The 57,059-nt window shown below is 72.9% G+C and carries 53 protein-coding genes (2 of these 53 only partly in view); 24 read left to right on the top strand and 29 right to left on the bottom strand.

The window, feature by feature from the left end; translation table 11 throughout:
• Together FB454_RS15545 and FB454_RS15540 are read left to right on the top strand one after the other, a co-directional pair.
• Nucleotides 1-965, top strand: the 3' portion of a protein-coding gene (locus tag FB454_RS15545; protein ID WP_145754171.1) for a transglycosylase domain-containing protein. Its footprint begins 1,861 nt before the window's first position; 965 of the gene's 2,826 nt are visible here — the last part of the coding sequence; its start codon lies beyond the left edge, outside the window; its stop codon occupies nt 963-965.
• A 122-nt stretch (nt 966-1,087) separates the two neighbouring features.
• Nucleotides 1,088-2,644, top strand: coding sequence for a glycosyltransferase 87 family protein (locus tag FB454_RS15540; protein ID WP_145754175.1), 1,557 nt, complete (start codon nt 1,088-1,090; stop codon nt 2,642-2,644).
• Between the two features lie 21 nt (nt 2,645-2,665).
• On the opposite strand, the gene FB454_RS15535 is transcribed toward FB454_RS15540, so the two are convergent.
• Together FB454_RS15535 and FB454_RS15530 are read right to left on the bottom strand one after the other, a co-directional pair.
• A complete protein-coding gene (locus FB454_RS15535; RefSeq protein WP_145754191.1) occupies nt 2,666-4,738 on the bottom strand; it encodes a hypothetical protein in 2,073 nt (690 codons plus the stop codon).
• Complete coding sequence (locus FB454_RS15530) at nt 4,735-5,517, bottom strand: deoxyribonuclease IV (protein ID WP_145754194.1); 783 nt, start codon at nt 5,515-5,517, stop codon at nt 4,735-4,737. The genes FB454_RS15535 and FB454_RS15530 overlap by 4 nt, the downstream gene beginning before the upstream one ends.
• A gap of 634 nt (nt 5,518-6,151) precedes the next feature.
• Here FB454_RS15530 and rpsF point away from each other — a divergent pair.
• From rpsF to rplI, 4 genes are all read left to right on the top strand, one after another.
• Nucleotides 6,152-6,442: a 30S ribosomal protein S6 gene (gene rpsF / locus FB454_RS15525; RefSeq protein ID WP_013289357.1), complete on the top strand. Its 291-nt coding sequence runs from the start codon at nt 6,152-6,154 to the stop codon at nt 6,440-6,442.
• 81 nt (nt 6,443-6,523) lie between these two features.
• Nucleotides 6,524-7,051, top strand: coding sequence for a single-stranded DNA-binding protein (locus FB454_RS15520; RefSeq protein WP_018788497.1), 528 nt, complete (start codon nt 6,524-6,526; stop codon nt 7,049-7,051).
• 41 nt (nt 7,052-7,092) lie between these two features.
• On the top strand, nt 7,093-7,332 hold the full coding sequence (rpsR, locus tag FB454_RS15515) for a 30S ribosomal protein S18 (RefSeq protein ID WP_013289355.1): 240 nt from the start codon (nt 7,093-7,095) through the stop codon (nt 7,330-7,332).
• 14 nt (nt 7,333-7,346) lie between these two features.
• Complete coding sequence (rplI, locus tag FB454_RS15510) at nt 7,347-7,793, top strand: 50S ribosomal protein L9 (protein WP_013289354.1); 447 nt, start codon at nt 7,347-7,349, stop codon at nt 7,791-7,793.
• 66 nt (nt 7,794-7,859) lie between these two features.
• Here the strand turns inward: rplI and FB454_RS15505 are convergent, their stop codons facing one another.
• A complete protein-coding gene (locus FB454_RS15505; protein ID WP_145754198.1) occupies nt 7,860-9,530 on the bottom strand; it encodes a hypothetical protein in 1,671 nt (556 codons plus the stop codon).
• A 308-nt stretch (nt 9,531-9,838) separates the two neighbouring features.
• Here FB454_RS15505 and FB454_RS15500 point away from each other — a divergent pair, with 308 nt between their 5' ends.
• The gene (locus FB454_RS15500) at nt 9,839-14,026 is read left to right on the top strand and encodes a replicative DNA helicase (RefSeq protein WP_486481544.1); all 4,188 of its coding nucleotides are present in this window, start codon (nt 9,839-9,841) and stop codon (nt 14,024-14,026) included.
• Between the two features lie 6 nt (nt 14,027-14,032).
• Here FB454_RS15500 and FB454_RS15495 read toward each other — a convergent pair whose 3' ends face one another.
• The 5 genes from FB454_RS15495 to FB454_RS15475 form a co-directional block, all read right to left on the bottom strand.
• Nucleotides 14,033-14,713: a maleylpyruvate isomerase N-terminal domain-containing protein gene (locus FB454_RS15495; protein ID WP_145754203.1), complete on the bottom strand. Its 681-nt coding sequence runs from the start codon at nt 14,711-14,713 to the stop codon at nt 14,033-14,035.
• Nucleotides 14,714-14,807: 94 nt separating this feature from the next.
• A complete protein-coding gene (locus FB454_RS15490; protein ID WP_013289350.1) occupies nt 14,808-15,200 on the bottom strand; it encodes a TFIIB-type zinc ribbon-containing protein in 393 nt (130 codons plus the stop codon).
• A gap of 23 nt (nt 15,201-15,223) precedes the next feature.
• On the bottom strand, nt 15,224-15,856 hold the full coding sequence (locus FB454_RS15485) for a phosphoribosyltransferase (RefSeq protein WP_145754206.1): 633 nt from the start codon (nt 15,854-15,856) through the stop codon (nt 15,224-15,226).
• A complete protein-coding gene (locus tag FB454_RS15480; RefSeq protein ID WP_145754208.1) occupies nt 15,853-17,196 on the bottom strand; it encodes a glycosyltransferase 87 family protein in 1,344 nt (447 codons plus the stop codon). Before FB454_RS15480 ends, FB454_RS15485 begins: the two co-directional genes overlap by 4 nt.
• A 40-nt stretch (nt 17,197-17,236) precedes the next feature.
• Nucleotides 17,237-19,765, bottom strand: a complete 2,529-nt coding sequence (locus FB454_RS15475) for a putative bifunctional diguanylate cyclase/phosphodiesterase (RefSeq protein WP_486481545.1) — start codon at nt 19,763-19,765, stop codon at nt 17,237-17,239.
• 628 nt (nt 19,766-20,393) lie between these two features.
• Here FB454_RS15475 and FB454_RS15470 point away from each other — a divergent pair.
• The 5 genes from FB454_RS15470 to FB454_RS15450 all read left to right on the top strand — a co-directional run bounded on the left by FB454_RS15470 (nt 20,394) and on the right by FB454_RS15450 (nt 26,324).
• Nucleotides 20,394-23,354 carry an AfsR/SARP family transcriptional regulator gene (locus tag FB454_RS15470; protein WP_486485424.1) on the top strand — a complete coding sequence of 987 codons (2,961 nt, stop codon included), beginning with the start codon at nt 20,394-20,396 and terminating at the stop codon, nt 23,352-23,354.
• A 253-nt stretch (nt 23,355-23,607) separates the two neighbouring features.
• Nucleotides 23,608-24,099 carry a cyclic pyranopterin monophosphate synthase MoaC gene (gene moaC, locus FB454_RS15465; protein WP_013289345.1) on the top strand — a complete coding sequence of 164 codons (492 nt, stop codon included), beginning with the start codon at nt 23,608-23,610 and terminating at the stop codon, nt 24,097-24,099.
• A complete protein-coding gene (locus FB454_RS15460) occupies nt 24,096-24,566 on the top strand; it encodes a MogA/MoaB family molybdenum cofactor biosynthesis protein (protein ID WP_013289344.1) in 471 nt (156 codons plus the stop codon). Before moaC ends, FB454_RS15460 begins: the two co-directional genes overlap by 4 nt.
• A gap of 37 nt (nt 24,567-24,603) precedes the next feature.
• Nucleotides 24,604-25,863, top strand: a complete 1,260-nt coding sequence (locus FB454_RS15455) for a molybdopterin molybdotransferase MoeA (protein ID WP_013289343.1) — start codon at nt 24,604-24,606, stop codon at nt 25,861-25,863.
• A gap of 35 nt (nt 25,864-25,898) precedes the next feature.
• Nucleotides 25,899-26,324 carry a molybdenum cofactor biosynthesis protein MoaE gene (locus FB454_RS15450; protein ID WP_174361832.1) on the top strand — a complete coding sequence of 142 codons (426 nt, stop codon included), beginning with the start codon at nt 25,899-25,901 and terminating at the stop codon, nt 26,322-26,324.
• 4 nt (nt 26,325-26,328) lie between these two features.
• On the opposite strand, the gene FB454_RS15445 is transcribed toward FB454_RS15450, so the two are convergent.
• Complete coding sequence (locus tag FB454_RS15445; protein WP_013289341.1) at nt 26,329-27,753, bottom strand: glycosyltransferase 87 family protein; 1,425 nt, start codon at nt 27,751-27,753, stop codon at nt 26,329-26,331.
• 207 nt (nt 27,754-27,960) lie between these two features.
• Nucleotides 27,961-28,506 carry a DoxX family protein gene (locus FB454_RS15440; RefSeq protein WP_013289340.1) on the bottom strand — a complete coding sequence of 182 codons (546 nt, stop codon included), beginning with the start codon at nt 28,504-28,506 and terminating at the stop codon, nt 27,961-27,963.
• Between the two features lie 135 nt (nt 28,507-28,641).
• Here FB454_RS15440 and FB454_RS15435 point away from each other — a divergent pair, with 135 nt between their 5' ends.
• Entirely contained in the window at nt 28,642-29,187 is a 546-nt protein-coding gene (locus FB454_RS15435) for a GNAT family N-acetyltransferase (RefSeq protein WP_013289339.1), read from the top strand.
• Nucleotides 29,188-29,244: 57 nt separating this feature from the next.
• Here the strand turns inward: FB454_RS15435 and FB454_RS15430 are convergent, their stop codons facing one another.
• Together FB454_RS15430 and FB454_RS15425 are read right to left on the bottom strand one after the other, a co-directional pair.
• Entirely contained in the window at nt 29,245-30,480 is a 1,236-nt protein-coding gene (locus FB454_RS15430; RefSeq protein ID WP_041784376.1) for an ATP-binding protein, read from the bottom strand.
• A gap of 143 nt (nt 30,481-30,623) precedes the next feature.
• Nucleotides 30,624-31,457, bottom strand: a complete 834-nt coding sequence (locus tag FB454_RS15425) for an LppU/SCO3897 family protein (RefSeq protein WP_030269511.1) — start codon at nt 31,455-31,457, stop codon at nt 30,624-30,626.
• An 85-nt stretch (nt 31,458-31,542) separates the two neighbouring features.
• Between FB454_RS15425 and FB454_RS15420 the strand changes: the two genes are divergently transcribed.
• Nucleotides 31,543-32,550: an EamA family transporter gene (locus FB454_RS15420; protein ID WP_327652539.1), complete on the top strand. Its 1,008-nt coding sequence runs from the start codon at nt 31,543-31,545 to the stop codon at nt 32,548-32,550.
• Nucleotides 32,551-32,561: 11 nt separating this feature from the next.
• Entirely contained in the window at nt 32,562-33,197 is a 636-nt protein-coding gene (locus tag FB454_RS15415; protein ID WP_145823122.1) for a prepilin peptidase, read from the top strand.
• Between the two features lie 31 nt (nt 33,198-33,228).
• On the opposite strand, the gene FB454_RS15410 is transcribed toward FB454_RS15415, so the two are convergent.
• From FB454_RS15410 to FB454_RS15390, 5 genes are all read right to left on the bottom strand, one after another.
• A complete protein-coding gene (locus FB454_RS15410) occupies nt 33,229-36,414 on the bottom strand; it encodes a UvrD-helicase domain-containing protein (RefSeq protein WP_145823121.1) in 3,186 nt (1,061 codons plus the stop codon).
• Nucleotides 36,415-36,508: 94 nt separating this feature from the next.
• Complete coding sequence (locus FB454_RS15405) at nt 36,509-37,771, bottom strand: metallophosphoesterase (protein WP_435820486.1); 1,263 nt, start codon at nt 37,769-37,771, stop codon at nt 36,509-36,511.
• Between the two features lie 20 nt (nt 37,772-37,791).
• Nucleotides 37,792-38,037, bottom strand: coding sequence for a MoaD/ThiS family protein (locus FB454_RS15400; protein WP_013289332.1), 246 nt, complete (start codon nt 38,035-38,037; stop codon nt 37,792-37,794).
• 2 nt (nt 38,038-38,039) lie between these two features.
• Nucleotides 38,040-39,053, bottom strand: a complete 1,014-nt coding sequence (moaA, locus tag FB454_RS15395; RefSeq protein ID WP_145823119.1) for a GTP 3',8-cyclase MoaA — start codon at nt 39,051-39,053, stop codon at nt 38,040-38,042.
• On the bottom strand, nt 39,050-39,964 hold the full coding sequence (locus tag FB454_RS15390; RefSeq protein ID WP_145823118.1) for a fructosamine kinase family protein: 915 nt from the start codon (nt 39,962-39,964) through the stop codon (nt 39,050-39,052). Before FB454_RS15390 ends, moaA begins: the two co-directional genes overlap by 4 nt.
• A gap of 152 nt (nt 39,965-40,116) precedes the next feature.
• Here FB454_RS15390 and FB454_RS15385 point away from each other — a divergent pair, with 152 nt between their 5' ends.
• Nucleotides 40,117-41,319, top strand: coding sequence for a DUF4192 domain-containing protein (locus FB454_RS15385; RefSeq protein ID WP_145823117.1), 1,203 nt, complete (start codon nt 40,117-40,119; stop codon nt 41,317-41,319).
• Nucleotides 41,320-41,384: 65 nt separating this feature from the next.
• Here FB454_RS15385 and fdhD read toward each other — a convergent pair whose 3' ends face one another.
• Entirely contained in the window at nt 41,385-42,239 is an 855-nt protein-coding gene (gene fdhD / locus FB454_RS15380; RefSeq protein ID WP_145823116.1) for a formate dehydrogenase accessory sulfurtransferase FdhD, read from the bottom strand.
• Nucleotides 42,240-42,521: 282 nt separating this feature from the next.
• On the opposite strand from fdhD, the gene mobA reads away from it, so the two are divergent.
• The 3 genes from mobA (at nt 42,522) to FB454_RS15365 (ending at nt 44,769) form a co-directional block, all read left to right on the top strand.
• A complete protein-coding gene (gene mobA / locus FB454_RS15375) occupies nt 42,522-43,295 on the top strand; it encodes an NTP transferase domain-containing protein (RefSeq protein WP_145823115.1) in 774 nt (257 codons plus the stop codon).
• Nucleotides 43,292-43,549 (top strand): DUF6457 domain-containing protein, encoded by a 258-nt coding sequence (locus tag FB454_RS15370; RefSeq protein ID WP_013289326.1) that lies wholly within the window; start codon nt 43,292-43,294, stop codon nt 43,547-43,549. The genes mobA and FB454_RS15370 overlap by 4 nt, the downstream gene beginning before the upstream one ends.
• Nucleotides 43,550-43,614: 65 nt before the next feature.
• Entirely contained in the window at nt 43,615-44,769 is a 1,155-nt protein-coding gene (locus FB454_RS15365) for a T3SS (YopN, CesT) and YbjN peptide-binding chaperone 1 (protein ID WP_145823114.1), read from the top strand.
• A 7-nt stretch (nt 44,770-44,776) separates the two neighbouring features.
• Here FB454_RS15365 and FB454_RS15360 read toward each other — a convergent pair whose 3' ends face one another.
• Together FB454_RS15360 and FB454_RS15355 are read right to left on the bottom strand one after the other, a co-directional pair.
• Nucleotides 44,777-45,733 carry a zinc-binding dehydrogenase gene (locus FB454_RS15360; protein WP_145823113.1) on the bottom strand — a complete coding sequence of 319 codons (957 nt, stop codon included), beginning with the start codon at nt 45,731-45,733 and terminating at the stop codon, nt 44,777-44,779.
• A 55-nt stretch (nt 45,734-45,788) separates the two neighbouring features.
• Nucleotides 45,789-46,247, bottom strand: coding sequence for an Lrp/AsnC family transcriptional regulator (locus tag FB454_RS15355; RefSeq protein WP_013289323.1), 459 nt, complete (start codon nt 46,245-46,247; stop codon nt 45,789-45,791).
• Between the two features lie 59 nt (nt 46,248-46,306).
• Here FB454_RS15355 and ddaH point away from each other — a divergent pair, with 59 nt between their 5' ends.
• The gene (gene ddaH / locus FB454_RS15350) at nt 46,307-47,140 is read left to right on the top strand and encodes a dimethylargininase (RefSeq protein ID WP_013289322.1); all 834 of its coding nucleotides are present in this window, start codon (nt 46,307-46,309) and stop codon (nt 47,138-47,140) included.
• Between the two features lie 87 nt (nt 47,141-47,227).
• On the opposite strand, the gene FB454_RS15345 is transcribed toward ddaH, so the two are convergent.
• Nucleotides 47,228-48,448, bottom strand: coding sequence for an ABC transporter substrate-binding protein (locus tag FB454_RS15345; protein WP_145823112.1), 1,221 nt, complete (start codon nt 48,446-48,448; stop codon nt 47,228-47,230).
• Between the two features lie 49 nt (nt 48,449-48,497).
• Nucleotides 48,498-49,325, bottom strand: a complete 828-nt coding sequence (locus FB454_RS15340; RefSeq protein WP_145823111.1) for an alpha/beta hydrolase — start codon at nt 49,323-49,325, stop codon at nt 48,498-48,500.
• Between the two features lie 57 nt (nt 49,326-49,382).
• Here FB454_RS15340 and FB454_RS15335 point away from each other — a divergent pair, with 57 nt between their 5' ends.
• Nucleotides 49,383-49,973, top strand: a complete 591-nt coding sequence (locus FB454_RS15335) for a bacterial proteasome activator family protein (RefSeq protein ID WP_013289319.1) — start codon at nt 49,383-49,385, stop codon at nt 49,971-49,973.
• Between the two features lie 35 nt (nt 49,974-50,008).
• Here the strand turns inward: FB454_RS15335 and FB454_RS15330 are convergent, their stop codons facing one another.
• From FB454_RS15330 to FB454_RS15320, 3 genes are all read right to left on the bottom strand, one after another.
• Nucleotides 50,009-50,821: an HAD family hydrolase gene (locus FB454_RS15330; protein ID WP_030272685.1), complete on the bottom strand. Its 813-nt coding sequence runs from the start codon at nt 50,819-50,821 to the stop codon at nt 50,009-50,011.
• Complete coding sequence (locus tag FB454_RS15325; protein ID WP_071097387.1) at nt 50,821-51,642, bottom strand: HAD family hydrolase; 822 nt, start codon at nt 51,640-51,642, stop codon at nt 50,821-50,823. The genes FB454_RS15330 and FB454_RS15325 overlap by 1 nt, the downstream gene beginning before the upstream one ends.
• A 167-nt stretch (nt 51,643-51,809) precedes the next feature.
• Nucleotides 51,810-52,544, bottom strand: a complete 735-nt coding sequence (locus FB454_RS15320; protein WP_013289316.1) for a hypothetical protein — start codon at nt 52,542-52,544, stop codon at nt 51,810-51,812.
• A gap of 118 nt (nt 52,545-52,662) precedes the next feature.
• On the opposite strand from FB454_RS15320, the gene FB454_RS15315 reads away from it, so the two are divergent.
• The 3 genes from FB454_RS15315 (at nt 52,663) to FB454_RS15305 (ending at nt 54,340) form a co-directional block, all read left to right on the top strand.
• Nucleotides 52,663-53,091 (top strand): OsmC family protein, encoded by a 429-nt coding sequence (locus FB454_RS15315; protein ID WP_013289315.1) that lies wholly within the window; start codon nt 52,663-52,665, stop codon nt 53,089-53,091.
• Nucleotides 53,092-53,180: 89 nt separating this feature from the next.
• Complete coding sequence (locus tag FB454_RS15310) at nt 53,181-53,525, top strand: metallopeptidase family protein (RefSeq protein ID WP_026268384.1); 345 nt, start codon at nt 53,181-53,183, stop codon at nt 53,523-53,525.
• A 95-nt stretch (nt 53,526-53,620) separates the two neighbouring features.
• Nucleotides 53,621-54,340 carry an AIM24 family protein gene (locus FB454_RS15305; protein ID WP_013289313.1) on the top strand — a complete coding sequence of 240 codons (720 nt, stop codon included), beginning with the start codon at nt 53,621-53,623 and terminating at the stop codon, nt 54,338-54,340.
• A 42-nt stretch (nt 54,341-54,382) separates the two neighbouring features.
• On the opposite strand, the gene pheA is transcribed toward FB454_RS15305, so the two are convergent.
• From pheA to FB454_RS15285, 4 genes are all read right to left on the bottom strand, one after another.
• Complete coding sequence (pheA, locus tag FB454_RS15300; RefSeq protein WP_013289312.1) at nt 54,383-55,339, bottom strand: prephenate dehydratase; 957 nt, start codon at nt 55,337-55,339, stop codon at nt 54,383-54,385.
• Between the two features lie 10 nt (nt 55,340-55,349).
• Nucleotides 55,350-55,889 (bottom strand): hypothetical protein, encoded by a 540-nt coding sequence (locus FB454_RS15295; RefSeq protein WP_036311149.1) that lies wholly within the window; start codon nt 55,887-55,889, stop codon nt 55,350-55,352.
• A gap of 85 nt (nt 55,890-55,974) precedes the next feature.
• Nucleotides 55,975-56,424 carry a hypothetical protein gene (locus tag FB454_RS15290; protein ID WP_013289310.1) on the bottom strand — a complete coding sequence of 150 codons (450 nt, stop codon included), beginning with the start codon at nt 56,422-56,424 and terminating at the stop codon, nt 55,975-55,977.
• Nucleotides 56,425-56,567: 143 nt separating this feature from the next.
• Nucleotides 56,568-57,059, bottom strand: the 3' portion of a protein-coding gene (locus FB454_RS15285; RefSeq protein ID WP_013289309.1) for a hypothetical protein. 246 nt of this gene lie beyond the right edge of the window; the window shows 492 of its 738 coding nt (coding positions 247-738); the start codon falls outside the window, past its right edge — the gene reads right to left on this strand; it ends in the stop codon at nt 56,568-56,570.

Raw genomic sequence — 57,059 nt, 5'->3', positions numbered from 1 at the left:
CGCTCGAGCAGTCGACGCTGAAGTCGCTGAACGTGCCGTTCTACTACATCACCGAGCAGATCGGCCCGGACAAGGTGCTCGACATGGCCAAGCAGGCCGGCGTCACCACCATGTGGCAGACCGACACCAACCCGGCCAAGGCGCACGACCTGACCAAGGCCGACCCGAAGGACCTGGCGCCGTCGCCGTTCTTCCACGTCGTCGGCTACGGCCAGTACCCGATCACGGTGCTCGACCACGCCAACGGCGTCGCCACGTTCGCCAACCAGGGCGTCTACCACAAGGCGCACTTCGTGAAGCTGGTGCAGAAGCAGAACCCGGACACCGGCAAGTGGGACACGGTCGGCGGGGAGAAGCTCAAGGGGCAGCAGCGGATCGACAAGGACATCGTCGCCGACGTGACGTCCGTGCTGAAGCAGTACCCGGGCCAGATCAACAAGCGCCTCGAGGAGGGCCGGCAGGTCGCCGAGAAGACCGGCACCTGGGAACTCGGTGACAAGACCACCCGCAACGGCGATGCCTGGATGATCGGCTACACGCCGCAGCTCGCCACAGCCGTCTGGGTCGGAAACGTCAAGGACCGCAAGGCGATCAAGTACAAGGACGGCCGGGACATCAGCGGCGCCCGGATGCCGGGTGACATCTTCCAGCGCTTCATGAACGACGCGCTCAAGGGCAAGGACAAGGAAGAGTTCCCGCCCGCCGCGAACGTCGGCGACGACGAGGCCGGCAACGGCGAGGCGCCGCCGCCGACGAACGAGCCCGGCCAGCCGGGCGGCCCGAACTGCGACCCGCTGGGTCTGTTCTGCCCCGGCGGCACGCCCGGTGGCGGCAACCCCGGCGGCGGCGACCAGGGTGGCAACAACCCCGGCGGGGGTGGGCTCCCCGGAGGCGGCGGACGCCCCGGTGGTGGCGGTGGCGGCGGTGGGCTGCTGCCGAGCACACCACCGACACGGCAGAACTGACGCGTACCACCTGACGGCGGCGGCCGGACCCGAGCGGTCCGGCCGCCGCCGCGTTTCGCGTACCGGAATTTCTCCGCGCGCGACGGGACGGCGACCCCCGGTGTACGGCAGGATGCCTCTCCATGAGCACCCAGTCGCCCGCAGGCATCGATGAGCCCGGCGCGTCCGAGGCGGCGCCACGATCCGCAGAGACGGTGGACCACCCGTCCCGCTCGGACTGGTTCGTCCGGGGCGCCTCCGGTCTGATCGGCGGGCCGCTCGGCGACCACGCCGCCACCCTGGACCGGCCCGCCGGCCGGGAGAGCCGGTTCTGGACCGCCGGCCGGATCGTGCTGGCGCTGGTGTGCCTGACGCTGGCCCTGCACTGGGTGCAGAAGTCGCCCTGCCAGGACGGCGCCTGGCAGAACAACGTCCAGTACACCCGGATGTGCTACACCGACGTGCTGGCGCTCTACTACGCCGAAGGGCTCAACGAGGGCAAGGTGCCCTACGCCGACCACCCGGTGGAGTACCCGGTGCTGACCGGGTACTTCATGGGCGCGCTCGGCCTGCCGGTGCACGCCCTCGGCGCCGACAACCCCGCCATCAACCAGGGTCAGTGGTTCTACAACCTGAACGCGCTGGTGCTCGGCGCGCTCGCGGTCGCCACCGTCGCCGTGATCCTCAGCCTGCGCCGACGACGACCCTGGGACGCCGCGTTGTTCGCGCTCTCCCCGGCGCTGGTGCTCACCGCCACCGTCAACTGGGATCTGCTCGCCATCGGCCTGGCCGCGTTCGGCCTGCTGGCCTGGGCGCGCGCCCGGCCCGACCGGTACGCGCTGCTGCTGCCCGGACTGGCCGGCGTCCTCATCGGACTGGGCGGCGCGGCCAAGATGTGGCCGCTGTTCATCCTCGGCCCGATCCTGGTCCTCGCGTTGCGCGCCGGGAAACTGCTGGCCGGGCTCGTCGCCACGGCGACCGCGCTGGTGACGCTCGTGGCCGTGAACCTGCCGGTGGCGATCCCGTACCGGGAGAACTGGGAACGCTTCTTCGACCTGAACACCACGCGCCCCATCGACTGGGGCACGCTCTGGTACATCGGCCGCTACCTGGACGGCCGGATCAGCCCGTCCTCACCCGGCCAGCTCGGGCCCTTCGAGTGGCTCAACGCGAACATCCCCACCCTCAACTGGCTGTCGTACCTGCTCTTCGGCCTGGCCTGCCTCGGCGTGGCCGGGCTGGCGCTGCTGGCGCCGCGCCGCCCCCGGCTGGCCCAGCTCGCCTTCCTGGTGGTCGCCGCGTTCCTCATCTTCAGCAAGGTGTGGTCCCAGCAGTTCGTGCTCTGGCTGCTGCCGCTCGCGGTGCTCGCCCGGCCGCGCTGGGGCGCGTTCCTGGCCTGGCAGGTCGCCGAGGTCGGCTACTTCGCCGCGTTCTACGGCGAACTGCTCGGCACGGCCATGTCCCGGCCGGTCTTCCCCGAGGGCGTCTTCGTGCTGGCGTCGAGCCTGCGCCTGATCACCGTGGCGGTGCTCTGCGGATTCGTCATCCGGGACATCATGCGGCCCGAACTGGACGTCGTCCGGCACACCTACGCCGACGACCCGGACGGCGGGGTGCTCGACGGCGCGCCCGACGCGCCCTGGCATCAGCGCTGGCGGGCGCGCGCCGCCGAACGGCCCGCCGAACCCGTTCCGGTGTGACCGAGACGGTCGTGTTCCGGTCTACAGCCGGAACACGACCGCCTCGCCGACCTGCTCCCGCGTCACGCCCAGCGCGTCGACCGGCCGGTCGAGCATCCCCTCCCACGGGGTGCCCTCCAGCTCGTCGCGCAACACGACCACGTTCTTCACGCCGATCTGCCGCAGGTAGTCGACGCTCGCGTAGTCCGGGAAGCTGACTGTCGCCTCGCGGATCTGGGCCTGCGAACGCGGCGTGAAACCGCTGCCGCCGTTGACCATCGGCTGGAACCGGTCGGTGGACCACAGCATCACCGGCTGATCGAGGTTCTGGCTGCTCGGCAGCACCAGCATCGGGCCGTCCACAGTTCGCATCGCCGCCGGCTGCCGCGGCACCACCGGCTGCGGCGTGGCGTTCAGCCCTTCCACGAGCACCAGCGCCAGCGGCAGCAGCGTGGCCAGGCGCAGCCACGGGCCCGGCCACGGCGGCACCCGCTCGGCGGCCAGCTCGCGTACCCGCATGCAGAACGCGGTGACCGCGCCGGCCGCGAGCAGACCCAGCAGCAGCGTGGCCCAGAGCATCATCCGGCCCGGCGTGCGCAGCCCGCTCCAGCCCGGCACGTAGTCGAACAACGGCACGTAGGTGAACCGGCCGCCGAAGAACCGGGTGCCCATCGCCAGCGCCATCGTCACCAGCACGCCGGCGAGCAGAAAGATCCGGTGCCGGACCCGCCAGACCGAGAAGAACAGACCACCGGCGGCGAGCGCGTAGAGCACGAAGCCCGGCAGCAGCGTCATCTCCGGATGCCAGGGCAGCACGGCACGGGCACCCTCGTGCAGCCCGCCCCAGACCCGGGACTCGGCCGGCGCGGTGAAGAACCCGCTCGCCGGCGGCGAGTAGAGCCCGATGTCGCCGAGCGTCCGTTCCGCGTTCGGGTGCAGCTCGGCCACCTTGAAGTACGGCACCGCCAGCGCCGCGCCCACCGCGGCGAAGGCGAGCCCGCCGAACACGTCGGCCAGGAACAGCCGCCGCCCGAACGGACGCTTCACCCGGCGCCGTCGCACGAACCACAGCACCACCGCGACCAGAACGGTCCCGGCCAGCATGTACGCGAACGGCAGCCCGATACCGAACCCCAGGCTGAGCTGCCACGCGGCCACCAGCCACCCGGCGAACGCCCAGCCCGCGTGCCGGCGGCGCGGCCGGTAGCCGTACCGCAGCGACCAGCCGTGACCCCGCGCCAGCATGGCCAGCGCCAGCGGGATGCCGCCGTTGGAGAGGATGTGCAGGTGCCCCGCCTGGGCCAGCAGCCACGGCGCGTAGGCGAAGCTCGCCCCGGCCACCGCGCCGCCGATGCGGCCCGCGCCGAGCTGCCGGGCCAGCACGTACGCGCCGAACGCGGCGAGCGCGTGCGCCAGCACGAACATGATGTTGTAGCGCAGCACGGCGTGCTCCGGGCCGACCCCGATCAGGCCGGCCGGGGCGTACCCGAGGAGCGTGTCGGAGAACGCGAAGCTCCAGTTCTCCGGATAGAACGTGTTCGCGTGCCACAGCATCGCCGGGTCGGTCCGCAGGATGTGGCCGGACCACGCCATCTGCCACGCCTGCAGGCTCGGATCCCAGTAGTCCTGCGGCAGCGTGTGCCGCGGATAGCGCAACGTGGGCCAGGTCATCGCCGCGGCCAGCGCCAGTGCGGCGACGGCGGCGAGCGTCCACTCGTGCACCAGGAACCGGCCGACCGCGCGGACGGCCCGGCGGGCCCGGCCGAGCACCGGCTCCGGCGCGGGCCCGAACGCGGACCAGGGATCGGCGGCCTCGCCGTCGGCCGTACCCGTTGTGTTCTCGTCTCCGGCGTCGGCCTTGTCGGCGGCGGTTCCGCCGTCGCCGCCGTTCGTCCGGGCGTCGTGGGCGTCGCCCTCGGCGGCGGCCTCGTCCCGGGCCTCGGCCTTCTTTCCGGCGGTGTCGTCCGTGCCGGATCCGCCCCCGGCGGTCCCACCCTCGCCGGGCGGGGCCGTCCCGGTCGCGTCGTCCGGCCGGTCCGGTGCGGTCGCGTCGCCGTCCGGACGGGGCTCGGCGCCGGACCGGCGGCCGGTCGTGCCGGACTGCTCGGTCGTCACGCCGCCGCGCCCAACTGCCCGCGCAGGAACGCGATGTCGGCGGTCTGGCCCTCGATGCCGCCGGGGGTCTCCACGATCACCGGTGCGCCGGCCGCGCGGATCACCGCCACCAGCAGCTCCGGATCGATGGTGCCGCCGGTCAGGTTGTCGTGCCGGTCCTGGCCGGAGTTGAACGCGCCCTTGGAGTTGTTCGCGTGGATCAGGTCGATCCGGCCGGTGATCGCCTTCACCCGGTCGACCAGGCCCAGCAGTTCCTCGCCGCCCGCGTACGCGTGGCAGGTGTCCAGGCAGAAGCCGACCTCGTGGTCGCCGAGCGCGTCCCAGAGCCGGGCCAGCGAGTCGAGGTGCCGGGCGCAGGCGTTGTCACCGCCGGCGGTGTTCTCGATCAGCACCGGCAGCGGGAAGCCGCCCGAGTCCGCCGCGTACGCGAAGGTCTTGCGCCAGTTGTCGAAGCCGACCGCGACGTCGTGGCCGGCGTTGACGTGGCCGCCGTGCACGATCAGCCCTCTGGCCCCGACGTCCGCCGCGGCGGACGCGTGGGCGAGCAGCAGCTTGCGGCTGGGAATGCGGATCCGGTTGTTGAGCGTGGCCACGTTGATCACGTACGGCGCGTGCACGTAGAGGTCGACGTCGGCGGAACGCAGGCGCTCGGCGTCCTCGCGCGGCTTCGGGGCCTTCCAGCCCTGCGGGTCGGCCAGGAAGAACTGGACCGCCTCGGCCTGCCGGGCGGCCGCCTCGGCCAGCGGGTCGGTCGGGTCGACGTGGGCTCCGATTCGCATGCAGGGCAGCCTACGTCGCGCCTGCGACGGTCGGCGCGCTCGCGGGAGGCGCCCGGCGGGTCGGCCGCGTCACCACCCGGCCCGGCGGTCGTTGTCCGAGGTGGGATCGATGGTCGACGCTCCGCCCGCACGTGGTCCACAGCACGGACGGGCGAGGGTGGACCCCCGGAAACGGGACGCCCCGCCGTGCGGCCCGGCACTGCGGGGCGGGATCCGCTCGTCATCCCGGTACGGGAGGCCAGCAGTAGGACCAATTCCTCCATTTACCCCAAGTGGTGACGAGAGCCATTGTATGGTCAGACCAGGTGACAACACGATAAAGCTCCGCGGGGCGTCTTCGATCCAACCTCATCGGTGTGGTCGTTCCTCCCCAGGTCCCACCCAAGGAATGCGGACGGGACGCCCCGCGGTCCCGTGGACAGGGGTCCACCTGCCGGCTCGCCGGAGGTGGGCCCCTGTCGCCGCACCCGGCACACCGGGACCACCGGCCCGGCCATGATCGTCCGGACCGGCTATCCTGGTCCGGTTGTCCGTGTGTCCGGCCGGGTTCCCCCGGCACCGGCGCGGGCAACGACGCACGACCTCCTGCCACGGAAGGACCGTGGCCGCTTAGCCCACAGGAGGTGAGCACGTCTTGCGTCATTACGAAGTCATGGTGATCCTCGACCCCAGCCTCGAGGAGCGCACCGTCGCCCCGTCGCTCGACACGTACCTGAACGTGATCCGGACCGCGGGTGGCTCGGTGGAGAAGACCGACGTGTGGGGCCGCCGGCGCCTCGCGTACGAGATCAACAAGAAGGCCGAGGGCATCTACGCCGTCATCGACCTCCAGGCGACGCCGGAGGCCGTTGGCGAGCTGGACCGTCAGCTCCGACTCAACGAGTCGGTGCTGCGCACCAAGGTCATCCGCCCGGAGATGCGCTGAGCATCTAGACCCGGCACGTCCGGATCACAAGCCTCATCCACGCTGTCGTACGGCTCTGAGAGCCTGACGGCACAAAGATGAGTGCGCGAGGAGATGGTCATGGCAGGAGACACCACCATCACGGTCATCGGCAACCTGACCGATGACCCCGAGTTGCGATTCACCCCCTCCGGTGCGGCGGTCGCCAAGTTCCGGGTCGCTTCGACGCCCCGCTTCATGGACAAGGCCTCCGGCGAGTGGAAGGACGGCGAGCCGCTGTTCCTCTCGTGCACGGTCTGGCGCCAGGCCGCCGAGAACGTCGCCGAGTCGCTGCAGCGCGGCGCTCGCGTGATCGTGTCCGGCCGACTGCGCCAGCGGTCGTACGAGACCCGCGAGGGTGAGAAGCGCACCGTCATCGAGCTGGAGGTCGACGAGATCGGCCCGTCGCTGCGCTACGCCACGGCGAAGGTGCAGAAGATGTCCCGCTCCGGTGGCGGTGGCGGCGGCTTCGGTGGTGGTGGCGGCCAGGGCGGCGGCGGAGGCAACTTCGACGACCCCTGGGCCTCTGCTGCCCCCGCCCCCTCCCGCGGTGGTTCGGGCGGCAACTTCGACGAGGAGCCTCCGTTCTGATGGCGCCGAGCGCCCGCGATCGCAAACCAGGAGCACGAGCAATGGCTAAGGCTGCGGCCCTTCGCAAGCCGAAGAAGAAGGTGAACCCGCTCGACAAGGACGGGATCACCTACATCGATTACAAGGACACCGCGCTGCTGCGCAAGTTCATCTCCGACCGCGGCAAGATCCGCGCTCGACGGGTGACCGGCGTGACCTCGCAGCAGCAGCGGCAGATCGCCCGTGCGGTCAAGAACGCCCGCGAGATGGCGCTCCTGCCGTACACGGCCACGACCCGCTGAGAGGAGGCACGGACATGAAGATCATCCTCACTCAGGAGGTGTCCGGCCTCGGCTCTCCGGGCGACATCGTCGAGGTCAAGGACGGCTTCGGCCGTAACTACCTGCTGCCGCAGGGCTTCGCGATCGCCTGGACCAAGGGCGCGGAGAAGCAGGTCACGGTCATCAAGCGGGCCCGCTCGGCCCGCGAGATCCGCGACCTGGGCCACGCCACCGAGGTCAAGACCCAGATCGAGGGTCTGAAGGTCAACCTGAAGGCCCGCGCCGGCGACGGCGGGCGGCTCTTCGGCTCGGTCACCCCGGCCGAGATCGTCGACGCCGTCAAGGCCGCCGGCGGCCCGACCCTGGACCGCCGCCGGCTGGAGCTGCCCGGCCACATCAAGGCGCTCGGCTCCTACCCGGTCAGCATCCGGCTGCACCCCGAGGTGACCGCCAAGTTCGACCTGAACGTGGTCAAGGGCTGACACCCGAAGCACGACGCGAAAGGCCCGCACCGGTCGCCGGTGCGGGCCTTTCCGCATCCCCGCCGCTCAGCCGAGCGGATTGCCGGTCACCGCGCTGATCACCACGGTGGACAGCCCACCACCCACCACCGCGGCCGCCAGCGCCACTGTCGCCGACCGCCACGTCGTCCCGACCTGCCGCAGCAGCACCGCCACCACCAGACTGCTCACCATCGCCAGCCCGAACCGCGGCGCCGCCGACACCAACGACTCCAGCGCGTGCGCACGCGGCGAGTCACAACCACCGCCGGTGATGTCCGTGACGCACCCCGCCGGAGGCTGCCCGCTCAGGAACAGCAGGCCGACCACGAGCAGCACCGCCGGAACCAGATAGCAGGCCGCCGTGTAGACCAGCGGTCGCAACGGACCACCCGGATCCGGGTCCAGCAGGTCGTCCTCCAGCCGGCGACCCCACGAACCGCCGCCGATCGTCTCCACCCGCCGCCGCAACGTCGACGCCGCCGGCTCCACCGGGCGACGACGAGGCGCGGTACGCGGCCGCGGCGCCGAGTACGCCACCGCGGGCGAACGCGGAGCCGTCGACGGTGTCTCCATCCACCGGGGGTCGTCACCGGAGAGCCGGGTGCCCGACCAGAACGCCTCGGCTCGCGCCGGCGACGCCCAGCCCTCCCGCACCGGCGGCGCCGAACGGTCCCACGGATCGGCCTCCGCGTACCGGTCGTCGGTGTCCCGCACCGGCTCCAGGAAACCGGTGTCGGTGAACCGGTCCCACTCACCCGTGTGCTCCGTACGATCCCACCGGCTCTCCGCCCGCTCCCAGCGGCTCGCGGGCACCGGCCGGTCCCAGGCGTGCACGCCCGACGCGTCCCACGGATCGACGGCGGGCGGCTCCACCGGCTCACGCTCGACGCTCCGGCGGCGCTGCCACGGATCCGCCGCCGGCCGCGACCGCGCCGACTCCGATGGCGTCGCCCGCGACCAGGCCGGCTCCGACTCGGACGCCGTCGCCCGTCCCCAGGCCGGCTCCGACTCCGCTGCCGTCGACGTCGGCCGGCCCGCGTCCGACGCCGCCGCCGGCCACTCGGCATCCGTCCCCGAGCGGGACCACGCGCCGTCCGAGGCCGCCGGCCGCGACCATGCGGAGTCCGACCCCGCCGGCGGCGGCCAGGAGGAACCCGACGCCGACCGGCGACGCCGACCCGCCGGCCGTTCACCGTCCGATCCGGCCGGCCCCTCGCTCGTACCCGCCGACTCCGGCAGCCCGGACCAGGTCACCTGCGGCCGGCGCGTCGCCGCCCGGCGCGGGCGACTCCGGGGTGCCGCCCCCGACACCGGCTCGTCGTCCTCGTCCGCCCGCCGGTTGCCCACGTACCCCCGCTCCTGCGGGGCGTCCATCGTCCACTCGGCGGTGTGGTCCGACAACGGACCCGCACCGATCGCGCGCAGATCCCGCCGACCGGCACCTGAGGCCGGCGCCTCCACCTCGTCGTCGTCGGGTGCGGCATGCCGCCCGCCGCCGTCCGCGCGACTCACCCCGGACTCCAGCGCCCAACGGGGAAGGTACGTCTCCACCGGCTCGTCCTGGCCGCGCTCGATCGCCCGCCGCCGGCTCGCCGTGCGGTAGCCCTCCGGCGCGTACGAGTCGACCCGGCGCGGCCCGGCGGGCTCGTCCCAGGAACCGCTCGGCCGTCGCTCGCGCGGGCTGTCCTCCCCGCTTCCCCAGTCCCGGTGTCTCACGGCCGGAGCGTGACCTCTCTCAACCCGAAAGTAAACCCGCTGTCCCAGGTGTCGCCGTTTCGCAGCGATAGTACGGGACGAACGACGACAAAGCTCGGCCGGAAATCTTCCGTCCACAGGGTGGGGATAGAAAAAGCCCAGGTCAGAGGCGATAAGCCCGGAATTCCCCATCACTTTTCCACACCCCTGTGCACACCCTGCGCACATGCCTGTCCCCAGGCGTCCACAGGTTGTCCCGAGGCTCATCCACCGGCCTTGTTGAGCGGTTGACCTCGGGTTCCGTATCGTGGTCCACCGACCGCCGGGCGATGACCCCCGATCGACCGGAGGGTCGGCGGAGAGTTGTCATACCCCGGCGATACAGCTGGACTCGATCCGACGCAGCGAGGGGGGAACCCGTGTCGGTCACCGACGAGACGCGTGCGGAACGGACCGGGGGATCATCGCCCGAGCCGCCGCCGCGCGAATCTGCGTTCGAGAAGACACCACCCCAGGACGTCGCCGCCGAGCAGTGCGTACTCGGCGGCATGCTGCTGTCCAAGGACGCCATCGCGGACGTCGTGGAGATCCTGAAGACAAACGACTTCTACCGCCCGGTCCACGCCACCATCTTCGACGCGATCCTGGACATCTACGGTCGCGGCGAACCCGCCGACCCGATCACCGTGGCGGCCGCGCTCGCCGACTCCGGTGACCTCGCCCGGATCGGCGGCGCCCCCTACCTGCACACGCTGATCGCCAGCGTGCCCACCGCCGCGAACGCCGCGTACTACGCCCGGATCGTCGGCGAACGAGCGGTGCTCCGCCGGCTGGTCGAGGCCGGCACCCGGATCGTGCAGCTCGGCTACGGCACCGGCCCGAGCGGCAGCCGCGACGTCGACGACATCGTCGACCTCGCCCAGCAGGCCGTGTACGAGATCACCGAGAAGCGCGTCAGCGAGGACTTCGCCGTCCTGGCCGACATGCTCCAGCCGACGCTGGACGAGATCGAGGCGGTCGGCGCCCAGGGCGGGGTGATGACCGGTGTGCCGACCGGGTTCACCGACCTCGACCGCCTGCTGAACGGCCTGCACGCCGGCCAGCTCATCATCGTGGCCGGCCGGCCTGGTCTCGGTAAGGCGCTCGCACTCGACACCCCGCTGCCCACCCCACAGGGCTGGACCACCATGGGTGAGGTGCGCGTCGGCGAGCAGCTCCTCGCCGCGGACGGCATCCCGACGACGATCACCAACGTCTTCGACGTGATGTACGACCGCCCCTGCTACGAGGTCGAGTTCTCCGACGGAAGCGTCATCGTGGCGGACGCCGAGCACCTGTGGAAGACCACCACCCGGGCCAGCCGACGCCAGCCGGAGGCACGTCGGCGGCACCACTGGGCCGAGCCGGCGTTGGCGAAGGTACGGGCGGCCGAGGTGGCTGCATCCGCCGAACCGCACCGCCTGGTCACTCTCGCCGAAACCCTGGAACAGGTCGGTCCGGAATTCCGCAACGTGCTTCACACGGTGGCGCAGACAGTGGGTTCCAACGGCCGGGTCGCCCGCCCGGTGACCTGGGCCGGCAAGACACGCAACTGGACGGCTCCGGGCTACCCGGTGGGCGCGTTGATCTCCGGCCTCCGTGCACGCGCGGAACGACCGGTGAACGCCGGCAGCCGCGCCGAGCATGACGGGATCGTCACGACGGCGCAGATCGCGGCCACGCTACGTACCGAGACGGCCGACCGCCGTCTCAACCACGCCGTGCGGAACTGCGCGCCGCTCCGACTTCCAGAACGCGACCTGACCGTCCCGCCGTACACCCTCGGGGTGTGGCTCGGCGACGGGCACACCGGGGCCAGCCGCTTCACCACCGCGGACGCGGAGATGCTCGACCTCGTGGCCCAGGACGGCTTCCTGGTGCGCCCGAGTGGGCCCATGGTCTACAGCGTGCATCTGCCCACGCCGGGCAGGACGGCGGACCGCACCTGCGTCGACTGCGGCGGCTCCACCCGTGCCCTGCGGGAGAACCCCGCAACCCGCCGCTGCGCCGAGTGCCACGAGCGGAACGGCTCCTTCCTGGCCCTGCTCCGCCGGGTCGGTGTGGCCTACGACAAGCACATTCCGGACGACTATCTACGCGCCTCCGAAACCCAGCGCCGGGCGTTGCTCGCCGGTCTCATGGACACCGACGGCACGGTGGCGCCGACCGGGAACCTGCAGTACACGTCCACCTCGCGGCGCTTGATCGACGGCGTACGGGAACTCGTCGTCAGCCTGGGCTATCGGTGCACCATGACCGAGCGCAAGGTGCGCGGCCGTACCGAGGAATCGTCGATCGAGTACACGCTGAACTTCTCCACCCCGGACACGGTCTTCCGGCTGGACCGGAAGCGGACCGCCCATGCGGCCCGGCGCCGGACGTCCTCGGACGTCCGCTCCCACTCGCGGTTCATCGTGGACGTCCGTCCGGTGCCGAGCGTTCCGGTGCGCTGTGTGACCGTCGACAATCCCGACCATCTGTATCTGGCGGGCCGCTCGATGATCCCGACGCACAACAGCACGGCAAGTATGGACTTCGCCCGAAATGCAGCTATCCGCGCCAACCAGGCGTCGGCGATCTTCTCGCTGGAAATGAGCAAGGTCGAGATCGTCATGCGACTCCTCTCGGCCGAGGCGCGCGTGCCCCTGCACGTCCTGCGCAGTGGCCAGCTCTCCGACGACGACTGGACCAAGCTGGCCCGCTGCATGGGTGAGATCAGCGAGGCGCCGCTCTTCGTCGACGACACGCCGAGCATGAACCTCATGGAGATCCGGGCGAAGGCGCGACGGCTCAAGCAGAAGCACGACCTGAAGCTGATCGTCGTCGACTATCTCCAGCTGATGACCTCGCCGAAGCGCACCGAGAGCCGGCAGCAGGAGGTCGCGGACCTGTCCCGTGGCCTGAAGCTGCTGGCCAAGGAGGTCGAATGCCCGGTGATCGCGGTGAGTCAGCTGAACCGTGGCCCCGAGCAGCGCACCGACAAGCGACCCCAGCTTTCCGACCTGCGTGAATCGGGCTGCCTGACCGCGGATACGAGACTTATCAGGGCCGACGACAACTCGGAGATCACCCTCGGGGCGCTTCTTGCTGGGAACGTCAGGGACATTCCGGTCTGGGCCCTCGATGAAGGTCTCCGCTACACCCCCCGGACGCTCACGCACGCATTCCCCAGTGGGACGCGGGAGGTGTTCCGGATGACCCTCGCCTCCGGGAAACAGGTGGAGGCGACTGCCAACCATCCTTTCCTCACGTTCGGCGGGTGGGTGCCACTGGAGGAACTCACGGTTGGAACGCGGCTCGCCGCGCCTCGGCACATTCCGCCGCCGCTGAACATCCAGCCGTGGGCCGAGTCGGCGGTGGTCATGCTGGCACACCTCCTCGGGGACGGCTCGTTCGTCCGCCGGCAGCCGATCCGCTACGCCAGTTGTGACGAGGCCAACCTGGCGGCCGTGACTGAGGCCGCGACGCACTTCGGGATCACGGCTGTGCGAGACGACTACCCGGCTGCCCGAGTGACCACGCTCCGGCTACCGGCACCATTCCGGCTCGCTCGCGGGCGGCGGAATCCGATCGCCGAGTGGCTGGACGGGTTGGGGCTGTTCGGGCTGCGGTCCCACGAGAAGTTCGTACCTCAAGCGGTGTTCGGTCTGCCCAAGGAGCAGATCACCCTCTTCCTTCGGCACCTCTGGGCCACCGACGGGTCCGTGACCGTCAACAAGTCCGGCCGAGGCGGACGGGTCTACTTCTCCTCCACGTCGCGGCGCATGCTGGAGGACATCTCACGCCTGCTGCTTCGCTACGGAATCTCGGCTCGACTGCGGCAGGTACCGGTCGCCCGACACCGGCCGCAGTACACCCTGGACATCTCCGGCCGAGACGACCAGCTCCGCTTCCTTCGGGAAATCGGTGTGCACGGTGAGCGCGCCAACAGCTGCGCGGCGCTGCTGGTGATTCTCGAATCCGTCATCAGTAACCCGAACGTGGACACCGTTCCCAGGGAGGTGTGGTCACGGGTTCGGGAGGTCCTGGCGGAGCGCAAAATGAGCCACCGGGAGTTCGCGGCGGCGGTCGGAACCCAGTTCTCCGGCAGCGCGATGTGGAAGCGTGCACCCAGCCGGTGCCGTCTCGCCAAGGTGGCCGCGGTGCTGGACTCTGCGGATCTCGACCTGCACGCCACGAACGACATCTTCTGGGACGAGATCGTCTCGATCGAGTCAGTCGGCGAGAAGGACGTTTACGACGCCACGGTGCTCGGCACGCACAACTTCATCGCCAACGGGATCGCCGCGCACAACTCGATCGAGCAGGATGCGGACGTTGTCATTCTTCTGCACCGCGACGACTACTACGACAAGGAGTCGCCGCGAGCGGGCGAAGCGGACTTTATTGTTGCAAAGCACAGAAATGGTCCTACCGACACGGTCACTGTAGCGGCCCAGCTGCACCTGTCGCGCTTCGTCGACATGGCCATCGTCTGAGCGACGTCAGCCGAGCAGCGGGAACCAGCCGGCGGCCTCGCCCAGTTCCAGCCGGTCCCGGTCGGTGAGCGGCACCCGCCCGGCGGCCTTCAGCAGGTAGTCGTGGTCGTCCCAGCCGGCCGGCCGGACCGCGTCGTCGCTGAGCAGGCCGTCCATCGTGGTCACCGCTACCCGCGTCGGGTCCGCCGCCGGCCGCGGCGCGTCCGGCAGGTCCACCACCAGGTCCAGGTGATGGATGACCGCCTCGGTGGTCAGGGTGGCGAGCAGATGGGGTACGCGCAGCACGTGCCCCTGTGTCGTCACGTACCCGTCGGGGTCGGCCGCGGTGGCCGCGCGGACGGCGGCGGGCGCGGTGTCGGCCCAGAGGCGGACCACGCCTGTGGGCCTGTCGAAGGCGGCGGCGGAGCGGCGTGCCCACCAGGCGTGCCCGGCGCTCACGTCGTCGTCGCCGGGGGTGAACGCGCGCCAGTAGCTGACGTCGTCCACGTCGGCCGGTCCGGGTGCGGGGCTGGCCAGGGCGACGAGTGCGCGCTGGGCGTCGCAGAGCACGTGGAAGAGCAGGTCGGCGACGACCCAGCCGCGGCACCGGGTGGGCCGTTGCAGGCCGGCGTCGTCGAGCGGGGTGACGACGGCGGTGATGCCGTCGTACGCCTGGGCCAGCGCCTCGTGCTGCCGGATCGGGCTCATGCCGAGCAGCCTGCCACGGTGCGGTAGGCGCGGCACGCCGACGAGCGCGCCGGGTCGATGCGGTGCATCGGCCCGGCGTGCGCGTTGCCGGCGGTCAGTCGAACAGTTCGCCGAGGAAGCCGTGCTTCTTCTTGCGCCGGTAGTGGCCGTGGTAGCCGTGGTGCTGCTGACCGTGGCCGTACGCGGGCTGCGCGTAGCCGTGGCCGGGCGGCGGCGGAGGGGGCGGGGGGACGGCGCCGTAGCCGGGCTGGTGCGGCGCGGCGGCGGGCGGGGGCGGCGGAGGTGGCGGGTAGCCGGCACCGGACGGCGCGGGCTGCTGCGGGGCGCCGCCGTGCTGCCGGTTCCAGTTGGCCTCGGCATCGAACAGCTTTTCCAGCTCGCCGCGGTCGAGGAAGATGCCCCGGCATTCGCCGCACTGGTCGATGACTACTCCGCTGCGCTCGTACTGGCGCATTTCTCCGCGGCACTTGGGACAGGTCATCTGCATGACAACGACGGTACCGGGTGTTTTCACGCAGTGGCGGTCAGCGCCTGCGTGACCTCGTCGTCGGAGACCTCGTGGAAGTCCTCGTAGTACGCCCCGACGGCGGCGAAGTCGGGCGGGAGTTGGCAGCTCACGACCGTGTCGGCGTCGGCGGCGAGCATGTCGTACGCCTGCTCGGATCCGACCGGGACGGCGACCAGGACGCGGACGGCGCCGAGGTGGCGGGCGACCTGGACGGCGGCGCGGGCGGTGGCGCCGGTGGCGAGGCCGTCGTCCACGATGACGGCGGTGCGCCCGGTGAGGTCGAGCGGTGGGCGGCCGCCGCGGTAGCGCTGTTCGCGGCGTTCCAGTTCGGCCTGTTCGCGGCGGCGGACCTGGGCCCTGTCGTTCTCGCTGATCCGGCCGGCGACCATCTCGTTGAGGACCTGCACGCCGCCGGGGCCGAGCGCGCCGTACGCGACCTCGGGTGCCCAGGGCACGCCGAGCTTGCGGACGACGAGGACGTCCAGTGGTGCGCCGAGCCGGTCGGCGACCACCCGGGCGACGGGTACACCGCCGCGTACCAGGCCGAGCACGATGACGCCGGGCCGGCCGGCGAGGTCGGTGAGTCGTTCGGCGAGTTCGCGTCCCGCCTCGGCCCGGTCGCGGTAGGTGGTCATCCCTCAGGTGTACGCCTTCCGGCCGGATGGCGCGGGGCGGTTGCCGGGAATGCCGCCCTGTCGTCCGGTCGGGTGAGCGCCAGCGCGGGGGCGAGGACGAGCAGGGCTGCCGGGTAGAGCAGGTACCCGAAGCGGGTGGAGGGCATCAGCAGGATCGCGGCGAGCAGTCCGTACCCGCAGATGATGGCCGTGGCGGCGGCGGTGCGGGGCGGACGGCGCAGCAGCCGGACGGCGATGGCTCCTCCGGCGGCGACGAGCAGCGCGGCGGCGACGGCGCGGCCGGCCGGGAGTGTCTCGGCGATGAGGTGCCCGGGGAACGGCGACTGGGCGGGGCTGGTGACGAGGCCGTGGCCGAGCGGGAAGCGCAGCACGTTCTCGACGAGGGCGTCGCGGTCGACGAGGAGTACCGGGATCAGGGCGAGGACGGGTAGGCCGATGGCGCCGAGGGCGGTGCGGGTCGCGGACCGGCGGGTGGCGGCCCAGCAGATCAGCACGACGGCGACCGGCCAGGCGAAGAGCTTCAGGGCACCGGCGGCGCCGACCGCGAGGCCGGCCCGGCCGGGTCGGCCGGCGGCGGCGAGCGCGAGGGCGAGCAGGCAGAGCGCGAGTACGGGGAGGTCGTCGCCGCCGGTGGCGAGGGTGAGCGCGCAGACGGGCAGGACTGTGGCGGCCTGGACGGCGCGCAGGACGGCGGCGTCGCGGCGGGGTGCGCCCGGGCCGCCACTTGCGCGCAGCGTGGCGACGAGGGCGACGAGGGTGAGCGCGGTGACCACGGCGAACCAGACGCGGGAGTCGGTCCACCAGGCGTCGACGGCGGCACGGGGCAGCCCGAACAGCGCCATACCGGGCTGGTAGGGGGTGTAGCCGAGGAGTTGCTCGCCGGGGGGCAGGGCGGCGATGGCGTCGGGTCCGAGGTAGGGGGTGCCGTGCTCGGCGAGGCGGGCTCCGGCGTGTTCGACGACGATCACCTCCTCCTGGGCCCGGTCGGTGCGTCCGCCGGCGCGTTCGACGCTCTGCGTGACGATCGGCAGCAGCGCGGTGGCGGCCCAGGTGAGACCGGCGACGGTCCAGCGTGCGGGCAGGCCGGCCAGGGGGGTGCCGGGGTCGCGGCGGCGGGCGAGCAGCTGGGTGGTCGCGGCGAGCGTGGCGAGCGCGTACCCGATGGTGGCGACGGCGCCCCAGGCGCGGTGCGGCGGGAGGGTGGAGGTGGCGGCGGTGATCGCGGCGAAGACGGTGGCGGCGGCGTAGAGGCCCAGGTCGAGGGCGAGGCCGCCGGCGGCGGTGTCGAGTGCCGACCAGCGGCGGGAGACGGGGGTTGCCGGGTCGGCTTGGGCGGTCACGCGGGCCAGTGTGGCAGACCGGCGGGGTGGCCCGGCCGGGTCAGGGTTGCCGGGCGTCGGTGGCGGCGGGGGATGACGGGCGGGTGCGGCCGGTGCGGCGGCCGGGGAGGCGGATGACGGCGCCGGCGTCGTGCAGCGCGGGTGCGAGCGCGCCGGTCCGGCCGCCGTGGCCGCGCTGGAGGGCGGCGAGGAGCGCGGCTGCGGGCAGTGGCCGGGCGAACAGGTGGCCCTGCCCGGCGGCGCAGCCGAGTTCCCAGAGCGCGCGGCGTTGCGGTTCGCTCTCCACGCCCTCGGCGACCACGGTGAGGTCGAGGCTGCGGCCGAGGTCGAGGGTGGAGCGGATCACGGCGGCGGCTTCGGGCGCGGTCTCCATGGCGCCGACGAAACTGCGGTCGATCTTCAATTCGTGTACGGGGATGCGGGAGAGCAGGGAGAGCGACGAGTATCCGGTGCCGAAGTCGTCGAGCGCGAGCCGGACGCCGGAGTCACGCAGCCGGCTGAGGACGCGGTCGACGACGTCGAGCTGGCTGAGCGTGAGCGTCTCGGTCAGTTCCAGCACGAGCCGGTCCGGCGGGAGGTCGTGGGCGCGTAGCCGGGCCAGCACGGCGCCGGGGAAGCGGGCGTCGAGCAGGCTGCGCGGGGACACGTTCACCGAGACGGGCAGGTCGAAGCCGGCGTCGCGCCAGGAGCCGGCGGCGATGAGGGCCTGGTCGAGGATCGCCTCGGCGAACGCGGGGAGCAGCCCGGAGCGTTCCACCGCTTCGAGGAAGCGCAGCGGGTCGATGAGCCCGTGGGTGGGGTGGTGCCAGCGGGCGAGTGCCTCCGCGCCGATCACCTCGCCGCTGCCCAGGTCGACGATGGGCTGGAAGTTGACGGTGAACTCGTGGTCGGCGACGGCGCGGGGCAGTTCGCCGCCGAGGGTGAGCCGGCTCAGGTCGGCGGTGTCGCGGGCCGGTGCGTAGGTGGCGACCCGTTGGCCGGCGCGTTTGGCCTGGTACATGGCCACGTCGGCGCGGCGCAGCAGTTCGGCCATGCCGCCGGTGGCGGGGGCGACGGCGATGCCGCCGCTGGCCTCCACGCTGATCCGCATGCCGTCGAGGTCGAGCGGGTCGTGCAGCGCCGCGAGCAGGGCCTCGGCGCGGTGGGCGGCGACGGCCGGCGCGGGCAGGCCGCGCAGGAGTACGGCGAACTCGTCGCCGCCGAGCCGGGCGACCAGGTCGTCGGGGCGGGCCGCGCCGCGGAGGCGTTCGGCGACCTGGATCAGCACCTGGTCGCCGGCGCCGTGCCCGAGGGTGTCGTTGACTTCCTTGAAGTGGTTGAGGTCGATCAGCACCAGGGCGGTGACGCCGTCGGCGTGCCGGCTGGTGAGCTGGGCGCTGCCCTCGTCGAGCAGGTGCCGCCGGTTGGACAGGCTGGTGAGGGCGTCGTGGGTGGCGGCGTAGGCGTGGTCCTCGGCGATGCGGGCGAGTTCGGCGTACGCCTGGGCGTTGCGGACCGCGGTGCAGAGGGCGGAGGCGAAGGTACGCAGGGTGTACTGCTCGCGTTCGGAGAGTTCGACCGGGCCGGCGAACCGCAGCCGCAGCACGCCTACGTCGTCGGTGCGGTCGTGGCCCTCCAGCGGGACCGGCATGACCTGACCGTCGACGGCGCTGGGCCGGGGGGCTGTTCCGTCGTACGCGATGTCCGTGCCGTTGCCCCGGACGGTGCGTTCGCCGTCGCGTAGCTCGATCTCGACCTCGTCGGCGGAGAAGAGTTCGCTGGCCTCGGTGACCGCTGTGGTGAGCACCTGGTCGAGGTCGACCACGTTGAGGGCGTCGGTGGCGCGGGCCAGGCGCTGCCATGCCTGCTGCTCGGTGCGGGTGCGGATGCGGCTGGAGTAGGCCAGGTGCAGGCTGAGCACCAGCGCCGGTACGGCGAGCAGCAGGCGGGGGTCGACCCGCAGGATGAGCACGGTGCTGGCGGCCACCAGGAAACGCAGGCCGAAACCGGCGATCCGCAGGTCGAGGTCGTCGCGGAACTGCTGGAGGATCGGTGTGCGGGAGGCGAGCGCGATGACCGGGATCGCGAGGACGTCATCGAGGACCGCAGCCACCAGGTAGACGAACCCCAGCAGGACGACGATGCCGAGTGGCTCCCGAGGCGGCCAGGCGCTTCCCAGCAGCAGGGTGGCGACAGTGGCTCCGCCGGCCACCAGTGTGTGCTTCGCGATGGCGAATGCCACCTTGATGGGGGCCAGGCGGGTGACTGATCCGCACGCCACGCCGATCCCGGTGGCCAGGACGACCCACGAGGGCGGAGCGACGGCGAGGCCGATGACGATCGCGGTCTCGACCCAGGCGAAGTAAAAGGTGGTGGAGCGGATCCGCAGACGGGTCTTGATGACGGTGGCCAGGGTCACCGTCACGACGAGAGCTGTGACGGTGACGAAGTCACGTACGGAGTCAGGGTGTTGTGTACGGGCGGAGTAGATCGCGGTGAGGGCGACGATCGTCGCCCCCGCGACCAACGTGTAGACGATCCCGCGCAGGTGTGGGTCGACAGCCGTTCGGCTTTCCGTGGTTCGGCTCAACCCGAGTCACCCGCCGCTCACCGTCGGTATGCGATGAGCGGCAGCCTACCGCTTCACCCGGGTCCGGGAAACTCATCCCCATTCGGTGCTGCGCATTGTGCTGCCCTCCTCGGATATCGCTTCGGGGCGGAATGGTCACGGACTGAAGTCGTTACTTCGATCCGCTGCCGCTCATTGCCGCCGGCGCCCTGTGCCTTCTTTGCGCGTATCCGCGCCTTGCTGACTGAAGGCAGATTAGGGGATATTCGAGTTGGTCTGAAAGAATTAATGTCGGTATGCGCAATATAAGTAACTATTGCGGGTTAAATGACGTTCTGTCCATGGCCTGCTTGCGGAGCGAAGCCGACTGTCTCCTTTAGGTACCCGGGCCGTCGCTGAGCGCATCGAATAGCGCGATACCACTCGGTCCGTGTGTAGCGTCGCTGCGGCGGCGAAACATTACAACCGTGCTTCGGGTGACTTCGGCAGACGTGTCGGACGACGGCGGCGACCAGCGCCTGAGCCCGGGGCGACGCCTCTGTGACGAATCGATTACGCTGTCGCTTCGTGGTGGGCGGGTGCCCACTGAGGCTGGAACAGCAGCATGGAAATCCGGGTTCTCGGGGGCTTGGCGGCGCGACTCGGCGCCGTGGATCTTCCGCTTGGAACGCCCAAGCAGCAGTTGGTGTTCGCGCTACTCGTCGCGCGGGCCAACCGGCTGGTCACGGTTCATGACCTGGTGGACGAGCTGTGGCCGGACGCTCCACCACGGTCGGCGATCGCAAACGTCCGGACCTACGCCGCCAATCTGCGGCGGAGTCTCGGCTCGGGTGCGGACGACGAAGCGAGGATCGTCCGTGAACCGGGCGGCTATCGACTTCTCATCGACGAGAAGCTGATCGATCTGCATCGACTGAACGTGCGCTCGCGCCGCGCCCGGGAGTTGATGCGGGAGGGGCGGTCGGCGCAGGCCGTCCCGGTGCTCGTCGAGGTGGTCGGCGCGGCGGCCCCACTGCTCGCAGGGTTGGCGCTGGGGCCGGCACTCACCGTTCAGCGCGAGGCCGTGAGTCAGGAACGGCAGGCGGCGCTGGAACTGTTGACAGAGGCATATCTCAACCTCGGGCGCCCCGAATCAGCGGTGTCGTTACTGCGTGACCACGTCTCGCATCAGCCGCTGCGCGAGCGGGCGCAGTGTCTCCTGATGCGCGCGCTCATCCAGACCGGCGACGCAGGGGGCGCCCTGGCCGTCTACCGCGCCACTCGCGAGGCGTTGTCCGATCAGCTCGGGGTGCCACCCAGCGCGGAGATGGAACGACTTCGTGTGGCGGCCACCCGGGCGCGACGCCGGATTCCGGAATCGGCGCGCGAGGTGGAGACGATCCGGAGTGGTGCTCATAAGCGCAATTGGTTGCCGCGGACGGTGATGGATTTCGTCGGCCGGGAGGAAATGGTCGATCGATTGTTGTGCGAAGTGCGGGAGGCATCCGGGCAGGGTCCGACGATCCGGGTGATCGACGGCATGGCGGGCTGCGGCAAGACGACCCTCGCCCTGCATGTGGCCTCCCGGTCGGCCGAGCGCTTCCCCGACGGGCAACTTTTCGTCGACCTGCGGGGACACAGCACGCGAACACGGATGCGGCCCACGGTGGCCCTGGACACGCTGCTTCACCAACTGGGTGTGCCGGCCGGCCGGATACCGCTGGAACTGCCCGGCCGGCAGGAGATGTGGCGGCGCGAACTGGCCGCGCGTTCGGTGCTGGTGGTGCTCGACAACGCCGCCGACAGCCGGCAGGTCGAGCCGCTGCTACCCGTCTCCGGATCGGCCGTCGTCCTCGTCACCAGCCGGCGGCGCCTGCTGGCACTCACCGAACGACCGCCGGTGTCCCTCGCCGTCCTCGCCGAGGCCGAGGCGCTCGAACTGCTCGCCACCCTCATCGGGAGCGGCCGGGTGGCGGCCGAGCCGGAGGCCGCGCGACAACTGGTCGCCATCTGCGGCTGCCTCCCTCTCGCTGTCGGACTGGCCGGCACCCGGCTGGCACATCGGCCCGACTGGCGGATCGCCGACCTCGTCGACAGGTTGAGCCACAGGTCGATCTTCCTCCCCGGTCTCCGCGCCGAGGCGCGAAGCGTGGTGGAGGCGTTCGCCGAGTCGTACGAGCCGCTCGACGAGGCGTGCCGGAAAGCCTTCCGATCCTTCGGGCTGGCGGCCGGGAACCACCTCGACACCGCCATGGTCGCCGCCCTCACCGACCTGCCCCTGCGGGACGCGGCGGACGTCCTCGACGAACTGGTGGACCGCCACCTCGTGCAGGAGACCTCGGCCGGCCGGTACCGCCTGCACGACCTGATGAGGCGTTACGCCGCCGAACTGGCCCGGCAGGAGGACGAGCCGACGACCGGGCGACCGGCGATCCGGAACCTGCTGGATCACGTGTTGCACTCGGTGGTGCGGGCGTCCGCGTCGATTGAGGACGGCCGGGTGCTCGCGCAGCACCTGCGGCTCGGAGAACCGCTTCGACCGGATCTGCTCGCCGGACGCGTCGACCGCGACCTGGACTGGCTGGAGGAACAGCGGTCGAACCTGGACGCCTTCGTCCGTCAGGCGGCTGACCAGGGCCATGAACCGATGGCGTGGCGTCTGGCTCGCGCCGGTTGGCGGTTCTTCTACATACGCGGTTACTTCGACGACATATCGGCCACGCACGCGGTGGGTCTCGCCGCCGCCCAGCGGTGCGGGGACCGGCACGCCGTGGCCCTCATGCACAACTATCTCGCCTCGGCGTGCGTACGCACCGGCGCCTACCAGGACGCCTCGGCACACCTGCACGAGGTCGTGTCGATCCTCACCGGGCTCGGTGACGAATCGGGCGCCCAGCGGGCACGGTTCAACCTCGGCGCCGTGCACTGGCTGACCGGGCGGCTCCACCAGTCGCTCGAAGCCAACCGCATGACGCTGCGCAGCTGTGCGCTGGACACCCTACCGGTCCTGCCGAACCTCGGCCTGACACTGCGCTACCTCGGTCGTTACGACGAGTCGACGGCGGTTCATCGGCTGCACCTCTTCGCCGCCCGGATCAAGCAGGATCCGTTCCACATGTCGAACGCACTGGGGCATCTCGGTGGCCTCAGATGCCGCCTGGGACAGAACGCGGCGGCGGAGCGCCTGCTCCGAGCCTCGCTCGCGCTCCGGGATCGCACCGGCAACGGCTTCGGCCGTGCCGAGACGCTCAGCGACCTCGCCGGCACCTACCGGCAACTCGGCCGCTACGACGACGCGCTGCGGCACCACGAGGCCGCCATCGAGGCCGCCGCCGCATTCGGCGAGCGGCACGTCCAGGCCCAGGCACGCAACGAGCTGGCCGTCACCCTGGGAGCCACGGGGCGAGCCGACGAAGCGGTGGCCGTCTTCGAGGAGGCACTCGCCATCGCCACCCGGATCGGCCATCCGTACGAGCAGGCCCGCGCCCTGGACGGCCTGGCCGGACATCTTGCGGAGAAGGAGCCGGCGCAGGCGCGACGGTACCGGCAGCGCGCGTTGGCGATCTTCGAGCGGATGGGTGCGCCCGAGCGCCACGACCTGCGCCGGCAGCTCGTCGAGACGCCGACCTGAACCGGCTTATCGATTTCTTATCGCGGCGTTCGTTAGCGTCCCCGGCATCGGCCACGGGGAGGGTTCAGCGCCAGAGCGGACCCGGCCGAACGAGGCCCCCACCGTCAGTTCCCCCCAGCGAATCGGCGGTGGGCAGGTGAGGGAGGGGCGTCGTGCACCAGCACCCGACACGACGCTCCTCCCCGCCGCAGGCCGCGGCACCCGGGCAGGCCGGAGCACCCGCGTCGTCGTACCCGGCGGATAGGGTCGGGCCGTGACCGAACCCGCGCAGCTCACCCACGTCGACCCGGCCGGTGCGGCCCGGATGGTCGACGTCTCCGCCAAGCCGGTCTCGGGCCGGCTCGCGGTCGCCGCCGGCCGCCTCCGCACCACCGCCGAGGTGGTGGAGTTGCTGCGCCGCGACGGCCTGCCCAAGGGCGACGCGCTCGCCGTCGGCCGGCTCGCCGGCATCATGGGCGCCAAGCGCACGCCCGACCTGATCCCGCTCTGCCACCCGATCGCGTTGCACGGCGTCACAGTCGACCTCGACCTCACCGCCGACACGGTGGAGATCACCGCCACCGCGAAGACCGCCGACCGAACGGGCGTGGAGATGGAGGCGCTGACCGCCGTGGCGGTCGCCGGGCTCGCCCTGGTCGACATGGTGAAGGCGGTCGACCCGGCCGCGTCGGTGGACGCCGTCCGGGTGCTCCGCAAGGAGGGCGGCAAGACCGGCGAGTGGGTCCGGCCGGAGGACCGGCCGTGATCCGGGCCCGGGTGATCGTGGCGTCCAACCGGGCTGCCGCCGGGGTGTACGAGGACACCAGCGGTCCGCTGCTCGTGACCGGGCTGCGCGAGCTGGGCTGCGAGGTCGACGCTCCGGTGGTGGTGCCCGACGGCGAACCGGTCGGCGACGCCCTGCGTGCCGCCCGCGCAGACGGCGTCGACGTGGTGCTGACCAGCGGTGGCACCGGCATCACCCCGACCGACCGCACGCCCGACGTGACGCGCGCGCTGCTCGACTACGAGATCCCCGGCATCGCCGAGGCGATTCGCGCGCACAGCCGCGACACCGTGCCGACGGCTGCGTTGTCCCGCGGGCTGGCCGGGGTGACCGGCCGGATGCTCGTGGTCAACCTGCCCGGCTCACGCGGTGGCGCCCGGGACGGTCTGGCGGTGCTCGGCCCGATCCTGCGGCACGCCGTCGACCAGCTTCGCGGCGGCGACCACTGAACCCGCGCGGCACGTGCCCCGGCGTTAGGCTCGCCGGATGAGCACGGAAACCGAAGCCGCCGCGGCCGAGGCCGGCACGCCACCACCGGCCGGGTGGGAGGAGGCCCGCTCCCGGGTGTACGCGGTGGGCCTGTCCGCCGCGCTCCCCGCGGTCGCCCGTCCGCTGGCCGAGGCCGACGGGCACACCCTGGCCGAGCCGCTGACCACGCGCACCGACCTGCCGGCGTTCCCCACCTCCAGCGTGGACGGCTGGGCGGTGCGCGGCGCGGGGCCGTGGCGGGTGGTCGGGCGGGTGCTCGCCGGGCAGACCACGCCTCCGCTGGAGGCCGACGGCAGCACGGTGGAGATCGCCACCGGCGCGATGGTTCCCGAGGGCACGACGGCGATCCTGCGGATCGAGGAGTCGACGCGTACCGCGGACGGCCTGGTGTCCGGCACGCCCCGCCCGGCGCCGGAGTGGCGGGAGCCGGGCGAGGAGGCGCACCTCGGGGAGGTACTGCTGCCCGCCGGCACGCCCGTGGACCCGGCGGTGATCGGCCTGGCCGCCTCCTGCGGGCACGACACGCTGCGGGTCCGCCGCCCACCCCGGGCCGCGCTCCTGGTCTTCGGCGACGAACTGCTCACCTCCGGTCCGCCCGGCGCCGGGCGGGTCCGTGACGCGCTCGGTCCGTCGGTGCCGGCCTGGCTGCGCCGCTACGGCTGCCAGGTGCGCGCGGCCGACGTGGTCGGCCCGGTCGCCGACACGCTGCCCGCGCACGTGGCGGCGCTGCGGGGCGCGCTCGCCAACGCCGACCTGGTCTGCACCACCGGCGGCACCATGCACGGTCCGGTCGACCATCTGCACCCGACGCTGGAGGCGCTCGGCGCCGACTACGTGGTGAACACCGTGGCGGTGCGCCCGGGTTTCCCGATGCTGCTCGCCCGGCTGGTGGACGGCGACGGGCGGGTGCGGTTCGTGGCCGGTCTGCCCGGCAACCCGCAGTCGGCCGTGGTGGCGCTCGTGTCGCTCGTCGCGCCCCTGCTCGCCGGTCTCACCGGCCGGCAGATGCCGGTACTGCCGCACGTGACACTGGCCGAGCCGATTCCCGGGCGCGGCGACTACACCCATCTGGCGCTGGCCCGCTGGGACCGCGTCGCCGGCACCGCGTACCCGGTGCGGCACGTCGGCTCGGCGATGCTGCGTGGGCTGGCCGGCGCGGACGGGTTCGCGATGATCCGGCCCGGCACCAGCGGCGCGGCCGGCGACCGGGTGCCGCTGGTGCCGCTGCCACTGACCCCCGGGGAGCGATTCGGGTGAGCGCGACGAACGAGCCGACGGGAGACGTCGTGACAGTGGAAGCAGGCGTGGTGCTCGGCGCGGTGACCGACCGGCCGCTCGACCTGGCCGCGCACGAGGCGGCGGTCGCCGACCGCCGTGCCGGCGCGGTGGTGTCCTTCCAGGGCGTGGTCCGCGACCACGACCACGGGCGGGCGGTCACCCGGCTGGAGTACGAGGGCCACCCCACCGCCGAGGCGGTGCTGCGCGAGGTGGCGGCCGAGGTGGCGGCCGACCCGCAGGTGTACGCGGTGGCGGTGTCGCACCGGATCGGCCCGCTGGAGATCGGTGACGTGGCACTGGTGGCGGCGGTCAGCACGGCGCACCGAGCGGCCGCGTTCGCCGCCTGCGCCCGGCTGGTCGACGAGGTGAAGGCGCGGCTGCCGATCTGGAAGCGGCAGGTCTTCGACGACGGCAGCGAGGAATGGGTGAACTGCCCCTGAGGGCTCAGCGCCGGGCGGCGAGCGCGGCGGTGCGGCCCAGCCGCTCGTGGTAGAACGCCGGCTCGGCGCCGGGACGCCACGGCAGCGCCGCGACGAGCACGATCAGCGCGATGGCCAGGGAGTTCTCCATCAGCGCGCCGAACAGGCCGTCCTGGTAGTGGGACACCTCGGGGAGCTGGTGCTCGTACGGCCAGATCGGTGAGATCAGGAACAGCAGGTAGAGCCCGAGCGCGCCGACGCCGTGGCGGAGCCCGGTCAGCGTCGGGTACCAGATCGGCGGGCGCAGTGCCGGCACACCGTTGGCCGAGGGACCGCCAGTGCCGCGCGGGGGCAGGCCGCGGCTGGCTTCGCGGCGGCGTACCGCGGCGTCGGCCAGCACGATGATCGCCGGGATGACCCAGATCAGGTGGTGCGACCAGGAGATCGGGCTGATCACGTTGGCGGTGAGCCCGACCAGCGTGAACGCGGTCAGCTCGTCGCCGTCGGCGCGGGCGCTCATCGCCCGGGACAGGCCCAGCGCCAGGATGAGCACCGAGAACGCCAGCCAGAGCAGGCCGGGCGTCTCGATCGAGTCGTAGAGGCGCGCCAGCAGACCGGCGAGGGACTGGTTGGCGGTCATGTCCGCCGCGCCGACCCGCTCGGTCTGCCAGAGCACGTCGGCGAAGTACGCGCGGGACTCCTCACCGAGCACACCGAACGTAGCGATGGTCACGCCGATGGCGGTGCCGACAGCGGTGAGCGCGGCCCGCCACTGCCGGGTGAGCATCAGATAGGCCACGAACAGCGCCGGGGTGAGCTTGACCGCTGTGGCGAGCCCGATGCCCACACCGGCCCAGGCGCCGCTGTAGACGAACCGGGCCAGCGGCGAATCGGCCGTCTCGTAGTGGGTGCCCCGCTTGGCCCGCCAGCGCAGGCCCACCATGTCCGCCATGATCAGCGCGAACAGCAGCAGGTTGACCTGCCCGTAGCCGAGCGTCTCCCGGGACGGCTCGATGGCGACTGCGAGCGGGGTGGCGATGCCGACGGTGAACCAGAGCGGCCAGCCGAGCCGGTCCACGATGGGGCGTAGCAGCGCCGCGAGGACGACGGCGAGCGCGCCGATGCTGGCGAGCGCGTTGACGAAACCGGCGCCGTCGACCGGCAGCCACGACATCGGCAGCATGACCAGGGCGGCGAACGGGGGGTAGGTGAAGCCCAGCGTGGTCGAGGGCGCGACGAAGTCGTACAGCTCGTTGCCGCCGGCCCACCACAGCACCGCGCCGTGGTAGATCTTCATGTCGAAGAAGTTGTACGGCCGTCCGAAGGCGCCGATGGCGAGCCACGCGGCGTACGACACGGCGGCGACGACGCCGAGACGCACCACGATCCGGCGGTCGACGCGGGAGGTCGGGGCGAGGCGGTTGGTCCGTCTACCGACTGTCGTCGGCATGGCGTGGCCACCCCCGTACCAAGGTCGTCGTACCCGTCCAGGTCCAGAACGGAGCCTAGAACGGCGCCTCACGTTGCTGCCTCCCGCGTTACGCGACCGTGTCCGATCCCACACGTGTTTTTGACATTTCCACCGCGTTAACGGGTCTCGGACGGTTCAGGTGATTGGTGGCCTTGCGGGGGGTGGTAGGCCGTACAGAGTGCCTGGTCAGCCGGGCATGCGGCGGGCGGTCGCCGCGGAGCGTACGGCGATCTTCGTCTCGCGGCGCGCCGTGCGGACCGCGCGCTTGACCGACCGGCGAGAGTGGTCGATCCGGTGGCCGGCGCGCCAGCGCAGCCCCGGCTTGCCCTCGGTGTCGGCGGCGGCGAGGAGGAGGCCACCGAGCAGGCCGAGGTTCTTCAGGAAGTGGATCTGGTTGTTGTTGCGCGCGGCCGGGTCGTCGTTGTTCCAGAAGGCGTGGCCGGCGGCGGTGGTCGGGATGAGCGTGCCCGCGAGCACCAGCGCGGCCGGACGGGTGAACCGGCCGGTGGCGAGCATCAGGCCGCCGACCAGCTGGGTGGCGGCGTTGGCCCGGATCAGCGAGACCGTGTCGGTGGGGATGCGGGGGTGCACGTTCTGGATCAGCGGGGCGACCTTCCCGGTGACCGGTTCCGCGGCCTGCACCAGGCGTTCCGGGTTGCGCAGGTTGCGGGCGCCGCTGACCACGAAGATGCCGCTCAACATGACTCGGGCGAGGGAGCGCACGGGCTTCATGGCTCAGTCTTACCCCGTCGGGGGCGTCGTCATCCCCGCAACACACGAAAGGTATCGGCCGACGTGGACGTCCGAACGGTATCGATTTCAGCGACCGTCGCGGATGGACCGGTTGCGTTCGGTAAGGTCGCGCGGGTGACGACGCTGCGACTGCGCCCCGAGGGCCCCGCCGACGAGGCGCCGGTGGCCCGGGTGCTGGCCGCCGCCTTCGCCCGCCCCGACGTGGCCACCCCACCGGAGGTCGGCCTGGTCGAGGAGCTGCGGCACAGCCCGGCGTGGATCCCGGAGCTGGCCATGGTCGCCGAGTACGGCGGCGAGGTGGTGGCGTACGCGCTGCTCACGCGCGTCGGCGTACGCACCGAACGCGGCACCTGGCCGGCGCTGGCCCTGGGTCCGGTGGCGGTGGCGCGGCACCGGCAGCGGCTGGGGCACGGCACGGCGGCGGTGCAGGCGGCACTGGACGCCGCGACCGAGCTGGGCGAGCGGCTGGTGGTGGTGCTGGGCGACCCGGCCTACTACCGGCGGTTCGGGTTCGGCCCGGCGGACCGGCTGGGCCTGACCAGTCCCTGGTCCGGGCTGGGGGAGCCGTGGCAGGCGCTGGTGCTGCCGCCGTCGGCGAGCGGAGAGCCGTCACCGCCGTCCGGCGAGGTGGTCTTCCCGCCACCGTGGTCGCGGGTCTGAGCGGTCCGGATCGCGGCCGAGCGGCCTGAGACCGCGCGGCCCGAGCGGCCTGAGCCGTCAGGCGGGCTGGGTACGCAGGTAGCGGCCGAAGTGCGGCACTGTGAACGCCACAGTCCCCCGCTCGCCGGAGTAGATCAGCCCCTTCTTGATCAGCGCATCACGCGCCGGGGAGAGGCTGGCCGGTTTGCGGCCGAGCGCGCGGGCGATCTCGGCGGTCGGCACCGCCGCGTCCATGTCGTCCCGGCCGCCCTCCTCGCCGTCCACCAGCGCCAGCGTGGCCATCGCGCGCATGTACTCGCGTTCGGCAGGCGTGGCCCGCTCGAACCGGGAGCCGAAGAACCCCACCGCCAGTTCGGCCTCCGCCTCGGGCGCGGCGACCCGGACGTCCGCCGCGGTGATCGGGGAGCGGGGTGCGTGGTCCCAGGTGGCCTTCCCGTACGCCTGGACGAAGTAGGGATAGCCACCCGACTTCTCGTAGAGCAGGTCGAGCGCTTTCTGCTCGTACTCGACCTCCTCCCGCTCGGCCGGCGCGCAGAGCGCCTGGTCGGCGGCGATCCGGTCGAGCCGGTCGATGCGCTGGTAGCGGTAGAGCCGCTCGGAGTACGACTTGGCGGCGCTGAGCACGGCCGGCAGGTGCGGCAGGCCCGCGCCCACGACGATGAGCGGCGCGCCGAGCTGGGACAGCTCGTGGCAGGCGGCGCAGAGCGCGGAGACGTCCTCGGCGCCGACGTCCTGCATCTCGTCGATGAAGATCGCGATGCCGGTGCCGACGTCGGTGGCGACCGCCGCCGCGTCGCTGAGCAGTTCGACCAGGTCGATCTCGATGTCGCCGGAGTCGGCGCGCCCGCTGCTCGCCGGTACGTCGATGCCGGGCTGCCAGCGGTCGCGCAGCTTGGGTGCCGCGCCGCCCCGCCCGGTGGGGGTGGAGCGTTGCGCGAACGCCTTGAGGACGCCGAGGAACGCGTCGATCCGGTCCGGGGCGCGGTGCCGGGGCGCCAGTTCGCGGACGGCCATGTGCAGCGCGGCGGCGATCGGGCGGCGCAGCGACTGGTCCGGCCGGGCCTCGATCTTGCCGGTGCCCCAGAGGTGGTTGATCGCCTCGGAGCGCAGCGTGTTGAGCAGGACCGTCTTGCCGACTCCCCGCAGGCCGGTGAGCATCAGGCTGCGTTCGGGGCGACCGCGGGCGATCCGTTCCAGCACCACGTCGAAGACGTCCAGTTCCCGCCCCCGCCCGGCGAGTTCGGGCGGGCGCTGGCCGGCGCCCGGTGCGTACGGGTTGCGGACCGGATCCACGAATCGCACAGTATCGGGTTCTCTAGCGACCAGGCTAGATGCGCATAGAGGCGGCTACCGCGTGTCGGCCTCGATGCAAAACTAGGGCTGTCTAGCATCCACGCTAGACAGCCCTAGTTTTGGTTACCGACAGGCGGACAGGGTCAGCGGCGCTTCAGGCAGAGCACGAAGTCGAGCGTGTCCAGCTCACTGTCGAAGAAGTACCAGTCGGTGTAACCGGCCACCTTCCCGCACTTCGCCTCCGCGTCCTTCTTGCCGCTCGTCGCGCCGTCGATGCGGCGCAGCACCTCGTACGTCTTCGGGGCGCAGTCGGCGATCACCAGCTTCGGCTGGCCGCCGCCACCTTCGTTGGCGACGCACTGGCCCGCCTTGACGAAACGCGGATCGGTCGACGAGGCCGGGGCCGCCGTCGTGGGCGTCGTGTCGGCCGGTTCGCTCGGCGGCGCGGCCTCGCCGGTCGGATCCGCGGCCGGCTCGGTGGCAGCTGTCGTGCCGCCGGTCGGGCTCTGCTCGTCCCGGCCCAGCATCCAGTACGCTCCGGCGCCGCCCAGCAGCAGCACGGCCAGCACGATCACCACCACCAGCAGCGGGCCCTTCCCGCGCTTCGGCGGCGTCGGCTCGGCGTACGGCGGCTGCCCGCCGCCGTACGGCGGCCCGGCATAGGGGTCACCCGGGTGGCCCTGCTGCGGCGGCCCGGGTGACCAGGCCGGTCCCGGCTCGTAGCGCTGCGTCGGCGGCCCGTACTGATCGGCCGGCGGGCCGTAGCGGTCGCCGGAACCGTACTGCTGGGCGGGCGGGCCGTACCGGTCGGCGGGGCCGTACTGCTGGGTCGGCGGGCCGTACTGCGGGTCGGGCTGCGGGGCGTAACGCGGGTCGCCCGGCGGGGCGTAGCGGGGATCGGGCTGCGGGGCGTAGCCGTCGTCGGGCCGTCCCCAGGGCTCGGGAGAGCCGCCGCCCGGTGGACCGAAGTTCGACATGAACGCCTCCTGCGTACGCCAGTGCTGAGAGGCCGGCCACCAACTGGGGACGCCGACGCCGTGGTCACCGTAGCGTGGTCCCACGATGAGCTCACGCCCCACGAGTGCGACGAACGTTGTCGATTCCGCGACGCCGCCGGCCCGCACCGCGCTGATCTGGACCGCACTCGTGCTGGTCTACCTGCTCTGGGGCTCGACCTACCTGGGCATCCGGGTCGCTGTCGAGTCCATGCCGCCACTGATCTCCGCGGCGATGCGGTTCGCCGCCGCCGCGGTGGTGCTCGCCGTGGTGCTGCGCCTGCGGCGCGGACCCGGCGCGTTGCGGGTGCCCGCTCGCCGCGTCGGCTCCGCCGCGCTCGTCGGTGTGCTGCTGCTCGCCGGCGGCAACGGCCTGGTGGTGCTCGCCGAGTCCGGCCCGGCCGGGACCGCCGTACCGTCCGGGGTGGCGGCGCTGCTCGTCGCCACCGTGCCGCTGCTCGTGGTCCTGCTGCGGACGGCAGGTGGGGACCGGCCGCGACCGTGGACGTTCCTCGGAGTGGCACTCGGCTTCGTCGGCCTCGTCCTGCTCGTGCTGCCCCGCGACGGGGTGGACGGCGTGCCGGTGGCAGGCGCGCTGACAGTGGTCGCCGCGGCGGCGAGTTGGTCGGTCGGCTCGTACCTGTCCGGGAAGATCCGGATGCCCGCCGACCCGTTCGTGGCCACCGTCTACGAGATGGTCGCCGGCGCTGCCGTGCTCGCGCTCGTCGGCGTGGCCCGAGGTGAGCTGCGCGGCTTCTCCTTCGCGGACGTGACCGGGCGGTCCTGGGCGGCGATGGCCTACCTGATGGTGGCCGGTTCGCTGGTCGCCTTCACCGCGTACGTCTGGCTGCTCGCCCACGCGCCGATCTCCCTGGTCTCCACGTACGCGTACGTGAACCCGGTGGTCGCGGTGGCACTCGGCGCGTTGTTCGTCGCGGAACCGATCACCTCGCAGGTGCTGATGGGCGGTGCGGTCATCGTGGTCGGCGTGGCAGTGGTGGTGAGCACCGAGCGACCCCGCCGGTCCCCGCCACCAGCCGTCGACGGGACGGCCGGGGAGCCGGCCGGGCGGTAGCGTCCCGGCCCGTGTCGGCGCTGCTGGTGACGGGGGTCGCGCTGCTGGGTGCGGCGGCCGGGTGGGCGGCGGTCCCGGTCGGGCGGTCCTTCGTTCCCGACACCGGCGGCCGGGTCCGAACTCCGAACCGGAGTGTGCTCGCCCTCGTCGGCGCCGTGGTGTTCGGCGGGCTCGCCGCCGCTCGGGGCGCCGATCCGGCGCTGCCCGCGCTGCTGCCGGTCGCCGCCACCGGGTTGGTCCTCGTGGTCACCGACCTGACCGCGCTGCGGCTGCCCGACCCGCTCGTCGGCCTGGTCGCGCTCGGCGGCGGGCTCGGACCGGCCGCTGCCACAGCGGCGACCGGCGAACCGCGCCACCTGGCCGTCGCGGTGGCCGGGGCCACGCTCTCCTTCATCGGGTACGCGCTGCTGGCGCTGCTGCCCCGCGCCCGGCTCGGCTTCGGCGACGTGAAGCTCGCCGCCGCGCTCGGGCTGCCGCTGGGCTGGCTCGGCTGGCCGGCGCTGCGGCTCGGGCTGATCCTGCCGCACGTGCTCGCCGGAGTAACGGTGCTGGTCCTGCTCGCCGTCGGCCGGGTACGCCGGGACACGCCGGTGCCGTTCGGCCCGGCGCTGCTCGGCGGCGCGTGGCTCGCCGCCGTCCTCGGCTGACCTGCGCGCTCGGCCCGGGCGCCACGGGCGGTCAGATCAGACGGAGCTGGTGGTCCTTCGGACGGCGGGGCTCGGTCGCGTCCAGACGCTCGAACAGCGCCGGGTCGATCACGTCGAGGAACGGCGACGGGCGGGTGTCGCGTTCCGCGCCGTGCCGGGCGCGGCGGCCCGCGTGGCTCACGTAGAGCCGGTCCTGTGCCCGGGTCAGCCCGACGAAGAACAGCCGGCGCTCCTCGGCCACCGCGTCGTCGTCCGGCTCGGATCCGGGCCAGCGCAGCGGCAGCAGCCCGTCCTCGGCGCCGACCAGGAACACCACCGGGAACTCCAGGCCCTTCGCGGCATGCAGCGTGAGCAGCGTGACCGCCTCGGCGCGCGGGTCGAGCGCGTCCACCTCCGCGCCGGTGGCGAGCTGGTTGAGGAACAGGTCGAGGTCGTCGCCGCAACGCCGGGCCAGCGGGGTGAGCAGGTCCACCGCCGTGCGGACGTCCTCGGGGCGTACCGCGCCGGAACCGTCGAGCGTGGGCACGGCGAAGCGCTCGGCCAGGATCTGCCCGGCCTGCCGCACCCGGGCCGCGAGCGAACCGTCCAGACCGGCGTGGCGCAGCTCGCGGGCGATTGCGGGCACGCCGGGACGGTCGCGCAGCCGGTCGTGCGAGCGCTTCTGCACCGGGATGTTCGCCCGGGCCAGCGCGTCCACGATCGGTGCGGCCTGCGCGTCGGTCCGGTAGAGCACCGCGATGTCGGAGAAGGACAGCGAGGTGGTCCGCCCGTCGATCCGACCCGAGTCGAGCGAGCGGTGGGACAGGCCGCCGACCAGCTCGTCCACGGTACGGACCACGAAGTCGGCCTCGTCGTAGGCGGAACTCGCCGCGTACCGGCCGACCAGCGGCGCCTCCGGGTCGAGCCGGGCCGGGTCGAGACGTCGGCCGCGCACCAGCGACGACGGCGCGATGGCCTGTACGGCGGCGGCCAGGATCGGCGCCGAGGAGCGGTAGTTGCGGTTCAGCCGGACCAGCCGCGCGTCGGTGAAGTCCTGCGAGAACCGCAGGAAGTAGCCCACGTCGGCGCCCCGGAACGAGTAGATCGCCTGGTCCGGGTCACCGATCGCGCACAGGTTGCCGTCCGGCGGGCTGAGCAGCCGCAGCAGCTCGTACTGCACCGCGTCGACGTCCTGGTACTCGTCAACGAAGATCCACTTCCACCGCTCGCGGTACTCGCGGACCAGCTTCCGGTCACCCTTCAGCAGGGCCACCGGCAGCGTCAGCAGCTCGTCCAGGTCGACCAGGTCCCGCTTGCGCAGCAGTGCCACGTACCGCTCGTCGTCGTCACCGGCCTCGGCGCGCGCCGCCGCCCGGTCCGCCTCGTCGGCGATCCGGAAGTCCGCCGGCAGCCCGGCCGCCGTCGCGTTCTCCCGCAGCACGGTCAGGCCGAGCGAGTGGAACGTACCCACTGTGACGTCCTCGGCGACCGGGCCGAGCAGCCCGTCCAGCCGGTGCCGCAGCTCCTCGGCCGCCCGCCGGGTGAACGTGATCGCCAGGCACTGATCGGGGAAGACGTTCAGCTCCGCACACAGGTACGCGATCCGGTGGGTGAGCGTGCGGGTCTTGCCGGTGCCCGGACCGGCCACGATCAGCAGCGGGCCACCCGGCGCCGACGCGGCCACCCGCTGCATCGCGTCCAGCCGGTCCAGCAGGCCGGTGCCGACCTCCTCCATCCCGGCGAGCATCGGCTCGAACGGCTCGTGCGGAGACGGCGGCGGCGCGATCGGGGGCGCTGGCGGCGGCGTGCGCTTCGGCTCCGGCCGGGCCGGCGCCGGGCGCTTGGCCTTCGGCTTCGGCGCCGACTCCGCCGGCCGCCGCTGCGCGGGCACCGGTACGTCGAACAGCGTCTCCTGCCCGGCCCGGGCACCCCCGGCGCCCAGTTCCGCCGGGTCGAACAGGGTGATCACGCCGTACTCCCCGTCGTAGCCCGGCACCCGGCGCACGTCGCCGCGGCGCAGCCGGCCGATGCCCTCCGCGAGCAGCTCGCCGCCGACGCGGCCGATCTCCTCGATCGGGGTACGCGTGAGGATCTCCAGCTCCGGTCCGAGCGCGGCGATCAGCTCGTTGAGCTTGCCCTCGACCTTCTTCGACCGCGCGCCGACCCGGTTCAGCTCGCCCAGGATCTCGGCCAGCGGCACCAGATGGGTCACCTCGCGGGCGTGCGCCGGCCGGTGCCCCGCCGCGCGGTCCGCCAGCTCCTCGACCCGGCTGAGTACGCCCACAGTCAGCGGCTTGCCGCACTCCGGGCAGCGTCCGCCCGCCTCGCGGGTCCGCTCCGGCGACCAGTTCACGCCGCACAGCCGGTGCCCGTCGGCGTGGTACTTGCCCTCCTCCGGGAAGAACTCGACGGTGCCCGCGAGCCCGTCGCCGGTCCGCAACGCCTCGCGGATGGCGAAGTAGTCGCGGGCCGCGGTGAGGACCGTGGCCTCCCGGGCCAGCGCGGGCGGCGAGTGCGCGTCCGAGTTCGACACCAGCTGGTAGCGGTCCAGGCTGCCGACCCGCCAGTTCATCTCCGGGTCGGACGACAGGCCGGTCTCCACCGCGAAGATGTGCTCGGCCAGGTCGGCGTAGCAGTCGGCGATCGCGTCGAAGCCGGACTTCGAGCCGAGCGCGGAGAACCAGGGCGTCCAGATGTGCGCGGGCACCAGGTAGCCGTCCGGGCTCGCCTCCAGCGTGATCTCCAGCAGGTCGCGGGAGTCCAGCCCGAGGATCGGCCGGCCGTCCGAGCCGAGGTTACCGATCCGGCCCAGCGCGGTGTTGAACCGGGCCACCGCGTCCAGGTCCGGCAGGTAGATCAGGTGGTGCACCTTGCGCGTCCGGTCGTCGCGCTTGTAGATCGTGGAGATCTCCACGCTCAGCATGTACCGGACCGGGTCGGCCTCCGCCTCACTGGCCAGCCGGGGCGGCAGCCGCCGGGCGACGTCCCGTTCCGCCTCGGGTGAGAGCCGGTACAGGCCCGGCTCGGCCGGGTGCAGCGTCTCGCGCAGGTGGTCGTACCAGGCGGGATGGGTGAAGTCGCCGGTGCCGAGCACGCCGATGCCCTTGCGCCGGGCCCACCAGGCCAGGTTCGGCAGGGTCAGGTCGCGGCTGCACGCGCGGGAGTACTTCGAGTGGATGTGCAGATCCGCGACGTACGGCGGGAGGCCACCGGGGGGTGCGGCGCTGAACGGAGGCACGCCGCATCCTGTCACGTCCGGTCCCCCGCCCGCCCGTCGCCACGCGTACGGGTGACCTGAGCAATGCGGTGCTGGACTCGGCGGCCCATGCACGCTATTGAGCGCGCAGCTCGACGAGCGTCACCTGGGGAGGCGCGCCCACCCGCACCGGCGGGCCCCAGAAGCCGGCGCCGTTCGTGACGTAGACCTTCGTGCCGTCGACCTCGCCGAGACCGGAGACCACCGGCTGTTCGAGCTTCACCGCCAGGTTGAACGGCACCATCTGGCCGCCGTGCGTGTGCCCGGAGAGCTGGAGGTCGACGCCGAACTTCGCCGCCTCCTGCGCGGCCACCGGCTGGTGCGCGAGCAGCACCACCGGGCGGCTCGGGTCACGGTCGCCGAGAGCGGCGGCGTAGTCGGCGGGCCCGGCCACCCCGGTGCCGGCGGCGCTCACGTCGTTCACCCCGGCCAGATCCAGCACGCCACCCCGGGCCTGGATCTCCTGCCGCTCGTTCTGGAGCACGCGCAGGCCGAGCCGGTCGACCTCGCGGACCCACTCCTCCACGCCCGAGTAGTACTCGTGGTTGCCGGTGACGAAGAAGCTCCCGTACCGGGACCGCAGGTCGCGCAGCGGCTCGGCGGCCTCGCCCAGTTCGGCCACCGTGCCGTCGACCAGGTCACCGACCACGGCGACCAGGTCGGCGTCCATCCGGTTGATCATCGCGACGATCCGCTCGGTGTGCGCCCGGCCGCGCAACGGCCCGATGTGGATGTCGGAGACGGTGGCGATGCGCAGTCCGTCCATGCTGCGGGGCAGCTTGGCCAGCGGGATCTGCACCCGGTCGAGCTGCGGCGGACCCATCGCGTTGCGGACGCCGTACCCGGTGACACCGGCTGCGGTGAGCCCGGCGAAGATCGCCGCCCCGCGTGCGAGCAGCAGCCGCCGGGAGGGGTCGTGGTCCGGCGCGTGGGTGCCGGCCGGCGGCGCGTCGGTGGGGTCGACCGGCGGCGGCGTCGGACCGTCCGCCGTCGCCGCGCCCACGAGCGCGGGCTCGGGCTCCGGGCCGGCGGCGACCGCCGAGCGGGCCCGCCGACGCAGCACGAGCCGGACCACAGCGGTCGGCACCTCCAGCACCAGCAGCAGCACCAGCAGGTAGAACATGAGCGCGACCCAGAGGTAGCCGGGCCAGGCCAGCCAGTACCAGCCGTTGCGCGTGCCCGCCATGGTCACCGGCACGAGCACCGCCAGCGCCGCGATCGTCACGCCACCGGCCCGGCGCCACCGCCCGGGGCGCGTGGTGTCCCGGACCAGCCGCCTCCACAGGTAGAAGTGGATCAGGCTGATCACGAGCACGACGAAGCCCAGGAATGTCGCCATGGCCAGCACGTGTGCCCCCCTCAGCCGCCCGCGAAGGGCGGCAGCACGTCCACCGTCACCCCGGCCGGCAACAGTGCCCGTCGATCATGACAGGCCACGCCGTCGACCAGGAAACTCGCCGCCTTCAGCACCACCGCGAGGCGTTCGCCGTGCCGGGCGGCCAGGTCATCGAGGAGTTCGTCCAGGGACCGGCCGGCGGATGCGGTCTCCTCGGATCGTCCCGCGGCCGCGCGGGCCCCGGCGAAGTAGCGGACTGTGAGCTCCACCCTCAGCCTCCGATCGCCGACATCGAGCGCGCGGGCTGGAGGAACGTCGGGTCGTCGATGCCGTGCCCGGCCCGCTTGGCCCACATCGCGGCGCGCCAGCGGCGAGCCAGCTCCTCGTCGTCCGCGCCGTCGCGCAACGCGCCGCGCAGGTCCGACTCGTCGGTGGCGAACAGGCAGTTGCGCACCTGGCCGTCGGCGGTGAGCCGGGTGCGGTCGCAGTCGCCGCAGAACGGCCGGGTCACGCTGGCGATCACCCCGACCCGGGCCGGCCCGCCGTCCACCAGCCACGTCTCGGCCGGTGCCGCACCGCGCTCGGACGGGTCCGGCGTCAGCGCGAACGCGGCGTGCAGGGAGGCCAGGATCTCGTCCGCGGTGACCATGGTCGAGCGGTCCCAGCCGTGCTGGGCGTCGAGCGGCATCTGCTCGATGAACCGCAGCTCGTAGCCGTGCGCGAGCGCGAACCGGAGCAGCGCGGGCGCCTCGTCGTCGTTCGTGCCGCGCATGAGCACCGAGTTGATCTTCACTGGGGTCAGCCCGGCTTCCGCGGCCCCGGCCAGCCCTGCGAGCACGTCGGCGAGCCGGTCGCGGCGGGTCAGCGCGGTGAACCGGTCCCGGTCCAGCGTGTCGAGGGAGACGTTGACGCGATCCAGCCCGGCGGCACGCAGCGCCGGCGCCATGCGGGCCAGACCGATGCCGTTCGTGGTCAGCGAGATGCGCGGCCGGGGCGTGAGCGCGGCGACCGCGGCCACGATGCCCGGCAGGCCCGGCCTGATCAGCGGCTCGCCGCCGGTGAAGCGCACCTCGGTGATGCCGAGCCGGGAGACCGCGACACCCACCAGCCGGATGATCTCGTCGTCGGTGAGCAGCTGCGGATTGGCCAGCCAGGGCAGGCCCTCCGCCGGCATGCAGTAGGTGCAGCGCAGGTTGCACTTGTCGGTGAGCGAGACCCGTAGGTCCCGGGCGACACGGCCGTACCGGTCGGCGAGGACGCCGTCGGCCGTCCGGGGGGCGCTCATCCCTCGACCGTAGCGCGGTCGGGCCCCCGGAGGGCGGCACGGGCGGTGGAGAGGGCCGCGTCCGCGTACGCCGCGCCGAAGATCGCGGTGTGCACGAGCAGCAGATGCAACTGGTGCAGCGGTACACGTTCCCGCCACCCGTCGGCGAGCGGCCACGCCTCCCGGTAGGCGGCCGTGATCCGGTCCAGGTGCGGCGGACCGCCGAACAGCGCGAGCTGGGCCAGGTCGGTCTCGCGGTGGCCGCCGTGCGCGGCCGGGTCGACCAGCCAGACCCGGCCGTCGGCGCCCCAGAGCAGGTTGCCGGGCCAGAGATCGCCGTGCAGCCGGGCCGGCTGCTCGTCACCGCCGAACTCGCCGATCCGCTCGACGACCTGCTCGACGAGCGCCGCCCCGGCACCGTCGAGCGCGCCGCCGTCGACCGACATGCGCAGGTAGGGCAGCAGGCGGCGCCGGGCGAACCAGTCCGGCCAGGGACCGGGGTCGGGCGTGTTGTCCTGCGGCAGCGCGCCGATGAACCCCGGCCAGTCCGCGCCGAACGCGGGCGCCCCGGCGCGGTGCAGCCCGGCCAGATCGCGGCCGAACGCCTCCGCGGCCTCCGGCGTCGGTTCGCCGGGCTCCACCCAGTCGAGCGCCAGCAGGTCGGGCAACGCGACGAGCACATCCGGTACGGGCACCGGGCCGGCCTCGCGCAGCCAGCGCAGCCCGGCCGCCTCGGCGGCGAAGAAGCCCTCCGGCAGCGGACGCGCCGCCCGTTCCGGCCAGGTCTTGGCGAACACCGAGTGCCCGTCGTCGAGCGTCAGCCGGGAGGCGGCGCAGATGTCACCGCCGGAGACCGGGGTCTCCCGGATCCGCTGGTGGGTCAGGAAGGTCGGCAGGTGCTCCGGGTGTGCCCGCAGGTACGCCAGGTCCATGTGCGCAAGGTAGCGGTTACCCCGGACATCCGTGTGCCGGGCGGCACCGCCGATCGCCGCTGACCTGGACCGATACGCTCCGTATCTGTGGACGGACCGCGTGTCGTCCACAGGGGCGGACGCGGTGACGCGCGACCGCCCACGCTCCCGGCATGAACTCCACCGAGCCAGCGCGCCTCTCCGTCCGCTCGCCGGCCGACATGGTCGCGGCCGTGCCCTACCTGCTCGGCTTCCATCCCGCCGACAGCGTGGTGGTGGTCGCGGTACGCGGCCGCCGCGTCGTCTTCGCCGCCCGTGGTGACCTGCCCGCACCGGGCACCGACCCCGGTCCGGCGGCCCGGCACCTGGCGCAGGTGGTGGCCCGGCAGGACGCCGACGCCGCCACAGTCGTCGGCTACGGTCCGGCCGCCCGGGTGACGGGCGTCGTCGACGCGATCGGCGACGCGCTGACCGCCGCCGGGCTGGTGGTGCTCGACGCGCTGCGGGTCACCGAGGGCCGCTGGTTCTCGTACCTCTGCGTCGAGCCGTCCTGCTGCCCGCCCGAGGGCACCCCGTACGACCCGGCCGCCAGCCAGGTCAGCGCGGCGGCTGTGTTCGCCGGTCAGGTCGCGCTGCCCGACCGGGCCGCGCTCGCGGCGCAGGTGTCCCCGCTCGACGGGCCGGTCCGGCTCGCCATGCGCCGGGCCACCGGTCGGGCACGCCTCCGCCTGGCCGCGCTCACCGGACGGCCGTCCACGCCGTGGGCAGGGAGCCCGGCCGGAGGCTTGCCAGCCGACAGTTCGAGGGCGGGTGCGGAGCCGCCGGTTCCGGCGGACGGTGCTGGGCCGGAGGGGGAGTCGTCGGTCCCGGTTGGCGGGCCCGGGTCGGGCGGCAAGTCCCAGGTGCCGGCAGGTGGTGCCGGATCAGGTGGGGAGCCGCGGGCCGTGCGGACGGCGGGCACGGCCGCGGTGCGAGCGGCCTTCCGCCGGCAGCGGCGTGGTGAGCGGCTGGACGACGACGAGATGGCCTGGCTGACAGTGCTCCTCACCCACGTCGCGGTACGCGATCACGCCTGGTCCCGCACCGACGGCCGGGACGAGGACATCAGCCTCTGGACGGACGTGCTGCGACGCGCCGAGCCGGACCTGATCGCCGCGCCGGGCTGTCTGCTGGCGTTCGCCGCGTGGCGATCAGGGCACGGGGCACTTGCCGCTGTCGCCCTGGAACGGGTGTTGTCCGCCCACCCCGGCTACTCGCTCGCGGTGCTGCTCGACGAGGCGCTCCGGCGGGGAGTCGCCCCGTCGGCACTGGACGGGTGGCCCGGTTCCGACGACGGCGCGGTGCTGCGGCGCCGCCGACGCAGGCCACGCCGATGAGCGGTCACCCTGCCGGGCGGTCACCCGCCTACCGGGCCGCCGACGGCCGCCACGCCGGTGAGCGGTCACTCGCCGATGCGCGCCGCCCCGGCGTAGACGTTCATGGTCGGCCCGCGCAGGAAGCCGACCAGCGTCATCCCGGCCTCCTCGGCCAGCTCGACCGCGAGCGTGCTCGGCGCGGACACCGCCGCGAGCAGCGGCACGCCCGCCATCCACGCCTTCTGGGTGAGTTCGAAGCTGGCCCGTCCGGAGACCAGCAGGACGTGCCCGGCCAGCGGCAGCCGCCCTTCCCGGGTGGCCCAGCCGAGCACTTTGTCCACCGCGTTGTGGCGCCCGACGTCCTCGCGCAGCACGACCAGCTCCCCGTCGGGGGTGAAGAGGCCGGCGGCGTGCAGGCCGCCGGTGCGGTCGAAGGCGCGCTGCGCGGCGCGCAGCCGGTCCGGCAGCCCGGCCAGCAGTTCGGCGGTGACCACCAGCGGGTCGTCCCGCACCGCGAACTGCGAGCGGGTGCGTACCGAGTCGATGCTCGCCTTGCCGCACACGCCGCACGAGCTGGTGGTGTAGAAGTTGCGCGACGGGTCGGTGACGGGCTCCGGCACGCCGGGCGAGAGCACCACGTCGACCACGTTGTAGGTGTTCGGGGTCTCCGCGCCGGCGCAGAGCTGCGCGGTGTGCACGTCCTCCGCCGACCGGATCAGCCCTTCGGTGAGCAGGAAGCCGATCGCCAGGTCCAGATCGTCGCCGGGAGTACGCATCGTCACCGCCAGCGGCCGGCGTCGTCCCGGACCGGCCGCGCCGACGCGGATCTCCAGCGGCTCCTCCACGGCCAGGTTGTCCTGCCGGCCGATCCGCCCCCGGCCGTTCCCGGCCGCGTCGAGGTCGATCCGCAGCACACCACGCCGATCCGTCGCCCGTCCCATGCCGCCATCCTCCCCGGGCGCCCCGCCGCCCGCACGTCGCCCCAGGTCTTCCCGCCCCCACCCACCCACCCACCACCCACCCCACCCACCCCGGCCGGCCCGGCCGGCCCGGCCGGCCCCAGGCCCGATGATCGACACCAGTTCGGCGAAGTGGCGGTATCGGAGGGCCCTGGATGCCACCACTTCGGCGGAAAGCAGTCGATCAACGTCGGAAAACCGCCGACAACGCCGGGCAGAGGCCCGAGCCGGACCGGCGGTCGTGGCTGTGGCTACTGTGAGGCGGTGACGGGGTACGCGGCGATCCTGCTCGCCGGTGGCGCGGCCCGGCGGATGGGCGGGGTGGACAAGCCGGCCCGGGCAGTAGGCGGCCGGCCGATGCTGCACCGGGTGCTGGACGCGGTGGCCGACGCGGACCAGCGGATCGTGGTCGGCTCGTCCGGCCCGCTGCCCAGGGGAGTCCGGACGGCCCGGGAAGAGCCGCCCGGGGGCGGTCCGGTGGCCGCTACGGCAGCCGGGTTGGCGTTGCTCGACCCCGGTACGACGACAGTCGCAGTGCTCGCCGCCGACCTGCCGCTGCTCACCACCGCAGCGGTGGCCGAGCTGCGACGCGCGCTCGCCGCCTGTCACTCCCGCGACGACCCGCCGCCCGCGCTCGACGCCGCAGCCGCCGGGCCGGAAGACGCACCTGCCACCGCCGGGCCGGAAGACGCACCTGCCACCGCCGGGCCGGAAGACGCACCTGCCACCGCCAGGTCGGAAGACGCGCCCGCCGCCTGGCGGGAGACGCTGGACGGTCGGTCCGCCGCGCTCGCCTGCTACGTGGACGGGGACGGCCGCCGCCAGCACCTGTGCGCCCTCTGGCAGGTACCGGCCCTGCGGTCCGCCCTCGACCGGCTCGCCGCGACGCGGGGCGGCTCGCTCGACGGCGCGCCGGTACGCGGGCTGCTGGCCGACGTCGCCGTACGCGAGGTGTCCTGGTCCGGCTCGGGGCCGCCGCCGTGGTTCGACTGCGACACTGACGAGGACGTACGCCGGGCGGAGGAGTGGACGAGATGACGGTGCTGGACGACTGGGTCACGGCGGTTTGCGCCGAGCTGGACCTGGACCCGGCGGGGGTGCCCGTGCCGACAGTGCTCGACGTGGCCCGGGACGTGGCCCACCAGGTGGTCCGGCCGGGAGCGCCGGTCACCGCGTACCTGCTGGGGCTGGCGGTGGGGCGCGGCGCGGACCCGGCCGCGGCGGCCGAGCGGCTCAGTGCGCTGGCCGGTTCCTGGCCGGTGGACCTGGGTGGTTCCACGCCTGAGGATTAGCGCCTCGCGCGGGATTCGGTCCCCTTCGCGCCTGGGTAGGGTGGCGGGAACGGACGGAGGCGATCATGACGGCAGACCACCCCTCGGAGCCGGTCGACGAGCCTGCCGGCGGCGCGCCGGAGCACCACGCCACCGGCGCCACGTCGGCGCATCAGGCCACCGGCGGCGCGCCGGAGCACCACGAGTCGATCCTGCTCGACGAGCCGACCACCGCTGATCTGCGGGCCAAGGTCACCGAGGCCTGGCGGGAGTTCGCCCGGGCGCTCGCCGACCGGCTGCGCGGGCTGCCCTCCGGCGGGCACCTGGAGGTCACGCTCGACCCGACCGCCTCGGGCACCGGCGACGCCGTCTACTCGGTGAGCGTGGACGCGGGCGAGGAGGGCCGTCTCTCGGCCCGCGCGGTCGGAAACGCCACGCTGCCGCAGGGCTACCGGATGGACCGGGCCGCGGTGGCCGACATGGTGGCGCTCGGCTGGTCGCCGCCGGGTGTGGTGCCGGGTTCCGGGGAGCAGTTCGGGCTGGACTGCGGCACCGACGAGGCGACCCGGCTGGCCGCGGTGCTGTCCCGGACGCTGCGGGACGTCTACGGCGCCCCGCATCCGGCCTTCCTCGTCTACCTGGTGCACGACGCCGAGGGCGAGGCGCTTCCCGTGGAGCCGCTCGGTACCGCGCGCAGCGAGTTCGGCCCGGACCGCGACGTCGAGGCCGACCTGGACGAGGCGCTGGCCGCGGCGGCGGCCGCGCAGTCCGGCGAGAACGACGTGCTGGCCCTGGAGGAGCGGGTCCGCACCGTCGTGTCGACAATGCTGAAGTCGGCGTCCGACCAGCTTCAGGTCGACTCCGACGGTGACATCAACATCCGGGCCGGCTCGGCCATGGTCTTCGTGCGGGTGCGCGACAACCCGCCGCTCGTGGACGTCTTCTCGCCGGTGCTGACCGAGGTCGAGCCGACCGAGCGTCTCTACGTGAAGCTCTCGGAGCTGACCAACCGGATGCCGATCGGCCGGCTCTACTGCGCCGACGACACGGTGTGGGCCTCGATCCCGGTGTTCGGCCGCAACTTCCAGCCCACCCATCTGATGCTCGCGGTGCAGGTGATGACCGGTCTCGCCGACGAGCTGGACGACCGCCTGCACGGCGAGTTCGGCGGCAAGCGCTTCTTCGGCGAGGGCGACAAGCCGGCCCGGGCCGAGGAGCACCGCACCGGCATGTACCTCTGAACGCTGCTCAGCGTACGTCGAGCAGCGTCTTGCCCAAGGTTTCCCGGGCCTCGATCGCGGCGTGCGCGGCGGCGGCCCGTTCCAGCGGGAAGCGCTGCCCGATCAGCGGCCGCAGCCGCCCGGCCGCGCCCTCGGCGAGCGCCGCCTCGGTGAGGGCGCGCAGCTCGTCCGGGCCGGGCCGGGGGCTCAGCAGCGTCACCCCGCGTGCGGCTGCCGACTCGGCCGGGATGTCCGCCCAGGTGCCGCCGGCCAGCCCGAAGCTGAGCATCCGTCCGCCGGGATCCAGCAGGTCGAACGCCTCCCGGGCGAGCGGCCCGCCGACGCCGTCGAACACCACGTCGACGGCGCCCACGGCGTCCCGGACCCGGTCGGTCCAGCCCGCCTGCCGGTAGTCGACCACGACGTCGAGCCCGGCGGCACGGAGCACGGCCACCTTGCGGGAGCCGCCGACGGCGGCCACCACCGTGGCGCCGGCCCGTGCGGCGAGTTGGACCAGCAGCGATCCGACCCCGCCGGCCGCCGCCTCCACCAGGACGCGGTCACCGCGCCGCAGCCCGGCCGCCCGGGCCAGCATTAGGGCGGTCCGGCCGTCGGCCATCAGCGCCACCGCCGCGTCCAGCGGCAACCCCGGGGGTACGGGGACAGGCGCACCCTGGTCGACCACGACGCGCTCGGCGTACCCGCCGGTGCCGCCGGTGGTGGTGACCACGACGCGGCCGGCGAGCGCCGGGTCGGCGCCCGGTCCCAGCGCGGTGATCGTCCCGCCGACCCCGTTACCGGGGATCACCGGCAGTTCGGTGCCGAACGGCCCGAAGCCGCTGGCCCGGAACATCGTCTCGACGAACGTGATGTTCGCGTGTGCCACGTCGACGAGCACCTGGCCCGGTCCGGGTGCCGGGTCGGGCGCCGTCCCCGGCACGAGCACCTCCGGTCCGCCGAACTCCCGCAGCCGCACCGCACGCATACCGCCCCCTCGCTTCAGCCCGGTCACCAGTGCACGACATGAAGCGAGGTTGAGGTCAAGGCGTGGACGGTCCGACGCCAGGGGACTCGACCAGCCGGGAGAGCACGATGGTGCTGCGGGACGACGTGACGAACGACTCGGCGCGCAGGCGTTCCAGCGCCTCCTCCAGGTGGGAGATGTCCGCGGCGCGCAGGTGCACGAGCGCGTCCGCCTCGCCGGAGACGGTGTACGCGCCCACCACCTCGGGGTGCCGGCGGGCGGCGGCGCCGATCTGCGCCGGCGTGGTCCGGCCCGCGCAGAACAGCTCGACGAACGCCTCGGTGGTCCAGCCGACCGCGGCCGGGTCGACGACGGCGGTGAATCCCCGGATCACCCCGGCGGATCGGAGGCGGTCGACGCGTCGCTTGACGGCGGGGGCGGAGAGTGACACCCGGCTGCCGATGTCCGCGTACGAGGCGCGAGCATCCGCGACGAGTAACGCAATGATTCGCTGGTCAACCGCGTCTATCTGCAACGTTCTGCTCCCGGGAAGCAATGCTTGTGGCTGTTACCAAAGTTGTACCGTACCTACTCTTGGTGACCGTGAACCAGCAGCGAGTCTCGCGAAAGCGGACATATCTCATGTGCTCGCCCGAGCACTTCACGGTCGAGTACGCGATCAACCCGTGGATGGACGTGACCACGCCGGTCGACGCCGACCTGGCGGTCAAGCAGTGGGACCGGCTGCGCGAGACGCTCGTCGGGCTGGGCCACGAGGTGCACCTGCTCACCCCCGAGGCGGGCCTGCCGGACATGGTCTACGCGGCCAACGGTGCCTTCGTGGTCGACGGCAGCGTCTACGGCGCCCGGTTCAAGCACGAGCAGCGGTCCGCTGAGGCCGCCGCGCACCGGGCGTTCTACGAGCAGCAGGGCTGGCGGTTCATCGCGCCGAGCGAGACGAACGAGGGTGAGGGCGACTTCGCGTACCTGCCGGAGGCGCACGGCGGCCTGATCCTGGCCGGGTACGGCTTCCGGACGGAGCCGGCCGCGCACGCCGAGGCGCAGGAGGCGCTCGGGCGGCCGGTGGTCTCGCTGCACCTGGTCGACCCGCGCTTCTACCACCTGGACGTCGCGCTGGCCTCGATCGACGACGAGAACGTCGTCTACTACCCGGGGGCGTTCTCGGCTGCGAGCCAGAAGGTGCTGGCCCAGCTCTTCCCGGACGCGATCGTCGCGGACGACGAGGACGCGCTGGCGTTCGGCCTGAACCTGGTCAGCGACGGGCTCAACGTGGTGCTGAACAACGAGGCGATCCGGCTCGCCGGCAAGCTGAAGGCGGCCGGCTACCACCCGGTCCCGGTGGAGCTGGCCGAGCTGAAGAAGGGCGGTGGCAGCGTGAAGTGCTGCATCGCCGAGCTGCGGCACTGAGCCAAGGCTCGACGCCACGCCACGCCTCGGCGCGAAGGGCGGCCTCCCGATGGGGAGACCGCCCTTCGCGTGTGTACGAGGGCTTTGTCAGCCCAGCGTCGCCAGCTCGTTGATCACGACGTTGGAGAGCAGCCGGCCGTCGGTCTGCACCCGGCGCAGGTACCACTTCTGCTGCGGGGTACGCGTCTGGTTGAACTGCCAGGTGCCGCGCGGGCTGTCCACCTGGCCGACCTTGCCGAGCGCCAGGTTGACCTGCTGCGGCGAGGGGTTCGACCCGGCCAGCCGGATCGCCTTGTCCAGCACCAGCGCGGCGTCGTAGGAGGCCATCGCGTACGTGGTGGGCGCCGAGTTGAACGTCTTCCGGTACGCCGAGGCGAAGATCCGGTTCGCGGTGTTGTTGAGGTCGGCCGAGTAGTTGAGCGCGGTCTCGATGCCGTACGTCTGGATCAGCTTGCGCTCGCGGCCCTTCTCCCCGTCGTCGAGCTGGTCGAGCGCGGTGCCCTCGGTGAGGAAACCGGGGGCGTAGATCGGTCCCCGGTAGCCCTGGGCGTAGAGCTGCTTGACGAACTGCACGGCCTGCGCGCCGGAGTAGTGGCAGAAGACCGCGTCCGGGTTGCGCCCGAGCGCCTTGCGGATCGGCCCGGAGTAGAGCGACCGGGAGGGGTTGGGGTCGTCGTCGGTGAAGATCGGATCCTCGGTGAGCCGGCGGCCCCGCTCGTACGCGCGCCGCAGCCCTTCGATGACGTCCTGGCTGCCCGGGCCGCGGGTGCCGAAGATGGCGATCCGGCTCGACGCGTCCAGCTTCTGGCGCAGGTACTCGCCGAGCGCCTCACCGGGCTCGGTCAGCACGTACGACGTGCGCCAGATGTAGACGACGCCCTGGAGCGTCGACGGGGAGGCGTTGGAGCCCAGCAGGGGCACCCGGGCCTCCTCGACCGCGTCCTTGATGCCGGTCATCACGGTGGGGCTGACCACGCCGGTGAGCGCGAGCACGCCCTCCTTGAGCAGCCGGTCGACGGCGGCCTTTCCGGTGGCGGCGGTGTCGCCCTCCTCGGCGGTCACGACCGTGACCGGGTGACCGGCGATCTGCTGGCCGCGCATGCTGAGGAAGAGCTGGAAACCGTTGGTGATCTCGTCACCGATGGCCTTGTTCGCTCCGCTGCCGGGCACGATCAGCCCGACTTTGATCGGGCTGCCGGATCCGGTCTGCTCCCCGGTGTCGTCCCCGGATCCGCAACCCGCCGCCAGTCCGGTGGTACCCAGCGCGGCCAGCAGTTGCAGCGCCCGCCTGCGGTTCATCTGTGCCACCGAATTTCCTTCCCGACGGGGCGGCCATGGTGCACACCCCTTCGGCGTTCTACCTGGTCGACGACGCTGCGTCAATGCCCGGAAGATCATCGTGAAGCGACCGCAACGCCTCCACCACCTGGGGCCATGCGGTGGAGGCCGGTGCGATCAGCCCGAAATGCTCGCATTCGGGCAGCTCAACGAGCGTGGCGGAGCCTCCGGCGGCCCGATCTGCCGCCACCCAGGATCGGCTGATCGCGATCGGGACCTGGACATCTTGATCACCGTGAATGACTACTGTGCGTGTTCGTATGGGCACCAATGCCGATGGATCCGCTGCGGTGTACCGGTCCGGCACGTCGTCCGGGCCGCCGCCGAGCAGCGCGGCCACCGCACCCTCGTCCAGGTCCAGCCGGTACGCCTGCGCGAGGTCGGCCACCGGCGCCAGCGCGAGCACCCCGCCGACCGTCTCCGGGGCGTGCGCGGCCACGTACAGGGCCAGGTGCCCGCCCGCGGAGTGACCGACCAGGATCGGCGGCACGGGCGCCACCCGGCCGGGCAGCGCGGCGGCGGCGAGTTCCGGCAGCGCGGCGACGCCGGCGCGGACGTCGGTCAGCGTGGCCGGCCAGCCTCCGCCCGGCCGGCCGGTCCGGCGGTACTCGATCTGCGCGACCGGGTGGCCGAGCGCGGCGAGCGCCGCCGCCATCGGGCCGGTGTGGTCCCTGTCGTACTCCGCCCGCCAGAAGCCGCCGTGCACCACGACCACCAGCGGCCGGGGCGGCCCGTCACCGGCCGGGAGGCGCAGGTCGGCGCACTGGTCCGGGTGGTCGCCGTAGGAGACCGTGGCATCCGGGGGCGGGGACGGGCGAGTCAGCACCTCGCGCGGGTCGGAGAGCATGCGGCGACCGTAGCGTCCCCCGGACCGGCCGCGTGCACATGGTCGGCGTGGGTAAAGATGGGTGCCATGACCGAAGCGCACTCCGCCGGACACGACGACGAACAGGGCAACGATGGCATCCCCGGCACCGTGGTGGTGGTCGGGCCGGACGGCCGCCCGGTCGGCACGGTGCAGACCGACGAGGGCAAGGGCGAGGACCCGACCCGTCTGGTCGAGCAGCCGGCCAAGGTGATGCGGATCGGCAGCATGATCAAGCAGCTGCTGGAGGAGGTGAAGGCGGCGCCGCTCGACGACGCGAGCCGGCACCGGATGCGGGAGATCCACGAGCGCTCGATCGTCGAGTTGAAGGAGGGCCTCGCCCCCGAGCTGCGCGAGGAGCTGGAGCGGATCTCGCTGCCGTTCACCGAGCAGCAGGCGCCGAGCGAGAGCGAGCTGCGGATCGCGCACGCCCAGCTGGTGGGCTGGCTGGAAGGGCTGTTCCACGGCATCCAGGCCGCACTGGTGGCCCAGCAGATGGCCGCCCGCGTCCAGCTGGAGCAGATGCGTTCCGGCCGCCAGGCGCTGCCCAGCGGCCCGGGCGGCGTGATGCCGGGCATGCCCGGGATGCCCGGCGGCGGCGAGGGCCACGCGCCCGGCCAGTACCTGTGACCCGTCGGCCGGGGCGTGTCATGCGCCCCGGCCGGTCAGTCCAGCTCGAAGACCTTCTCCAGGTACGCGGCCACGCCGTCCTCGGTGTTCGGCCCGGTGACCTCGTGTGCGATCTCCCGTACGGCCGGATGGGCGTTGGCGACGGCCACCGCCCGTCCGGCCCAGGCCAGCATCGGCACGTCGTTGGGCATGTCGCCGAAGGCCACCACGTCCCGCTCGTCGACGCCCAGCCGCTCCGCGTACCAGGCCAGGCCCGCCGCCTTGGTCACACCGGCGGCCGAGATCTCGATCAGTCCGCTGTACGACGAGTGGGTCGCCTCGGCCAGCCCCTCCAGGGCGCCCGCCACCACCCGCACGAAGACGTCCGGATCCTGCTCACCGGCCCGTGCCAGCAGCTTCACCGCGGGCGCGGCCAGCAGTTCCTCCGGCGACTCGACGGCCCGGATGGCGTCGAGGTCGGCGTCCCAGCGCAGCGGGTAGTGCACCTCGTGCCGCATCTGGCGGCTGTCCACGATCTCCACGGCGAGGCTCACGCCGGGCACCTCGGCGCGCAGCCTCCGGGCCACCTCGGCCAGCAGTTCCGGGGCGAGCGGGTCGGCCCGGAGCACCTGGTCGGTGGCCGGGTCGTACACCACCGCGCCGTTGGCGCAGATGGCCGGCAGCGGCGCGGCGAGCTGCTCGTACACCATCGGGAGCCAGCGGATCGGACGGCCGGTGACCAGGACCACCGGGGTGCCGGCGGCGGCGATGCGGGCCAGCACCGCGGCGGTACGCGGGCTGAGCGACCGGTCGTCGCGCAGCAGCGTGCCGTCGATGTCGGAGGCGACGAGCCGAGGTGGATCTTCCATCACCGGGAGAGTAGCCGGTCCAGGTAGACCGCGACCCCGTCGTCGTCGTTGCGCAGGGTGATCTCGTCCGCCGCGGCGCGCACCTCCGGGTGAGCGTTCGCCACCGCCACCCGTGCCCATCCCGCCCAGTCGAACATCGGCAGGTCGTTCGGCTGGTCGCCGAAGACCAGCACGTCGGCCGGGTCCACACCGAGCCGCTCGGCGATGACGCTGAGCCCGCTGGCCTTGTCGGTGCGGGGCGGGCAGATCTCGATGAAGCCGAGCCCGGCCTGGGTGAGCGTGGCCACGTCCGGCGGCACGATCGCCCGCGCGGCCGTCAGCAGCTCGTCCACGTGGTGGTCGGCGGTCCGGGCGAACGCCTTGATCACGTCGCAGGACAGGCATTCGACCCGGCTGCGCGCCTCGAACCGGTCCGGGTAGGGCCAGCTCGGGTGGTAGTCGCCCCACAGCGGTGCGTCGTGCTCGTCCGACGCCTCGACCATCACGGTGAGCGGGCCGACCGCCGCCTCCAGGTCGGTGAGGACGCGGGCCAGCACCTCGCCGGGCAGCCGCTCGTCCCGCAGCACCAGGGGCCCTTCCGGGTCGCTCTGGTCCACCACCCGGCCGCCGCCGGCCATCACCAGGAAGTCGGCGGCCCGGATGTCGTTACGGGTGAGTTCGGTCAGGCGCGGTCCCCGGCCGGTCGCGCCGACCACCGGGATCCCGGCGGACCGCACCCGGTCCAGCACCCGATGGGTGTACGCGGAGACGGTCTCGTCGCTGCGGACGAGCGTGCCGTCGAGGTCGGTGGCGATCAGCTTGGGCAGTCCCGGGCGGGTCATGGTTCCTCCTTCGCCCGCCGCCGTCACGCCGGCCGACCAGGTCCTCGGTGCCGCGACCATGGGACGGCGGGCAGCAACCGTATCTCGCGGAACGGGCGGCAACCACGGCTTTCCGGCGAATCGGCGGCGAAGCTCCGGTGGCCGCCGGAGGTGCTGCCGGACCTGGTTCAGTACGCCCGTTCGGGGCCCGCGAACGGCACCGTGGGCTGCACCGTCAGATCCGCCGGGGCCGGGGGCACGTCGTCCTCGTCCGCCCGGCGGCGGCGCTCGGGCCGGTCGTCGTCCGGCTCCCCGTCGGTGGGCGTCCCGCCGGCCGCCCGGCCGGCCAGGTGCAGCGCGGCCGCCAGCAGTGCGACAGCGACGAACGCGCTGACCAGGCCGCGTCCGTGCTCGACCTGAAGGCGCTGCTCGCCGACGAAGAACAGGATGCGCCGGGCCAGCTGTTCGAGGGAGGAGGCGGTCGCGACGAGCACCCCGAGCACGCCCGCCGCGAGACCCAGCCCGGCCAGCCGGGCGTGCTGCCGCACCGCCGGGGCGCCGCGCAGCGCCAGCCCCACCGCGACCGACAGCCCGAGCAGGCCCACCAGGTACGCCGTACCGAACCCGCCGATCTCGGAGATGCCGCTGGTCAGCCGGGCGGGTGCGTCGTCGCCCCGGGTCTCGGCCGGCACCGTGATCGCCAGCCACTCGCCGATCAGCGAGGCGATCGCGGCCACCGCGCCGAGCCCGGTGAGCACGGGCGGCAGACGGCGGTCCCGGCCCAGCGCGGCGAGCGAGCGCGCGGCCCGGCCGGACGACTCCGGCTCGGTGTCGCCCCACTCGACGATCGTGGTGTCGTCGGACCTGTTGTCCTGCATGGGGATTCGCTTGTCCTGCCGGGGAACGGGGAGATCCTGCGACATGGCCACCCTTCCCGTGCGCGGGCCTGCGTCGAATCATGGCACAGCCCGCTTCCGCCGGCCGGGATCACGACCCCGGGGTCCGGTGCGGGGCGGCCCGCTTTCGGTTAGCGTCGGTGCCATGCCTATCCGTACCGCATCCGCTCGCTGGCAGGGCAACCTCACCGAGGGGTCCGGCACCGTCCGCACCGGCAAGGGCGGCCTGTCCGGCAACTACTCCTTCAAGTCGCGCTTCGAGGAGGGCGAGGGCACCAATCCCGAGGAGCTGATCGGCGCCGCGCACGCCGGCTGCTTCTCGATGGCTCTCTCCAAGCAGCTCGCCGACGCCGGCGCCCAGGAGACGGCGGTGGAGACCACCGCCAAGGTGCACTTCGACAAGACCGACGCCGGCATGACCGTGACCCGCATCGACCTGGAGACCGTGGGCCAGGTTCCGGGCATCGACCAGGCCGAGTTCACCAAGCTCGCCGAGGCGGCCAAGGAGAACTGTCCGATCTCCCGGCTGCTGTCGCCGGGCGCGCAGATCACGCTGAACGCCCGTCTGGCCTGACATCGCGTACGGCACGGCGGGGGTGTCCTGCGGGACGCCCTCGCCGTGCGGTGTGCCCGATCCGGAGGGAGTGACCGGGCCGCGTGGCCGTGGAGATGAGCCGGGACCGGTTCGAGGAACTGGTCGGTGAGGCGCTCGACGAGGTGCCCGAGGAACTGCTCGGGTTGATGAGCAACGTGGTCATCCTGGTGGAGGACGACCCGCCGCCGGGTGAGGACCTGCTCGGCCTGTACGAGGGGCACGCGCTCACCTCTCGCGGCTGGGACTACTCCGGCGTGCTGCCCGACCGCATCCTGATCTACCGCAACCCGATCCTGGCGATCTGCGACACCGACGACGACGTCGTCGACGAGGTGGCGGTGACAGTGGTGCACGAGATCGCCCACCACTTCGGCATCGACGACGAGCGCCTGCACGCCCTGGGCTGGGGCTGACCGGCCTCCGGCGCGTCCCCGCCCGGCTGATTCCGGCGGTTGCGCCGGTCCCCTAACCTGCGGGTCAGGCAGATCCTGATGCAGGAGGAAAACCCATGCGCAGCGCGCTGTTCTCCGCGGAGAACCTTGAGAAGGAGTCCCAGCAGCCCGGCATGCGGTTGCAGAACTCCAAGATGCTGAAGATCGAGCTGAACGGCGAGGCGATGGCCCGGGTCGGGTCGATGGTCGCCTACCAGGGGCAGGTGCAGTTCCAGGCCCTCGGTTCCGGCGGCATCGGCAAGTTCATCAAGCAGCGGCTCACCGGTGAGGGAGTGCCGCTGATGAAGCTCTCCGGCCGCGGCGACGTCTTCCTCGCCGACTTCGCCAAGGACGTGCACGTCATCGACCTGGAGCCGGGCGACGCGCTGTCCATCAACGGCTCCAGCGTGCTGGCGTTCGACTCGACGCTCCAGTACGATATCAAGATGGTCGGCGGCGCCGGTTTCGCGTCCTCGTCCGGCCTGTTCAACTGCGTCTTCACCGGCCACGGCCGGATCGCCGTCACCACCAAGGGCACCCCGGTGGTGCTCAACGTGGACGCGCCGACGTACGTCGACCCGCAGGCGGCGGTCTGCTGGTCGGCGAACCTCCAGACCGGCTACCACCGCGCCGAGCAGCTCGGCCTGGGCACGTTGCTCGGCCGCAGCACCGGTGAGGCGTTCACGATGAGCTTCGCCGGTCAGGGCTTCGTCGTGGTCCAGCCCTCGGAGGAACCTCCGGTGGCCGGCAGCGGCTCCCAGCAGCAGGGCGGCGTGCTCGGCGGCCTGCTTCAGTGACGGCCGGTGCCCGGGGCGTCCGCCGAGGTCGCCCCGGGCCGGTCAGCTCAGCTCGCCGGCCCGCAGCCGGGACACCCAGGCCGCCGCGTCGGCGTAGTCGGCGTCGGTGAGCCCGGCCGGCACCGGCGTCTGCTGGTCACCCGCCGCCGTGCTCCAGCGGTGCCGGGGGTACGACCCCAGGAACCGCACGTCGGCGCAGACCCGGCGCAGCCCCTGCAACGCCTCGCCGAGGCGTACGTCGGCGACGTGTCCGGCGCAGTCCAGGAAGAACACGTAGCGGCCGAGCGCCTCGCCGGTCGGGCGGGACTCGATCCGGGTCATGTTCACGCCGCGCACCGCCAGCTCCATCAGCACCGCCAGCAGCGCACCCACCCGGTCGTGCGCGAGGCACACCGCGAGCGAGGTCAGGTCGTCGCCGGTGGGCGGCGGGGGCGGACCGGGGCGGGACACCAGCGCGAAGCGGGTGACCGCGTCCGGGTGGTCGGCGATCTTGTCAGCCAGTACCGCGAGCCGGTGCCGGGTCGCGCCGATCGGGGCGCAGATGGCGGCGTCGTACTCGCCGCTCGCCGCACCGGCCGCCGCGGCGCCGTTGGAGAGCACGTCGACCACTGTGGCGTCGGGCAGGTGCTCCCGCAGCCACCCCCGGCACTGGGTGGACGCCTGCGGGTGGGCCGCGACGGAGCGGACGTCGGACAGCGTGGTGCCGGTGCGGGCGGCCAGCACGAACTCCACCGGCAGGACCACCTCGCGGGTGATCACCAGCGGGTCCCCCTCGACCAGTTCGTCGAGCGTCACCCCGACCGCGCCGCCGATGGAGTTCTCCAGCGGCACCAGCGCCGCGTCCGCCTCCCCGGCGCGTACCGCGTCGAGCGCCTCGCCGACGCTGCGGGCGGGTGTGCGGTCCCCGCGCTCGGCGGCGGGCACCGTTCGCAGGGCCTGCTCGGCGAAGGTGCCCTCGGGGCCCAGGTAGACGAAGCGGGTCGGCGGTGTTCCCGGCATGCCGACCAGCCTACGCACCCGGCGTGCCGTCGCAGGCCAGGGTACGGATGCCGGCCGGCGCCACGGTCCGTACCTCGACGCCGCACACGTCCGTGCCGGCGGTGACGAGGCGCGGCGTGCCGCTCTCGCCGCGCGTGACCACCTGCAACTCCTCGTGCCCGGTGACCGTCAGCACGGTGTACTGCCAGCCCTCGGCGCAGAGCGGACCGGTCGCCACGGTGACCCGGACGTCGCGGGGCAGTACGCCGGCGGATCCGCGCAGCAGCGCGACGATCCGGTCGCCGGAGGGCCGCCCCCGGCAGGGCGCCGCGGACGCCGGTACGGACGGGGAGAGCGTGGGCGGGAGGACGGGCGTCGGTGGGGCCGATGTCGCGCTCGGGCTGGGCGTGGCGGACGCCGACGGGACCGGGACGGGCGTGGCGGCGGCGGGTGGCGCACGCAGCTCGGGCGGGGTGCCGCAGGCAGCGAGGGCGAGCAGCGTCAGCAGCGCCAGCGGACGGTGGCGGCGTCGGGGGCGTGGGGTGCGGGGCACGGGGGCGTCCTCGGGCATCGAGGGATGTCGTCGTGTGGTGGGGCCGAGGCCATCGTAGGAGGATGACCGGCCCGGGGTGAAGGGCGCCGGGTCTCGTCGCGGGTCAGACCGCGGAGAGGAAGGTGAGCGAGCCGGCCACCGCGCCGTCGGTGAGCACCGGCGTGGAGATGGCGTCGACCGTCCGGCCGGCGTCGGAGCCGGGCCCCTGAACCCGCAGCAGGCCGCGGGCGAGCCGCCCGGAGTGCAGCGCGAGCAGCGGCGGGATCTTGTCGGTCTCCTGCTCGGTCAGCTCGCTCGGGCTCGCCGTGAAGTCGACCAGGCGCAGGCCGCCCTCCAGCAGCGGCAGACCGATCACGTCCTCCGGGGCGCCCAGGCAGAGCAGGTCGCAGCCGGACGAGGAGATCGCCACGACAGTGGTGCCGGCGTCGATCAGCAGGCACGGCTCGGCGGCCCGGGAGACCATGCCGGACCACTGCCCGAAGTTGTCGGACTCCTGCTCGGTGGATGCCGCGGGCGCGAACACTTCCGAGAGTGAGAGTTCGACGTGGGCCACCGCGCCTCCTATGTACACCGACGGTCTGTCCACGCTAGCCGGTCGGTGCGGCGGAAGCATCGGCTGCCGGGCGGCCGGCGACGGCGCGGACCGACGGAACCAGTCGGGGCGGTGCCGTGGGCCGCGTGGCGTCGCCGGAGACGTTACCGGCGGGCGGCCTGCTTGTCAGCGGCCGTTCGGCCCTCGTCATACCACCGGTAGTCGGCGGTTGGACGGTACGTGCCGTTGAACCACGTCGCCGGCGCCTGCGCGACGCGGGAGAGCTTCTCGGCGGTGGCCGGGCTGATCCGGTTCCCACCGGCCACGAGCAGGCGGTCCAGCTCGCGGTGGGTGGCCATGAGGCAGTCCTTCGGCAGGCCGTAGACGCTGATCACCCCGGAGCCGACGAACGTCAGCACCGGGGTCACCGGGATCGGCAGGCCGACCGCGTCGGAGAGGGCCTTGCTGGCCCGCTTGGCGTCCCGGCGCGCCTCCGCCACGTACGGCGGGCGCTTGCCGTTGATCTGGACCACGTCTCCGGCCACGAGCACGCGGGCCCGGCCGTGGTCGGCGATGGTGACAGCGAACAGACCGCTCGGACCGATGGCCAGGAACCCGGCCCGATCGTCGCGACCGCGGTCGAGCAGCATGTCCGC

This window comes from Micromonospora sp. CNZ297, from assembly GCF_007827625.1.
This window is presented reverse-complemented; position numbering and strand designations above follow the sequence as displayed.

Bases quoted from the DNA above. Each gene is read 5' to 3' on its own strand.
- moaA (WP_145823119.1), bottom strand. From the start codon at position 39,053: ATGAGCGCCCCCCGGACGGCCGACGGCGTCCTCGCCGACCGGTACGGC.
- FB454_RS15315 (WP_013289315.1), top strand. From the start codon at position 52,663: ATGCCTATCCGTACCGCATCCGCTCGCTGGCAGGGCAACCTCACCGAG.
- FB454_RS15365 (WP_145823114.1), top strand. From the start codon at position 43,615: ATGACGGCAGACCACCCCTCGGAGCCGGTCGACGAGCCTGCCGGCGGC.
- FB454_RS15385 (WP_145823117.1), top strand. From the start codon at position 40,117: ATGAACTCCACCGAGCCAGCGCGCCTCTCCGTCCGCTCGCCGGCCGAC.
- FB454_RS15320 (WP_013289316.1), bottom strand. From the start codon at position 52,544: ATGTCGCAGGATCTCCCCGTTCCCCGGCAGGACAAGCGAATCCCCATG.
- pheA (WP_013289312.1), bottom strand. From the start codon at position 55,339: ATGCCGGGAACACCGCCGACCCGCTTCGTCTACCTGGGCCCCGAGGGC.
- FB454_RS15420 (WP_327652539.1), top strand. From the start codon at position 31,543: ATGAGCTCACGCCCCACGAGTGCGACGAACGTTGTCGATTCCGCGACG.
- FB454_RS15325 (WP_071097387.1), bottom strand. From the start codon at position 51,642: ATGACCCGCCCGGGACTGCCCAAGCTGATCGCCACCGACCTCGACGGC.
- FB454_RS15455 (WP_013289343.1), top strand. From the start codon at position 24,604: ATGAGCACGGAAACCGAAGCCGCCGCGGCCGAGGCCGGCACGCCACCA.
- rplI (WP_013289354.1), top strand. From the start codon at position 7,347: ATGAAGATCATCCTCACTCAGGAGGTGTCCGGCCTCGGCTCTCCGGGC.
- FB454_RS15530 (WP_145754194.1), bottom strand. From the start codon at position 5,517: ATGCGAATCGGAGCCCACGTCGACCCGACCGACCCGCTGGCCGAGGCG.
- FB454_RS15390 (WP_145823118.1), bottom strand. From the start codon at position 39,964: ATGGACCTGGCGTACCTGCGGGCACACCCGGAGCACCTGCCGACCTTC.
- FB454_RS15340 (WP_145823111.1), bottom strand. From the start codon at position 49,325: ATGCTCTCCGACCCGCGCGAGGTGCTGACTCGCCCGTCCCCGCCCCCG.
- FB454_RS15360 (WP_145823113.1), bottom strand. From the start codon at position 45,733: ATGCGTGCGGTGCGGCTGCGGGAGTTCGGCGGACCGGAGGTGCTCGTG.
- FB454_RS15495 (WP_145754203.1), bottom strand. From the start codon at position 14,713: ATGAGCCCGATCCGGCAGCACGAGGCGCTGGCCCAGGCGTACGACGGC.
- FB454_RS15330 (WP_030272685.1), bottom strand. From the start codon at position 50,821: ATGGAAGATCCACCTCGGCTCGTCGCCTCCGACATCGACGGCACGCTG.
- FB454_RS15405 (WP_435820486.1), bottom strand. From the start codon at position 37,771: ATGGCGACATTCCTGGGCTTCGTCGTGCTCGTGATCAGCCTGATCCAC.
- FB454_RS15540 (WP_145754175.1), top strand. From the start codon at position 1,088: ATGAGCACCCAGTCGCCCGCAGGCATCGATGAGCCCGGCGCGTCCGAG.
- FB454_RS15305 (WP_013289313.1), top strand. From the start codon at position 53,621: ATGCGCAGCGCGCTGTTCTCCGCGGAGAACCTTGAGAAGGAGTCCCAG.
- rpsR (WP_013289355.1), top strand. From the start codon at position 7,093: ATGGCTAAGGCTGCGGCCCTTCGCAAGCCGAAGAAGAAGGTGAACCCG.
- FB454_RS15370 (WP_013289326.1), top strand. From the start codon at position 43,292: ATGACGGTGCTGGACGACTGGGTCACGGCGGTTTGCGCCGAGCTGGAC.
- FB454_RS15490 (WP_013289350.1), bottom strand. From the start codon at position 15,200: ATGCAGATGACCTGTCCCAAGTGCCGCGGAGAAATGCGCCAGTACGAG.
- fdhD (WP_145823116.1), bottom strand. From the start codon at position 42,239: ATGGGACGGGCGACGGATCGGCGTGGTGTGCTGCGGATCGACCTCGAC.
- FB454_RS15440 (WP_013289340.1), bottom strand. From the start codon at position 28,506: ATGAAGCCCGTGCGCTCCCTCGCCCGAGTCATGTTGAGCGGCATCTTC.
- FB454_RS15500 (WP_486481544.1), top strand. From the start codon at position 9,839: ATGACCCCCGATCGACCGGAGGGTCGGCGGAGAGTTGTCATACCCCGG.
- FB454_RS15295 (WP_036311149.1), bottom strand. From the start codon at position 55,889: ATGCCCGAGGACGCCCCCGTGCCCCGCACCCCACGCCCCCGACGCCGC.
- FB454_RS15335 (WP_013289319.1), top strand. From the start codon at position 49,383: ATGGGTGCCATGACCGAAGCGCACTCCGCCGGACACGACGACGAACAG.
- FB454_RS15445 (WP_013289341.1), bottom strand. From the start codon at position 27,753: ATGCCGACGACAGTCGGTAGACGGACCAACCGCCTCGCCCCGACCTCC.
- FB454_RS15485 (WP_145754206.1), bottom strand. From the start codon at position 15,856: ATGACCACCTACCGCGACCGGGCCGAGGCGGGACGCGAACTCGCCGAA.
- FB454_RS15425 (WP_030269511.1), bottom strand. From the start codon at position 31,457: ATGTCGAACTTCGGTCCACCGGGCGGCGGCTCTCCCGAGCCCTGGGGA.